The following is a 57,671-nucleotide window of genomic DNA, read 5'->3' as shown; positions in this document are numbered from 1 at the left end:
CCTCAACTTTAACTATCAAAACCAGTGGTCGTTTGACTTTGGTTACAACAGTTTCTGGGGTGGCGGTAGTGCAAATGGCTTAGCAGATCGCGACTATGTTTCATTTAATATCAAGTATTCAATTTAAGGGTAACAATATGATTAAAAAACCTACCCTAGTGGCACTGGCTCTTCTTGGTGTGTTTAGCACATCATCAGCAGTTGCTAAAATTACCGCTGAGCAAGCAGCTCGATTAGGTCAAGATTTAACACCACTAGGTGCAGAAAAGGCTGGAAATGCTGACGGTTCTATTCCTTCTTGGGAAGGCGGTATTACTAAAGCGCCAGATACTTATAAAGTGGGCGATCACCACCCAGACCCATTTGCGGATGATAAAGTATTATTCACTATTGATAAGTCAAACCTTGATCAATACAAGGAATTATTATCTCCAGGTCAAGTGGCGATGTTTGAAGCTTACCCTGAAACGTTTAAGATGAATATCTATCAAACGCGTCGTAGTGCTTCATACCCACAATTTATTTATGATGCAACGAAAAAGTATGCAACCACTGCTGAGCTTGTTGAAGAAGGAAATGGTATTAAAAATACTGCTATCGGTATTCCTTTTCCAATTCCTGAAACAGGTCTAGAAGCAATTTGGAACCATATTTTGCGCTACCGTGGTTTGTCAATTCAACGTTATGGTGGTCAAGCCGCACCTACAGCAAGTGGTTCATATAATATTGTTGGATTTGATGAGCAACTGCTGGTTAAATATTCTGAACAAGATGCAACACCTGAATCGTTGCAGAAATCAAATATCTTATTCAAGTTCAAACAAGCTGTCACTGAACCTGCTCGTCTTGCAGGTACTGCATTACTTGTTCACGAGACGATGGATCAGGTATTAACACCACGTCAAGCTTGGACTTATAACACAGGCCAACGTCGTGTTCGTCGTGCACCGAATGTTGCATACGATGCACCGGGAACAGCTTCTGATAGTCTACGTACAACTGATGATTTCGATATGTTTAACGGTTCACCAAACCGTTATGACTGGAAATTAGTTGGTAAAAAAGAAATGTACATTCCGTACAACAGCTACAAGCTTCATAGCAATGAGCTGAAGTATGATGATATTTTGATGCCTGGTCATATTAACCCAGAACATGTGCGTTATGAAAAGCACCGTGTATGGGTTGTTGAAGCAAATCTGAAAGAAGGTACACGTCATATATACAAAAAACGTGTTTTCTTCATTGATGAGGATAGCTGGCAGATCCACGTTGCTGACTTATATGACAACCGTGATCAACTTTACCGTGTCGCTATGGCACACGGTGTGAACTACTATGAAGTGCCAACTCACTGGAGTACTTTGGATGTTTATCATGATCTTAATTCACGTCGTTACTTAGCCATTGGCCTAGATAACGAAGAAAAGATGTATGATTTCCAACAGTCATTCAAAGATACCGAGTTTACTTCAAATGCATTACGTCGCTCAGGCCGACGCTAATAAAATAATACGGCCCGCGAGGGCCGTTTTTCTCACAACGCTACCGCTACATATATGAAAAAATATCTATTTTTAATGGGCTCTCTCATGGCGACTGGGGCACTTGCTCAAGTGTTGCCGCAACCAGCAATTCACGCAAAGCTTGCAGCGCAAAATTTGCTAACGGATATTACCCCTGTGGGTAAATCAACAATTGCGGTTGGTAAATGGGGAAACATTGTTTACAGCAACGATTCAGATACATGGCAACAAGCAAACACACCCGTTCAAAGCTTATTAACGGCTGTGCACTTTGTTGACTCACAACACGGCTGGGCTGTAGGTCATGACGCTACAATCTTACACACACAAGATGGCGGTCAAAACTGGCACATTCAACAATATTTACCTGAGTTAGATAAGCCTCTTTTAGATATCCTTTTTTTTGATAACCAGCATGGTTTAGCAATTGGTGCATATGGCTTAACTTACCGCACTCATGATGGCGGAAAAACATGGCAAAAAGAATTTTATGATTCATTGTTGTATGAAGAAGACCGTGAATACTTAAATGACTTAAAAGAGTCGGACCCTGAAGGTTATCAGATAGAAACACAAGCAATCTTACCGCACTTTAATAAATTATACCTTGACGGTGAAACACTTTGGCTTGTCGGCGAACTTGGTTTGATGGCCACCAGTAATGATATGGGCAAAACATGGCAACGCCTTGATGAAATTTATGCTGGCTCGTTTTTCTCGTTTAATAAACTCGACAATCAATACCTAGTTGGTGGTCTTCGAGGCACTGCGTTTACCAGTACTGACGGTGTTGAATGGACACAATTAGAGACAAACACAACTGCATCAATCAATAATATTGAAATTGTTGGTGATAAAGCCATATTTTTAGCAAATAGTGGTGTTTGGCTAACATATAGTGATAACCAAATTTCAAAATCAGTGACCAAAGCAGGTAAGTCACTTATGGCCGGTGCGTTCAATCAGAATGGATTAATCATCGCATCAGAAGCGGGAATACATAAACTTAGCGTGCAGTAATTATGAATTCAATTTTAACAAAAATAGAAACAAGTTTATTCAGACATCGTCTAGCTGTCCTTTTGGTCTTTCTGGCTGCCACTGTTTTTCTAGGTTTTAAAGCCACACAAATCAAACTTGATGCGTCATTTAATAAAAATATACCGCTAAACCACGAGTATATGAAAACCTACTTGAAGCATGAAAAGCAGTTCGGTGGGGCGAATGGCATTTTAATTTCAGTGTGTGATGCACGTGGCGATATTTTTAATCCAGAGTTTTTCACACAACTCAAAAATGTACATGACCAATTATTTTTTATCCCAGGTGTAAATCGTCCACTGGTAAGTTCTATATTTGCCCCGAGTGCACGTTTTGTAGAAGTGGTTGAAGATGGGTTTGCAGGTGGTCCAATTATACCTGCTGATTTCAAAGCGGATGCACGTGGATTAGCAATAGTTAAAGAAAATATCGAGAAAGCGAAAGTTGTTGGCCGAATGGTCGCAAATGACTACTCGTGCGCTATGGTAACAGCGCAATTAATGGAAACTGATCCGAAAACGCAAGAAAAGCTGGATACGTTAGCTTTTGCTGAAAAGCTTGAAAGTGAAATTCGTAATAAGTTTACGACAGAGAATGTCTCAATTCATATTATTGGCTTTGCCAAAATGGCAGGTGATGTTGCTGATGGTGCGAAAGATGTTGTGCTGTTTTTCTTGATTGCAATTTTAATCACAACTGTAATGGTTTGGCTTTTCTGTAAGAGTATGAAACTAACTGTGTTACCAATTTTATGCTCATTAATAGCGGTAATATGGCAATTAGGTTTACTTAATCTGGTTGGTTTTGGTTTGGACCCGATGTCCATTCTTGTGCCTTTCTTAGTCTTTGCAATTGGTGTGAGCCATGGTGTTCAAATGATCAATAGTATTGGTCAAAAAGTAGCGCAGGGCCTTTCTAACAAAGTTGCAGCGCAATCGAGTTTTGCTGCGTTATTAGTACCAGGCGGTATCGCGCTACTCTCTGACACTGTTGGTTTCATTACATTACTTTCAATTGATATCGGTATCATTAGAGAGCTTGCAATTACAGCGAGTCTCGGTGTGGCGGTAATTATTTTTACTAACCTTATTTTATTACCTGTAATCGCATCATACCTTGATTACACTAAGATGAAGCGAGTTGACGATGGTAATGGCGAAACACATGATGCATTTGCTGGTATTCGTGAACTACTAGTAAAGGCAACGGAGCCAAAAACCAGTAAAGTCATTTTATTTATTTCGGTAGCTTTGTTTGTATTTGGCTTCATGAAGTCAAATGAGATGCAAATAGGGGACTTACATGCCGGTGCACCGTCACTTCATGAAGATGCCCGTTATAACCAGGATACGTTTCTAATTACCGATAAGTACTCAATTTCTGTTGATATCTTAAAAGTGATTGTTGAAGCTGAGCCCGAAGCCTGTACCTTCCATGACACGATGGAACGTATCGATCGGTTCCAATGGAAACTTCAAAATGTTGAGGGTGTTCAATCTGCTGTTTCTTTGAGTAGTATTGCGCAGCAGGTTAATGCAGGCTACAACGAAGGTAACTTAAAATGGCAAACATTGCCGCGTAATACTGCATCACTTGTACAAGCGTCTAGTCGTGTTGAAACCAGTACAGGTTTACTCAATAGTGATTGTTCAGTTATGCCTATTGTTGCTTTTATTGAAGACCACAAAGCTAAAACAATTAACCATGTAATTGATGCTGTTAAACAATTTGCAGAAGAAGAAGGCACTGATTCACTCAAATTTAAATTAGCTTCTGGTCCTGTAGGTGTAATGGCTGCAACCAATGAGTCAGTAAGTGAAGCACAATTACCTATGATGGTTTACGTTTACGGTGCTGTGATCATTTTGTGTTTAATCAGTTTCCGTTCACTACGGGCCACAATTGCAGTGGTGTTACCGCTCTATGTGGTGTCTACTCTTGCGCAAGCACTAATGGTTTACCTTGAGATTGGATTAACTGTAAGTACCTTACCGGTAATTGCACTGGGTGTTGGTATTGGTGTCGATTACGGAATTTACATTTTGTCATCAATGAGTGGTTTGTTACGTCAAGGGGTGCCTTTAACAGAAGCATACCGTCGTGCATTGATTGAGCGAGGTAGTGCCGTACTATTTACAGGTATCACACTTGCGGTTGGTGTAAGTACTTGGGTGTTCTCGGCGCTTAAATTCCAAATGGACATGGGTATTTTGTTAACCTTTATGTTTTTGGTCAACATGTTAGGTGCTGTACTCCTCCTACCAGCACTCGGTACGCTACTGTGGCGAAAAAAAACTTCTGAATAAATGTGTACTGAAATGGCCAGAAATGGCCATTTCTATCTATATTTTGTGAATAGTAAGCCAACTGGTTGAAATATGTACTGGTTTGCTACAAAAAATGCTATTTTTATCTATGCTAAAAGAGTTAGAATTCACCTGACTCCACTGCAGTTAGATAGACTGCAAATAGTTACCGTTCACAGGTAGGTATAGATAAGGAACACATAATGACTCAACAAGAAGGCCAAACCTCAGTTTTACTGGAAAACGTATCATCGTTGATCCGAAGTAAAGTGAAAGCCACTAATGTGTCGCTTGTCGAAAAGTTTGCTAAAACGCTTTACAGCAATATGTCGAGTGAAGATTTAGCAAGCCGTAATGACAGCGATTTATACGGCGCAGCACTAAGCTTATGGAACAGCCTTGAAAAACAAACGGACGATAAAGCGCTAATCCGTGTTTTTAATCCAGAACTGGCTAATAATGGCTGGCAATCCTCTCACACCATCGTTGAAATTATCGCAAAAGATATGCCGTTTTTGGTTGATTCGGTACGTATGGCATTAGCTCGTGAAAACATCGTTTCACATTTACTGCTTCATTCACCTCTTAAAATTAAACGTGATGAGAAAGGTTTAATTTCTGCCTTATCCGGAATGAAAACAGAGCAAGAATCTGATTCTAATAAAACAGTGTTTTTTATTGAAATTGACCGTCAATCAGACCAATCTGTGATCGCATCTATTAAAAAAGAATTAGAGTCAGTGTTAGCAGATGTATCTGTAGCTGTTGAAGACTGGTTAGCGATTAAAGATAAGCTAGTTTCAATTAGCAAAGAGTTACCAAAGCGCAAAGGCTACAAAAACAAAGACGAAGTTAAAGAAACGGTTGAGTTTTTAGATTGGCTGGCAAAAGATAACTTTACTTTAATGGGCTATCGCCAATATGACTTATCGCCGATTAAAGGCGATTACCAGCTGACAGGTGTTGCTGGTACAAGTTTAGGCATGATGAAAAACTCGAATGAATCAAAAGCGCGTCTTTTATCTGAATTACCTGAAATTGCACGCAAAGAAGCGCATAGCGATAACTTATTGATACTGACTAAAACAAACTCAGTTTCGCGTGTTCATAGACCTGCCTATATTGATTACATTGGTATCAAGCGTTTTGATGATAAAGGCAATGTAATCGGTGAAGACCGTTTTATTGGTCTATTCTCTTCGAGTTTTTATAACAACAGTGCAGCGGATGTTCCGGTATTAAAGAGCAAAATTAAGCGTGTGCTTGATATGACAGATTTTGCTCCTGGCACACATGCTTATAAAGCTGTTCTAAACATCTTAGAAACCTATCCTCGTGATGAATTATTACAAGCACGAGAGCGTGAATTACTTGAAGTGGCTTTAGGTGTTCATCATATGCAAGAACGTGACATGTCACGTGTTTTTGTGCGTCAAGATACTTACGGACGCTTCTTCTCTTGCATGGTTTATGTTCCAAGAGAGCGCTATAACACCGCCCTACGTAGAGAAACACAAAAAATCTTAGCCAATGCATTTGGCTCAACTGAGCAAGTTGAATTTACAACGTTTTTCTCAGAATCAATGCTTGCACGTACACATTATACAGTACGTGGCTGCGACCAAAATGTTGAATATACAGTGAAACAAATCGAAAGAAATCTTATTGAAGCTGCTCGCACTTGGGAAGATAAGCTTCACACAGCCTTATTAGAAAGAGCGGGTGAATCGCGTGGCAATGAATTAACCCGTAAATATGCAAAAGCATTTGCAAGTGCGTATCGCGATCAAGTGTTACCGAGTGCTGCTGTTGTTGACATTGAAAAGTTAGAAAGCTTATCAGACGATAATAAGCTTGCGATGCTTTTCTATCGCCCACAAGAAAGTGCTAATACAAGTGAAGTGCGTTTAAGCCTATACCATAAGAATGAACCAATTCACCTATCGGATGTGATGCCAATCATTGAAAACTTTGGTTTACGTGTTATTGGTGAAACGCCTTATTCAGTTAAGACCGAAGACGGTCAAGTTAACTGGATCATGGATTTCAGCATGTTGATGAGTAAAGATGGGCTAGGTGACTTTGAGAAAGTATCTGAACGATTCCAACTTGCGCTGCTTAATGTATGGAACAACAAACTTGAAGATGACGGCTTTAACAAGCTGGTTCTAGCAGCAAGTTTAAAAGGCCGTGAAGCATCTATAATTCGTGCTTACGCAAAATACATGCGCCAAATTGGTGTTACTTTTTCACAAAGCTACATTGAAAGCACATTTGAAAACTACCCACATATTGCGCAGTTACTAGTAAAACTATTCGACAAAAAGTTTTCTCCAAAGTCTAAGTTCACTGAAAAAGGTTACGAAAAAATCGTAAACGATATCATCGCTGAACTTGATAATGTTGCTAACCTTGATGACGACCGTATTATTCGTTTATACGTTGATATGATTAATGCGACACTTCGTACTAACTTCTATCAAAAAGATAAAGACGGTATCAATAAGTCTTACATTTCATTTAAGGTTCAACCAAGCCTAATTCCAGAAATGCCATTACCACTACCTGCGTTTGAAATTTTCGTTTATTCGCCGCGTGTAGAAGGTGTTCATTTACGTGGTGGTAAAGTTGCTCGTGGTGGCCTTCGTTGGTCAGATCGTCGTGAAGACTTCCGTACTGAAGTACTTGGTCTAGTAAAAGCACAACAAGTTAAAAATACGGTTATTGTGCCAGTTGGTTCTAAAGGTGGCTTTGTTTGTAAACAATTGCCGACTGAACGTGAAGCTTTCTTTAAAGAAGGCCAAGAGTGCTACAAATTATTTATCCGTGGCCTACTAGATATCACAGATAACATTCACCATGGCGAAATTGTGCCACCTGTTGATGTTGTCCGTCACGACGAGGATGACCCATACCTAGTAGTTGCAGCTGATAAAGGTACCGCAACCTTCTCTGATATTGCTAACGGTATTTCTGAAGAATATGGTTTCTGGCTTGGTGATGCATTTGCATCAGGTGGTTCTATTGGTTATGACCATAAAGCAATGGGTATTACCGCAAAAGGTGCTTGGGAATCAGTGAAACGTCACTTCCGTGAAATTGGTATTGATTGTCAAACTACTGATTTCACCTGTGTTGCGGTTGGCGACATGGCTGGTGATGTATTTGGTAATGGTATGCTGCTTTCAGAACATATACGCTTGCAAGCTGCATTTAACCATATGCATATCTTTATTGACCCAAACCCTGATGCAGCGTCATCGTTCATTGAACGTAAACGCATGTTCGAACTACCACGTTCTTCATGGGAAGATTATAACAAAGACTTAATTTCTCAAGGTGGTGGTATCTTCTCACGTAGTGCGAAGTCGATTACCTTAACGCCTGAAATTAAGAAAATGTTGGGTACTAAGAAAGCAACGATGACACCAAATGAGTTACTACGCGCCATTTTAATGATGCCAGTAGATTTAATTTGGAACGGTGGCATCGGTACTTATGTTAAAGCGAAATCAGAAACGCATGCTGATGTGGGTGATCGTGCAAACGATGCGCTTCGCGTAAATGGTGAAGAGCTTAACGCTAAGATTTTTGGTGAAGGTGGTAACTTAGGTGCAACGCAATTAGGCCGTATTGAATTTACAGCAAACGGCGGTCGAATGAACACTGACTTCATCGATAATGTAGGTGGTGTTGCATGTTCAGATAACGAAGTAAACATTAAGATCTTACTAAATGTACTCGTTTCTGAAGGTGACTTAACTAAGAAACAGCGTGATGAATTGCTTTACTCTATGACAGATGAAGTAGGTCGTATGGTAATTAAAGACTGCTACCGTCAAACCCACACGCTTTCAGTTACTCAATTAAAAGGTCCACAAACCTTAAAAGAGCAAATTCGCTTTATTCATGCACTTGAAAAAGAGGGTAAGTTAAATCGTGATATCGAATTCTTACCATCTGATGAAGAATTAGCTGAACGTCAAGCTGCTGGCAAAGGGTTAACTCGTCCAGAGCTTTCAGTACTGGTTTCGTACGCAAAAATGGTGTTAAAAGAACAATTAGTGATTGAAGAAATCACTGATAATCCGTTCTATCGTCATCTACTTGTTGAAGCATTTCCAGTACCGCTTCGTGAACGCTTTAATGATGCAATGGATAATCACCCGTTACGTGCTGAAATCATCGCAACTAAACTTGCAAATGAAATCGTAAACGATATGGGTCTTAACTTTGTTGTGCGCATGAGTGAAGAAACAGGTGCACCAGTAAGTGAAATTGTACTTTGTTACTCAATGGCAAAAGCAATTTTTGAACTTGGTGATGCGTGGCAAGAAATTTCAGAACTGGATAACAAGATCCCGTCAATTGTACAAAGCGAAATGCTTTATCAATTACGACGAACAGTTCGCCGTGCAACTCGTTGGTTCTTACGTCACCGCAACAAAGCGCTTAATATCGAGCAAACTATCGAATTCTTCGCACCTGCGTTCGCTGATTTAAGCGAAAATATTACATCTTATATGGTCGCGGAAGAAGCAGATAAACTGAGTTCAGAAATTAACATGCTTGCAAAAGAGGGCGTGCCTGAGACACTAGCAAAACGCATTGCTCAGTTATCTAGCCTGTTCTCTGTGATGGACCTAGCTCAAGTTGCTGAAGCATCGAGTAAGCCAATTTCTCAAGTATCAGAAACATACTTCAAGCTTGGTGCGGGTATGGGTCTTCACTGGTTCCTGGATCAAATTACTCAGCAACCAGTTGCGAACCATTGGCAAGCACTTGCACGTGCATCATATCGTGAAGAGCTTGATTGGCAACAACGTTCATTGTCTCAAGTTGTACTTAGCAACTGTAAGACAACGGAGTGTAACGTTGATACCATCATTGAAGGCTGGATGAATGAGCATCAAGTACTACTAGAGCGTTGGCAGCATATGTTAGCGGAGTTTAAAACATCACAAACGCATGACTTTGCAAAATTCTCAGTAGCGTTACGTGAATTAATGTTACTCAGCCACAATTGCGATACTGCGCAATAACAAAAATTTAGATACAATACCCCGGAATTTTCCGGGGTATTTTTTTATTAAGAGGTCAACACAATTATGTTTTATGATTTAGCGCGTCGTTTTATGTTTAGTAAAGATGCTGAGTGGTCGCATGACTTTGCTTTATCAAACCTAAAGCGATTTGCCAATACACCGTTATCGATGTGCTGGTCTCAGTCTGTTGCAAGTAGGCCAACAACATTTTTGGGCTTGGAATTACCAAACCCAGTGGGTCTTGCAGCTGGTCTTGATAAAAATGCTGAATGTATTGATGCCTTTGCTCAAATGGGCTTTGGTTTTATTGAAGTAGGTACGGTAACACCTCGTCCACAAGCAGGTAATGATAAACCTCGTATCTTCCGTTTACCTGACGCTAATGCAGTCATCAACCGCATGGGATTCAATAATAAAGGTGTCGATTATTTACTAGAAAATGTAAAAAATGCGCAATACAAAGGCATATTAGGCATTAATATTGGTAAAAATAAAGACACACCTAATGAACAAGGTAAAGATGACTACATTCATTGTATGCGCAAAGTGTTTACGAGTGCGTCGTATATTACAGTGAATATTTCATCTCCTAACACGCCGGGATTACGCGATCTTCAATATGGTGAAGCATTGGATGATTTGCTTGGTTCATTAAAAAATGAACAACTTGATTTAGCTGCTAAACACGGCAAGAGTGTGCCAATGTTAGTTAAAATTGCCCCTGATCTTGATCAGATCCAAGTAGAGCAAGTGTCTGAATCATTGATCAACAATAAAATTGATGGTGTGATTGCTACGAATACCACATTAGATCGCACTGCAGTTCAAGGTATGCAACATGCCGATGAAGCAGGGGGGTTATCTGGACAGCCTGTACGTCAAAAATCTACCGAAATAGTTAAAGAAATTAAGCGTTTAACAAATGGTGAATTACCGATTATTGGTGTCGGTGGTATTGATTCTGCAGAATCTGCAAAAGAAAAATTCAGTGCTGGGGCAGATTTAGTTCAAGTTTACACTGGGTTTATTTATCAAGGCCCACCAATGATCAAAAAGATCATCGATTCTTTATAAGGATCGGTTATTTAACATTATGATCCTATTGAAAATAATCTAAAAAATAGTTTATTTTTAAAGCGATAGCTCTATAATCCTCAGAATGATAAGTTTTGGGGATTTTTTATGTTACAAGCAGGGAAAGACTGGCGATGGTATGCCTGTGAAAATCGCAATCGCCTTGTGTTGTTCGTCGAATCAACGCAAGAAGAGCTTGTAATGCCTTACAAATTTCGCCAACTTACTCAATCTGCTATTGAAGGTGGTGCTTTCAGCCTTGAAGATGCTGCTCTTTATGAGCAGATCTGTCACTACCTTGCTGCATTTAATCTATGGAACGATGGCGAAATCGCCGTTATCGCCTTGCATGCAACAGCTGCAAAACTACAATTAAAACCTGTTCTCGCTAAAAGTTGGTTTTTTAAACCATACCAAGGCCAAACACCGAGTACAGAAGCAATTATTACGCTCAACTCTCAAAAAGAATCAGGACAGTTCTTAATTATTGAGTGCGATGGTGAGAGTTCGCTATGTATGTGTTTAGAACATCAGATGAAACTTGATGAGCATTTTACATTAACACGATTTGAGACAATCAAAGTGTTAAATGACAGAGTTAATCCTATATTAATCAATCAAACACAATTAAAACGCGCTTAGGCTTTATCGCACCCTTGTTGTAAAACTGTTATACTTCAGCCAGTTTTTTTTACAGGGTTTTTGCATTGAGCAATTCACTATCATTTATTGCACTGACATCGATTGGTGTAGAAAACTTACTTGCCACTGAAATTCAAGACATTGGTGCTGATATAACCAAACAAACTGTTGGTTCTATTCGTTTTAATGCAACCAATTTACAAGCACAAACGCTTTGCCTTGTGAGCCGTTACGCTACCCGCGTTATGATGTTGTTGTGTGAATCTGACGCGATTAATACCAAAGACGACCTTTATGGTTTTGCTAAGCAATTTGATTGGCAAGAATTCTTTGGTCCTAGTCAAACATTAGCAATCGATTTTAATGGGACTAACCGCGCTTTAAAAAATACTCAGTTTTCTACCTTAGTTGTGAAAGACGCGATAGTTGACAGTTTTTTTGCAAGCCATCAGCAAAGGCCAAATATCTCCAAAACTTCACCTGATGTACGTGTTGTAGGACGTTTAAATAAAGAAAAATGTGCACTGTATATTGATTATTCAGGGCCGGGTCTTTCTCGTCGTGGCTATCGTCCTTATCAAGGTGATGCACCGATTAAAGAACATCTCGCAGCGGCGCTGGTTAGTCGTTCAGGGTGGTTAGAAGATACTTCTCGTCCGTTGTTTGACCCGTGTTGTGGTTCGGCAACGCTATTGATTGAAGCGGCAATGATGGCCTGGAATATTGCACCAGGTTTATATCGTAAAGAGTTTGCTTTTCAATCTCTTCCAGGCTTTCGCCCTGCAAAATTCAAAGCCCTTAAACAAGAATTAAAAGAAAAACAAACCGAACAAAAGCTTTATTTAATAGGTCATGATATCGATGGTCGCGTATTAGATAAAGCACGTCAAAATATAGAAAAGCTACCGTTTGCTAAATTTATACAACTTAAGCAAGCAGATGCAAACAAATTAACAACGGCAGCGAAGCAACCTGGTGTGGTGTTATCCAATTTACCATACGGTGAACGACTAGGTGAAAAAGCAGAGCTGGTTAATTTGTATCGCCATCTGGGTGATGCTTTCAAAAAACACTTTAAATTTTGGCATCTCGCACTATTTGCCACTGATACTAGTTTGCTTGCGCTGTTAAAACTTGCCAAGAAAAAACAATACAAGCTTAAGAATGGTCCATTAGATTGTGTACTTAATCTGTACGACCTTGATGAAAAGAATACTGAACAATCACGCCAAACGAAATTGAACTTCCATAGCTCTATTGCGTTTGCAAATCGTCTCAAGAAAAATAAACAAGGTCTTAAATCTTGGCTTAAGAAAGAAGGTGTAAGCTGTTATCGTTTATATGATGCAGATATTCCTGAATACAATGTTGCGGTTGATGTGTACAACGATTACTTAGTGATTTATGAATATGCACCACCTAAAACCATTGATGAAGTTACCGCTGAAAAGCGTTTACAAGACGTAATTTATTTAAGTGCTCAAACGCTTGATATTGCACCCAGTAATATTGTGGTTAAGCAGCGTAAACAGCAAAAAGGTACCTCTCAGTATCAAAAAGCACAACGTACTGATAAGTCTAAAAATAACATGACGGTTGAAGAATATGGCGTCAAATTTAAAGTTAACTTACACGACTATTTAGACACTGGTTTATTCTTAGATCACCGTTTAGCACGTCGCTATATTCAACAAAACTGCAAAGACTTACGTGTACTGAATTTATTTGCCTATACCTGTAGTGCTTCAACACATGCAGCTGTCGGTGGTGCTAAGTCTGTCACCAGTGTGGATATGAGTAATACTTACTTAAAATGGGGACGTGATAACTTTGCTTTAAATAATTTAAACAGTCCTCGTTATCATTTTGAACAAGCCGATTGTTTAGCGTGGCTTGAACAAGCTAAGGGACAGTTTGACTTTATTTTCTTAGATCCACCGACATTTTCTAATTCAAAACGCATGAAAAAAGAGTTTGATGTACAGCGTGACCACATTAAATTATTTACATGGGTGAAACGCATTCTTGCGCCAAATGGCACCTTACTGTTTTCAAATAACAAACGCGGCTTTACTATGAATGAAGAAGGGTTATTGGATTTAGGTTTAATTGCAGAAAATATCAGTGATAAAACATTATCGCCCGACTTCAAACGTAATAAGCAAATACATAATGCATGGTTAATACGTAATGCTTAATGTCATTTTATATCATACGGATGGTTGCCACTTATGTGAGCAAGCATATGAACTACTTATTGCAGCGGGTGTTGGAGAGAATTTAACACTTATCGATATTCTGCAAGATGACGCTTTGGTTGCCGAATATCAGACCTCAATTCCTGTTGCTCAGTTTAGTTCTGGCGCAAAGTTGTTTTGGCCTTTTAACTTACAAGACATTTTAAATAATAAATAAGTATGGATTTAATAAGAATAACGGGTGCACAACTGGCGTTTGGCACACACCCATTACTAAATAACGCCGATATGCTCATCGAAAGTGGTGAGCGTGTATGTATTGTTGGTCGAAATGGCGCTGGTAAATCCAGCTTATTAAAAGTGTTAGACAATCAAGTGCAACTTGACGATGGTGAAATTAACCGAGTTAGTGGGCTTAAGATTGCTCGTTTAGAACAAGATCCGCCAAAAGGGGCAAGTGGTAGTGTATTTGATTACGTTGCCAATGGTTTACCTCATATTGCTGCACTATTGATTGAATACCACGAAGTGAGTGCGAAATTAAGTGAAGATAACAGTGATAAAACATTAAAACAATTTGAACGCCTTTCTTCACAATTGGAAGCCAATGATGGTTGGCGATTTGAAACACAAATAAATCAAGTGTTAAGCCAATTAGAATTGGATCCCAATAGCGATTTAAGTTCGCTTTCAGGGGGCTGGCTTCGTAAAGTGGCACTCGCGAAGGCGCTAGTAGGTGAACCGGATCTATTATTACTCGACGAACCTACAAACCATTTAGATGTTGCCAGTATTGAGTGGTTGGAAAAATTCTTAAGAGAGTTTAATGGTGCAATCATCTTTATTTCTCACGACCGTGCATTTATTCGCTCTATGGCAACCCGCATTCTCGATTTAGACCGCGGTAAGCTTGTTTCATATCCAGGTAATTACGAAAAGTATCTCGAGCAAAAAGAACATGCGTTAAAAGTTGAAGAAACACAAAATGCGCTTTTTGATAAAAAACTGGCTGAAGAAGAAGCTTGGATAAGGCAAGGTATTAAAGCGCGTCGAACGCGTAATGAAGGTCGCGTACGTGCACTTAAACAGCTTCGAGTAGAACGCAAAGCCCGTGTTGAAAAACAAGGTAAGGCTGATTTTAATATCGAAAGTGCGCAGCGCTCGGGTAAGTTAGTTTTCGAAGCGAAGGCGATTAGCCAAGGCTTTACGAATAAACCTATTGTAAAAGATTTTTCTACCCTTGTTATGCGTGGTGACCGCATTGGCTTAGTTGGCCCTAATGGTGTCGGTAAAACAACGTTACTGAAAATTTTATTTGGTGAAATAGCACTAGAGTCGGGCAAAGTAAAACAAGGTGTCAACTTGGAAGTTGCTTATTTTGATCAATACCGTGCAGTATTAGATGAAGAAGCAAGTGTTCAAGACAACGTTGCAGATGGCAAACAAGAAGTAAATATTGGTGGCCGAAGTCGCCATGTTTTGGGATATTTACAAGACTTTTTATTCCCTCCAGCGAGAGCGCGCTCGCCAGTAAAATCACTATCTGGTGGTGAGAAAAACCGTCTTTTACTCGCTAAATTGTTCCTTAAACCAAGCAATATTTTAGTTCTTGATGAACCGACCAATGATCTTGATGTGGAAACACTTGAGTTGTTGGAAGAAATATTGGCTAACTATCAAGGGACAGTGTTAGTTGTAAGTCATGACCGTGAATTTATTGATAACACCTGTAGTACAGTGTGGGGTTTTTTAGGTGACGGAAAAGTAGTTGAAGTTGTTGGTGGTTATCAAGACTTTCAAAATTATGCTGTATCCCTTAGCGAAAGAAATGCTACAGAACAAAAACAAAAAGACACAGAAAAGGACAAAAAAGTCAGCGATAAGCCTTTAGCAAAAAAAGCAGGCAAGTTATCATACAAATTAAAACGCGAACTTGAAGAGCTACCCGCTTTATTAGAGTCGCTTGAACAAGAAGTTGAAGAACTCCAAGAAGTTGTTAATTCTCCGGACTTTTTCAAGCAAGATAGTGATCAAACACAGAAAACCTTGAACCAATTACAACAAGCAGAGTCGAAGCTTGAAACCGCTTTTATGCGTTGGGAAGAATTGGAACAGTTACAGGATCAGTAGTAGGAATAAAAATGAAATATAAATTACTTGCAGCGGCCGTTTTTGCTGCAATCACGCCACAGGTTCAAGGCGCTACTCCATATGTTTTAGAAGAACTCGGTAACCTTAGCTATGCAAAGCATGCGTTTGTCACAGATATGAACGAATCTGGTCAAGCGATTGGTATGGCACAAGGTGTTTTTGATATTCATATTGATACTGCTGCATTAGATTTCGATGATTCACGCTTGAAAAATTATTACGACATCCGCAAAGGTGAGTTTGAAGATATTGATGAAGAAATAACTTTTACCTTAGAAGATATTCAAAATGGGACGATTAATGGTGATGCACAGCAATTTCTACAAGATTACCTAAGAGAATACTATACAGACAGTCAACTTCAGAAAATCTCTGCTAATAGAACATTAGAATATAACGTTGCTGTGGAATACATTAACCCAACCACTGAAAAAGTGTTGTTTGATGTTGAAGACGCTGATTATGAAGGCTTAACACGCTCTGTTGAAAATATTTATACAGGAATATCAGAAGACGGCGTCAAGGTCGGCTGGGGTTCTGCGCCCTATACTAAAATCGAATTTACTCCTGACGGTGATACTGAATCTGAAACACATTATATCCGTGATTTCACACGTCGTGCATTTGTAATGACACCAACTGGTGAGCGTGTTGATTTAATGCCTATTGAGCAAACTTATGGTGGCTTATCTATTGCGACTGATATTCAAAAAGTGTCGGAAGGTTATGTTGTTATTGGTGAATCTTCTGTCAGTATGGTTGCAGAGGCGCTAGAACGACTTGAAGACCGTTGTGATGGTGAAAATCAACCTCTTGAAGTGTGCTATGAAGGTTATGTTACTTCAACAAGTTCAGCGTTGTATAATCGCCATGCAACTAAATGGGTGTTAGATAATGAATTTAATGTTATTGACACTATTGATTTAGGTCTAGGCATTATTCCGGATGAAGATGAACTGAAGACAGCATGGATTAGTACAGCGTTAGGCACTAATGAAAATGACATCGCAGTTGGCTATTCGGTTGTGCGTTATGATGGTGATAAACGTCGTTACTACCCGGTGTATTTCCAAAACGGTGAAGTCGTTGAGTTTATTGATGAGGATAAGTACGAGCAAGGTGGTCGTGCTGTTTCAATTAATCAGCATAATGTGTTTACAGGTTATGCGGTTCAAGATATTGAAAATACAACTCGCAGTAAATTTTTCTACCACGATATTGCAACAGGTGAAACGCGTTTTCCAGATGACTTCTTTAAAAGTAGTTCAGCAGTTGCAAATGATATCAATGATAATGGTTTAATTGTTGGTCAAGGTGAAGTTGAGACCACGTCATCTTCGAGGCGACGTCAAGAAGGCTTTATTTACAACATCAATACTGAAACCTTTACTAACCTAAACGACCTACTGCCATGCTATGAAAGCGACGGTGAAACACCTTATGCTTATGTAGTTTCGGAAGCAATTGGTATTTTAAATGACGGCACTGTGTATGGTACGGCAACGAAAACAGTTGATAAACGTGATGCACAGGGTAATGTTGTTGTTGACAGCGAAGGTAAGGTAGAACGGGAAAGTATTGTTGTACCGGTTAAACTTACCTACAACCCGGATGGTGTTGCAGATACTTGCCCACCAAAAGAAAAAGAAACCTATGAGCGCCAGGGAGCATCAATGGGACTTATTGGATTACTACTATTACCGTTGGTAGCAATTAGAAGACGTTTATTTAAATAAATTAAAAAACCTCACTGAAATGTGAGGTTTTTTTGATTCAAGTTTAAAAAGAAAATAGTTATTTTTTAATTTTACGTGCTTTCCATTGTTTTAAAACAGAATAGCGCCATAAGTAATCAATACCAAAATAGCCAATTGCTGAGGCTCCAGCTGCACATACTAAACTACCCACCATAAACGCCGGACCAATACTCGATAAACTATCAACAAACCATTGCCAATTTGCCTGAAATGTAAAGTCTTGCTTTTGCTGACCGAGCACTAAATAGCCAACTAAATAGTTAAAATAAAAAATTGGTGCCATAGTTAAAGGGTTAGTTATCCAAACCAAGGCAACGGATAGGGGTAAATTAACGCGAAATGGAATTGCGATTGCTGCACTAAGTAGCATTTGAAAAGGAACAGGAATAAATGCCCAAAATAACCCAACAGCAAAGGCACCGCGAGCAGAGCGTCTGTTTAAATGCCATAAATTTGCATCATGTAGTACGTCACCAAAAATACTAAGCGTTTTGTTTTGCTTAATCTTGTTATGATCTGGTAACAGCTTTTGGATCGTCTTTTTTGGCATCGCGGTATACATCTTCCTTTCTGGCAAAGCATTCTATGCTTTGTTATAGGCTGCATATTGTCGCTATTTTTACTCAATACGCCAGTCTTTTTTTTAACAATTGCACTGGTTGTACTAGTGATTGTGTTGATAGTACCTATTATTAAGACCAAGATTATAATTATTAGTGCATTGTTACTTGGCTTAATTTATCCCATTGTTTACTACCATAGTGTTTATGATAGCCATTTGAGCTATCAGCAATTACAGGAAAAACAACTTGTCTCCGGAGTTATTGAGGCTATCGACGACTATCAATATACCTATCGGCTAACGCTTAGAGCTAAATTTTTGGCGCACGCACATATACCGCAATATAAAAAATTGAAACTGCAACTTTATCTAGTTAAAAGTAAGTATAACGAGACTGTGTTAAATGTTGGGGATGAAATTGAAACGAAAGTAAAACTAAAGCCAATAGTCTCAACTGTCAATGAAGGCTTATTTGATGGCCGGTTATTTAACTTTTTTCATGGCATAAAATATAAAGGCAGTATTAACCATACCAGTCATTTTAAACTACTCACGCGTAAATCTGAAAATACATATCAACACATAGAAACGTCACACTATGCTTGGTTGTACTTTTCTATTTTATTTGGTGACACGAGTAACATGCCAAGTAAATTTAAAGAGGCAACTAAACAGCTAGGCATTTCGCATTTATTTGCTGTATCCGGATTACATATGGGGATAGTATTTGGAATCAGCTATTGGTTAGCAAGAATATGTTTCTTTTATACTAAAAAATTAAAAATAGGTCGTGTTAGAAGTTATATTCCCTATGTGTTTGGTATCTTGTGTTGTGCTGTATACTTGGATTTATCAAGCTATGCGACATCAGCGCAACGTGCATTAATCATGTTATGTGTGTTTTGTTTATGTTGGCAAATAAACCGGAGCTACATCAGCTACAGAGCATTGATACTCGCACTGTTGATTATTATATTAATCAACCCTTTTGTAACGCTAACCGTGGGGTTTTATTTTTCTTTTTTCGCAGTCCTTAGCATCTTACTTTCAATAAACATTATTAAAAGATTAGGTATAAAGCACTGGGCTGTTAAACTTCTCGTTTTACAAAGCGCAATTACTCTTTCTTTACTGCCATTTTCAGTTCTATTTTTTAATGGTGTTAGTAGTTATAGTTTACTCATTAACCTTGTAGCAATACCGCTATTTTCATTATTTTGTATGCCAATAATTTTGTTGATTGGTTTATTAAGCGAGATTTTTGACACAGCTGTATTAATTGCATTTTTTGACCCTGTAATTCAATTTATAGTGAATCAAGTCTATACAATAGCTAATTATAAGGTTTGGCTAAGTTTACCGCTGATAACTTGGCAATTAGCCTTGTTATTGTCTGTCAGTAGTTTATTACTGTTTTATATCCCTTATTCACTCTATATAACTTTACCAATTATTACTTTTTATCTTATTCAGCTTAATTTCGTTTCTGATGAGTTGAAAATCCATGTTTTGGATGTAGGGCATGGCTTGGCTGTGATATTAAGTAAGAACAATAACGCTGTACTCTACGACCTTGGTGCAAGGTATCAAGAATACAGTTATGTTAAAAGTGTGATTTTTCCCACTTTACAACTTAATAACTTAACACTATCAAAAACAATAATAAGTCATGATGATAACGACCATAGTGGCGGACTAAAAGACATTATTGCTAGTGATAAGATTGACACAGTTGCTGGTTTTGGCAAAGCGTGTCACTTTAAAGCCTTCTGGCTTGAAGATGTGTTATTCGAGTCAATACCTAACAAGGGCACATTTAAATCTGATAATAATAACTCGTGTGTTGTGCTAGTTTCCTATAAAGGCTTTAAGCTTTTACTCACGGGAGATATTGAAAAACAAAGAGAATATGCGCTCAGAAATAACGCAAAAATTAGTAACGTAGATCTCCTTATTTCTCCACATCATGGTAGTAATAGTTCATCTACCGATATATTTATAAAATTAACAAATCCCAGCTGGGTTATTCATTCAGTAAATGCTTATAACCGTTGGCAGTTTCCATCAATAAAAGTTGTAACTCGGTATGCGTCAAATAATGTCAAGCAATTAGCTACTTATAAAGGTGCAATTAAGATTCAGGTTGCTAACGACGCCTACCGAATTACAACGCAGGGACAAGCTAAAAAATATTGGTTTCTTGTTCAATAGCTTGCTGTTCGGCTTGGGTTTTAGAATGAGGCGCTATACAATAGGCGCAAATAAATTCAAATTAGCACCATGACAACCTCATCTGATTACTACAAACGTTTATTAACCTACGTCAAACCGCATAAACTTGCAGCGACTTTCGCCATTATTGGTATGTTAGGTTATGCCGCAATGGACGGATTATTTGTTTATTTAATGGATCCGTTTATTGAACAAGGTTTGACGGCGAAAAATCAAGAGGTGATGAAGTGGGCGCCCGTTGTGGTGATTTTATTGGTGCTATTTCGTGGTGTGTTTAACTTCGTTTCAAGTTATTGCTTAGCTAATGTGGGCTCTCACGTGGTGATGGCAATTCGCAAAGAATTGTTTGCTAAGTTACTTCATTTACCGGTGTCATTTCACGATCAGCATTCAACCGGTGAGTTAATTTCAAAAATTACCTTTGATGCAGAGCAAGTACAAACAGCAATTACAAAAGCCTTGATCACCATAGTGCGAGAAGGGGCGTTTGTTGTTTTCTTGGTAATCAATATGTTGGTTGCCAGTTGGCAATTATCATTGTTGTTTATTTTAGTAGTCCCGATTGTTGCAGGCATTGTATCAATCGTGTCTAAACGCTTTCGTGTTATTGCAAAACGCATTCAAGATGCCATGGGGGGCGTAACACGTGCGTCAGAACAAATGGTAAAAGGGCATAAAGTCATTCATTCATTTGGTGGTCAAGAAATTGAACAACAACGTTTTGCCGATGTGAACAACCGTAATCGCCAACAGCGAGTAAAAATGGATGCGACGAAAGCGCTGAGCGTTGCCAGTATTCAAATTATTGCTGCATCTGCCATCGCCATGGTATTGGCCGCAATTGGTTTCAAACTTGTTGAGCCTATTTCTACAGGCGCATTCGTTAGCTTATTAACCGCAATGATGATGATGCTACGCCCGTTAAAACAGCTATCAAATGTGAATGTTGAACTGCAGCGTGGTATTGCCGCAGCAAAAAGTATTTTTGATATCTTAGATTTGGAAAATGAAAAAGACACCGGCTCAAAAACGCTGGAAAAATGTCAGGGCCATATCACAATCGAGGGCTTGTCGTTTGCCTATCCAAATACCGAGCGCAATATTTTAAACGAACTGTCGATGGATATTAAACCTGGGCAATCAGTAGCCTTAGTTGGCCGTTCAGGCTCAGGCAAGTCAACACTCTCAAACCTGTTACCACGTTTTTACGATACTTATACCAATGGCGATATCAAACTCGACGGGCTATCGGTTAATACCTTTGATTTAACTTGGTTGCGCGAACAATTTGCCATTGTGTCGCAACAAGTTGTGTTATTCAACGATACTATTGAGAACAATATCACTTACGGCTTTAAAGGTGATATCACCCCTGAAAAGCTGCAAAAAATTGTTGAGCAATCGCACGTTTGGGAATTTGTAAAAGACTTACCAGAAGGTTTACAAACCATTGTCGGTGAAGATGGCGTAATGTTATCTGGTGGACAGCGTCAACGCATTGCTATCGCACGTGCATTGCTTAAAAACGCGCCAATTTTGATTTTAGATGAAGCTACGTCAGCACTCGATACCGAGTCTGAAAAATTAATTCAACATGCGTTAAACGATTTAATGAAAGGGCGCACGTCGATTGTTATTGCGCACCGTTTATCAACGATTGAAAACTCTGATGTCATTTATGTATTAGATAAAGGGCAAATAATCGAATCGGGTTCGCATGCTGAGCTAATTGAAAAGCAAGGTGCCTATTTAGCACTGCAAAAAATGCAGGCTAATGACTAATGAATGTGATTGAAAAAAGCTGGTATCAAAAATTTGGTATTACTTGGCTTTTATTACCGTTAAGTGCGCTGTTTTACCTAATTACGCTTTATCGCTTCTATCGCAAGCGAAAATTACAATTGGCGACTGACACACCAAAAGTCATTGTTGTGGGTAATATTGCGGTAGGTGGCACAGGCAAAACACCCTTTACCTTGTTTCTTGTCGATCATTTGAAGCAAAAAGGTTTATCTGTTGCGGTTATTTCACGTGGCTATGGTGGTCAAATTCAAAGCCAACCTTTATTAGTGACCGATGACATATCGCCAGAGGTCTGTGGTGATGAACCTAAGTTGATAGCCATTCGTACAGGAGCACCTGTTGTAGTGTGCCCAAACCGAAATTTAAGTATCGATTATTTAAAGAAGCACATTAACCCTGATGTGATTATTGCTGATGATGGATTGCAACATTACCAAATGGCGCGTGCTATAGAACTTTGCATTGTTGATGGGAAACGTCAATTTGGTAATGGCTTTGTTATTCCGGCCGGTCCACTTCGCGAAGCGAAAAGCAGAATACAACATGTTGATTTAACCATTACTAATGGCACAGCAGTGGGTAACGGTTACCAGCTAGCGGTAGATGGTGTATATGGCATAGTTGATGGGCTAAAAGTTTCCAATTTATGCAGTCCAGTTCACTTAGTGAGTGCAATAGGTAATCCCAGCCGCTTTGAGCAAAGTGTAACTGAGCAGAATATTCTGGTGCACGGGCATACTATTTTTAAAGATCATCACACATACAGTGAAAGTGACTTTGCCGCACTAGACGGTTCAATCTTAATGACTGAAAAAGATGCGGTAAAATGCCAATCATTCGCGAAAGCTAATTGGTATTATTTAAAAGTTACCGCTAAACCGACTAAACAACTGGTCGACAAACTCGACCAGTTATTAATTGAAAAAGGGATCCATAATCATGGCGTTTGACACAAAATTACTCGAAATCATTGCTTGCCCTGTAACAAAAGGTCATCTTAAATTTGACCGCGAGAGTTTAGAACTTATTAGCACTCAAGCAAAACTGGCTTACCCAGTAAGAGATGATATTCCGGTATTGCTTGAAGAAGAGGCACGCGAATTATCACTTGAAGAGGTTGAAAAGTGGAATTCGTAGTCATTATTCCAGCGCGCTATGCGTCGAGCCGGTTACCGGCTAAACCACTGGCTGACATACAAGGCAAGCCAATGGTGCAGCACGTATATGAAAAAGCGCTGGCATCAGGTGCAAAACGGGTAATTGTCGCAACTGATCATAGTGAGATAGAAGCGGCTGTTAAACGCTTTAATGGTGAAGTTTTAATGACTCGTGAAGATCATGAGTCGGGCACAGAACGCCTTGCTGAAGTGGTGACAAAACTTAACTTACCAGATGACACAATCGTGGTGAATGTACAAGGTGATGAACCGTTAATTCCACCGCAAAACATCGCGCAGGTAGCAAGTTTGTTAGCATCTGATTCAGCACCCATGGCAACGTTAAGCGTGGAAATCGACGATATTGAAGAAGCCCTTAACCCTAACGCGGTAAAAGTTGTGGCTGATAATTACAATAATGCGTTGTATTTTTCGCGTGCCACGATTCCGTATGATCGAAACCGCTTTTTAGGCAAAGATGAAATTTCTGAAATTGGCGATTTCTATCAACGCCATATTGGTATTTATGCGTATCGTGCTGGTTTTATAAAAGAATATATTACCCTTGACGTATCTCCGCTTGAGCAAATCGAATCGTTAGAGCAGCTACGTGTTTTATATCATGGCAAAAAGATAAAAGTACAAATGGCAATCGAAGCGCCGCAGCCAGGTGTTGATACGCCTGAAGATCTCGCTAAGGTGAATGCTTTTTTAAGCAAGTAAGTTGATGAGTTATCCAATAGTATTTGCATGCGATGAATTTTATGTGGTGAATAAACCCCATGATGTAAGCTTTCATAGCGAAAATGGAGAGGGTTTTTTTGTACTGTTTGAAAAGCAGGTGAATGAAAAGCTCTATCCAGTACATCGCTTAGATAAAATGACATCGGGTTTAGTTATTGTTGCGAGGACTAAACAAGCTGCTGCAGAATTTGGTGATTTGTTTAGTCAAAAGCATAAAAGTACACTGGAAAAATACTATTTAGCCGTTGCTCAAGGTAAGCCAACAAAAAAGCAGGGTTGGGTAAAAGGCGACTTGGTTAAAGCGCGTCGAGGGTGCTATAAACTGCAAAAAACCATGGAAAACCCGTCTGTAACGCGGTTTCAATCGCAGTTAATTGAGCCCAGTTTACGTCTTTATTTGCTCCAACCAATTACAGGTAAAACGCACCAGCTGCGGGTTGTGCTTAAAAGCCTATCGGTGCCTATTTTAGGTGATGAACGCTATGGCGGTGAGCATAGCGAACGTGGTCATTTGCATGCATATGCGATTAAATTCACCTTTGCTAATACACCATACCATTTTAGTGTTAAGCCATGCGGTGGCTTATTTGAGCACAGTGAAACAAAAAAGCTTATCGAACAATGGCACACGCCTTGGCACGAATTTAATTAAGGTTAAAAATTACATGACAGAGTCTTATCAAAATCGTTTTGGCGGCATTGCGCGCCTTTACGGAATTGAACAACAAAAACTGCTTAATAATGCCCATTTTTGTGTTGTTGGCATTGGCGGTGTGGGTAGTTGGGTCGCTGAAAGTTTAGCGCGTACGGGACTTGGTAACATTACCTTAATTGATTTAGATGATATTTGCGTTACCAACGTTAACCGTCAAATCCACGCGTTGACATCGACTATTGGCGAGGCGAAAGTTGATGCCATGGCAAGTCGAATTAACGAGATAAACCCTGATTGTAATGTGTCAGTTATCGATGACTTTTTAACACTTGAGAATATCAGAGAACATATTGAAAAATTTGATTATGTTATTGATTGTATTGATCAAGTAAAGGTTAAAGCGGCACTTATTGCCCATTGTAAGCGCAACAAATTACCGATTATCACAATAGGTGGCGCAGGCGGGCAAATCGATCCAAGCCAAATCAGAATAGGGGATGTGGCTAAAACCAAGCAAGACCCATTGCTTGCGAAAGTACGCTATTTACTGCGTAAGCAATACAACTTTTCAAGTAATCCAAAACGTAAATTTGGTCTGGATTGTATTTATTCAGAAGAGCAATTGGTGTACCCATCAAGTGACGGCAGTGTGTGTCATGCGAAAGCCGGTGCTGATGGCAATATGAATATGGACTGTCAAACAGGTTTCGGCTCGTTAACCATGGTGACAGGTAGTTTTGCGTTTTTTGCAGCGGCAAAAAGTGTGAAAAAATACTTAGAAAAATGTGAGCGTAACAATCAAAGTTAGTTGCTTTGATTGTTACCTATAAAAGTTTGATATAAGAATTGCATACAATATAATCTTTAGAGCTGATTTTAATCATCAGTTTGTATTGCAAATTGTGTAATCGCATCCGCAATCGCTAAAATACCATTACCACGACTTGGACTCAAGTGCTGTAAAAGCCCCAATTCATTGAACTCAGTTTGAATATTTATGCGCTTAATTTCATCCACAGTTAAGCCGTTAACCAATGTAGAAATAATATAAATGAGCCCTTTCACGATGCGTGTATCAGAGTCCGCCGTCACCACTATATGCTTTTCGCTTTCATCAAAATCGACATAAAGCCAAACATTGCTTTCGCAGCCATTCACTTTTGCGTGATCAACTTTGAGTTCAGCTGGTAATTTTGGTAACTGTTTACCAAGCAACATAATTTCACGGTACTTATCTTGCCATGCTTTTTTAGCGATAAACTGCTGTTTTAATCTTTGATATTGTTCTGTCATAGTTAATCTAGTAATTCTATAGCTTGTTTTAATGCAACAATAAAGCGATCAATGTCATCGACGTTGTTATAGCAACTTAAACTGACACGAATGGTACCCGCAACACCGAGTAGATTTATCAATGGCTGAGTACAGTGGTTACCTGAACGTACAATAATGCCGGCTTGGTCGAGTAGGGTCGCAACGTCTAGGTTATGCTCATCTTTGTAGTTAAAACTAATTGTGCCGATATTATTGTTTAAATCGCCGTAAATTTTTATTCCATCAATCTGTTTAAGTGCGTTTAGCGTGTATTGATAGAGCGCTTTTTCAACAGCTAGTTGCGTTGCCATCTCGCTTGAGCCCATAAAATCAAGTGCTGCAGAAAAACCAATCACGCCGGCGATATTCGGCGTGCCTGCTTCAAATCGCGCATTACCTTGGCGAAAACTTGATTCATTAAAGCTAACGCGCTCGATCATTTCGCCACCAGTTTGGTAGGTTGACAGTAAAGATAGACTGTGAGGTTTAGCGATTAATGCACCAACGCCGGTTGGCCCAAACATTTTGTGTGCAGATAGCACATAAAAGTCACAATTAAGCGCACGAATATTTGGCCTTAGATGTTGCATCGCTTGTGCACCATCAACCAAAGTAATGGCATTGATGGCATGCGCGGCATCAAGCAAGCTTTGTATTGGTAAAATATTACCTAAGGTATTTGATGCATGACTAATCGCCATCAGTTTTGGCTTTAGTGTATTAATCATGGCTAAACTAACATCTAAATTGAGTACACCATTTGCATCTATTGGCAGAATGTGAAGCGTCGCGCCGGTGCGTTTACACAGCGTTTGCCAGGGGACAATATTTGCGTGGTGCTCAAGCGATGAGATAATAATGACATCATCTTTTTCGATATGTGCATCAATTGAACTGGCAACAAGGTTTATCGCTTCGGTTGCGCCTTTGGTCCAAACAATTTGTTCTGCATCTACCTGACAAAATTGTGCTAATTTTGTGCGTGCCTGTTCGTATAAGGCGGTGGTATTTGAGGCAAATTCACTGACGCCACGATGCACATTGGCATTGTGACAAGTATAAAACTCGGTAATTGCATCAATAACGTTCTGAGGTTTTTGTGTGGTTGCACCATTATCTAAATAAACAGACTCAGTGTGTTTAAAAAATGGGAATTGAGAACGGATTTTTTGATTATCTAACATAGTGCCACCTGAGAATGCGAGCGGCGATTTTAATGAAATACACTAATTTTCGCAATTATTGACGGGATTTAGATATTAAAAAAGCCGCAAATAGCGGCTTTTTTAAACTCAAAGAGGATTAACGAGACGTTACGTCTTTATAATCACGCTTTGTTTCACCAGTGTATAACTGACGAGGACGACCGATCTTCTGACCAGGTTGAGATAACATCTCATCCCAGTGTGAGATCCAACCAACAGTACGTGACATTGCAAAGATTACAGTGAACATGCTTGTTGGAATACCGATCGCCTTAAGAATGATACCTGAGTAGAAATCTACGTTAGGGTAAAGTTTCTTCTCGATGAAGTATGGGTCTTCTAGTGCGATTTGCTCTAAACGCATTGCTACGTCTAGTAGTGGATCTTCAATGTTAAGCTCTTTAAGTACTTCGTGACACGTTTCACGCATTACTGTTGCACGTGGGTCGAAGTTCTTGTAAACACGGTGACCGAAGCCCATTAGACGGAATGGGTCGTTCTTATCTTTTGCTTTCGCAACGTACTCATCGATACGGTCTACTGAACCGATTTCTTCTAACATTGTTAGACATGCTTCGTTAGCACCACCGTGTGCAGGGCCCCAAAGTGATGCAATACCAGCTGAGATACATGCATACGGGTTAGCGCCTGAAGAACCAGCTAAACGTACAGTCGATGTTGACGCGTTTTGTTCGTGGTCCGCGTGAAGCATAAAGATTCGGTCCATTGCTTTTGCAAGTACAGGGCTTACTTCATACTTTTCAGCAGGTACAGAGAACATCATGTGTAAGAAGTTTTCTGCGTAGCTTAGATCGTTACGAGGGTAAACAAACGGTTGGCCGATGTTGTACTTGTAACACATTGCCGCAATTGTAGGTAACTTAGCAATTAGACGAACAGCGCTACGGTGACGTTGTGCTGGATCTGTAATGTCTAAATCTTTGTGGTAGAAAGAAGAAAGTGCACCAACAACACCACATAGCATTGCCATTGGGTGAGAATCTACACGGAAACCTTGGAAGAATGCACCAATTTTCTCGTGTAACATTGTGTTAGTTGTGATTTCATTTTCAAAACCAGCTAACTGCTCTGCATTTGGAAGCTCACCGTTTAAAAGTAAGTAACAAAGCTCGATATAGCTTGATTTTTCAGCTAAATCATCAATCGCATAGCCGCGGTGTAATAAAACACCTTTAGCGCCATCAATGTAAGTGATAGCTGATTCACATGAACCAGTAGACATGAAACCCGGGTCGAACGTAAAGTAACCATGGCTGCCTAAGGTACGAACGTCGATAACGTCCTGACCAGCTGTGCCAGAGTAAATTGGAAGTTCGATAGGATCTAGCCCATCAATATGGACCGTGGCTTTTTTGTCTGCCATCTAATTATCTCCTTTAAATATAACAAACCAGTTTGTTATTTTTGATACGGATGTTAAGCAAATTCTATCTATTCTAACTTATAAATAGGGAATAAAGTCAATTTAAATGCATCAATTGATGATAACTATTCTTCAAACGGATAAATATTATACCAATGGCTACTTCGCAAGCACCTCTTATTAAACAAGAATTGTAATAGGCCATATGGTCTTATATACTGTGGTAGGCATTCTAAAAGGTGAATGCCTTTCGTCTGGAGTGAATGCTGTTTTTTCATACTGTGACTCGTCATCGCAGTGTGGCAAATTTCGCTTTGATGGTTCCATCATTCACTTGGTGGGTTATAACAACAATAGTTGGACTCCTTAGAGTCAATGGGCAAGTAACAGTGAAAAAGCAAAGACCTGTAAATCTAGATTTATCTACTATCTCGATGCCAGCAACTGCTAAAGCTTCAATTCTTCACCGTATTTCAGGTGTAGCGTTGTTCTTCGCTTTATCTTTTGTAATTTGGGCATGGTCTGAATCACTTTCTTCTCCTCAAGGTTTTGAATTCGTCAAGAGCCTGTTTACCGGGTTCATTGCCAAATTCATTGCATGGGGTGCGGTAATCGCGCTTCTGTATCATTTAGTAGCGGGTGTTCGTCACTTACTAATGGATATGGGTCGTTTTGAAGAATTAGATTCAGGTAACGCAAGTGCTAAATTCGTAATTGCACTTTGGGTTGTATTAGCCGTGTTAGCAGGAGTATGGATATGGTAGTTAATCAAGCATCTCTAAAACGCGACGGTGTACAAGATTTTGTATCATTACGTGCAACAGCACTTGTATTAGCGTCATATGCTCTGTTTATCTTAGGGTATTTCCTTTCTACTCCAACAGTAACGTTTGAAGCGTGGCAGGGTTTATTTTCAAACTTAGCAGTAAAAGTGTATACATTAACTGCACTAGTTTGCATGATGATTCATACCCGTATTGGTTTGTGGCAAGTTTTAACTGACTATATTAAATGTTCAAAACTGCGTGCAATCCTAGGCTTTTTCCTAAACCTAATGGCGTTCTCATACGTAGTTATTGGTTTCTTTGTTCTTTGGAGTGTGTAAGTGGCTATTTCAACAAGAGAATTTGACGCTGTAGTAATTGGTGCCGGTGGTGCGGGTATGCGTGCTGCACTGGCTATCAGTGAATCAGGTAAAACTTGTGCCCTTATTTCAAAAGTATTCCCAACCCGTTCACATACGGTGTCTGCACAAGGTGGTATTACTGTTGCTTTAGGTAATTCCCATGAAGATAACTGGGAATGGCACATGTACGACACGGTAAAAGGTTCTGATTACATCGGTGACCAAGACGCGATTGAATACATGACCAAAACGGGTCCTGAAGCAATTACAGAATTAGAAAACATGGGTTTACCATTTTCACGTTTTGAAAATGGCCGTGTTTATCAACGTCCTTTCGGTGGTCAATCGAAAAACTTTGGTGGTGAACAAGCTGCACGTACTGCAGCTGCCGCTGACCGTACTGGTCACGCGCTTCTTCACTGTTTATACCAACAAAATGTTAAAAACAAAACAAATGTGTTCTCAGAGTGGTACGCATTAGACCTTGTTAAAAACGACAAAGGTGACGTTGTTGGTTGTACTGCTATCGATATCGAAAGCGGCGAAGTTGTTTACTTCAAATCTAAAGCGGTTGTTCTAGCAACCGGTGGTGCAGGTCGTATCTTCGCATCAACAACAAACGCGCACATTAACACGGGTGACGGTGTTGGTATGGCAACACGTGCTGGCATTTCAATGCAAGACATGGAAATGTGGCAGTTCCACCCAACGGGTATTGCAGGTGCAGGTACACTTGTAACTGAAGGTTGTCGTGGTGAAGGTGGTTACCTTCTAAATAAAGACGGCGAACGTTTCATGGAACGTTACGCACCAAACGCTAAAGACTTAGCAGGTCGTGATGTTGTTGCTCGTGCAATGATGACAGAAATCCGTGAAGGCCGTGGTTGTGAAGGCCCATGGGGTACGCACATCAAACTTAAGTTAGACCACTTAGGTGCTGAGATGCTAAACCTACGTCTTCCAGGTGTTTGTGATCTTTCTAAGACATTCGCACACGTTGACCCTGCAAAAGAGCCAATTCCAGTAATCCCAACATGTCACTACATGATGGGTGGTGTACCAACTAACGTTAATGGTCAAGTTATTAACGTAGATGGTGCAGGCAATGAGAAATTAGTTGAAGGTTTATTCGCAGTAGGTGAAATTGCATGTGTATCTGTACACGGTGCAAACCGCTTAGGCGGTAACTCACTACTTGACCTTGTTGTATTTGGTCGTGCAGCGGGTAACTTCCTTGGTCAATACCTAAAAGATGCTGAAATTTCGAAAGACGCATCTGAATCTGATCTAGAAGCAGCGATGGCTCGTTTCAATCGTTGGGAAACTTCTAAACCAGGCCAAGGTGAAGATCCAGTACAGATCAAGAAAGACCTACAAAAATGCATGCAGCTTAACTTCTCGGTATTCCGTGAAGGTGATGCAATGGCAACAGGTCTTACAGAGCTTAAAGAAATTCGTGAACGCTTACAGCACGCACGTCTTGACGACAAATCATCTGAGTTCAACACGCAACGTATTGAGTGTTTAGAGCTAGATAACTTAATGGAAACTGCGTACTCAACAGCTGTTGCTGCGAATTTCCGTACAGAAAGCCGTGGTGCACATTCGCGCTTCGATTTCCCAGAGCGTGACGATGAAAACTGGTTATGTCACTCAGTTTATAGCCCAGTGACGGAAGAAATGTCTAAGCGTGAGGTGAACTTCTCACCTAAAACACGTGAAGCCTTCCCACCTAAAGCACGTACTTACTAGGAGCGAAGTCAATGGCACAATTACAATTTTCTGTCTATCGTTATAATCCAGATGTAGACAACGCACCGCGTATGCAAGACTATACCCTTGAGGTAGAAGAAGGTCGCGATATGATGGTATTGGATGCACTTTTACAATTGAAAGAGCAAGATCCAACACTTTCTTTCCGTCGTTCATGCCGTGAAGGTGTATGTGGTTCTGACGGTGTAAACATGAATGGTAAAAACGGTTTAGCGTGTATTACTCCATTATCTGCACTAGGTAAGGGTAAAATCGTTATTCGTCCATTACCAGGCTTACCAGTTGTTCGTGATTTAGTAATTGATATGTCTCAATTCTATTCACAATACGAGAAAGTTAAGCCATTCTTAATCAACGATAAGCCAACAGGCGGTGAAGAGCGTCTTCAGTCAATTGAAGAACGTGACAAGCTTGATGGTTTATATGAGTGTATCTTATGTGCATGTTGTTCAACTTCATGCCCATCATTCTGGTGGAACCCTGACAAGTTCATTGGTCCTGCTGGTTTGCTACACGCTTACCGTTTCTTAGCTGATAGCCGCGATACGGCGACAGAAGAACGTTTAGCAGATTTAGACGATGCATTCAGCGTATTCCGTTGTCACGGTATTATGAACTGTGTCAACGTGTGTCCTAAGGGCCTTAATCCAACTAAGGCAATTGGTCACATTAAGTCTATGTTACTAAACCGTTCGGTATAAAACGGCAGTAACACAAATCACCGCGGCGATAACATTGTTATCGCCGTTTAACTAAAACTTAGTATTCTGCGCTAGTAAAAAGGGCTTATAAATGCACGAAGGTGTAATGAAGGCATGGCTAGAGTCTTCTCACTTTAACGGTGGTAATGTCGCATACGTAGAAGAACTGTATGAAGCGTATTTAGATGACGCGAGTTCAGTTTCTGACGAATGGCGTGAAGTGTTTGATGCACTACCGAAAGTAGAAGGTGTAGATGTCGATGTAAAACATTCCGACATAAGAGCACAATTTGCCGAGCTTGCGAAAAACAAGCATAAAGAAGTAGTCGTTGCAGCAGGTGGCGCATCTGATGCAAAACAGGTTAGGGTTCTGCAATTAATTAATGCATACCGTTTCCGTGGTCACCAAAATGCAAACCTTGACCCATTAGGTTTGTGGCAGCGTGAAAAAGTACGTGATTTAACACTTGAACACCACGATTTAACGGATTCTGACCTAGATAAAGAATTCAACGTAGGGTCATTTGCTTCAGGCAGTGACACTATGAAACTAAAAGACTTATATGCAGCACTTAAGAAAACCTACTGTGGTTCGATTGGCGCTGAATATATGCATATCACGTCTACAGAAGAAAAGCGTTGGTTACAACAGCGTTTAGAATCTAACTTTGCCCAGCCTCAATTTAGCAACGAAACTAAGTTACGCATCTTAAAAGGCCTTACGGCCGCTGATGGTCTTGAAAAATACCTAGGCGCTAAATTCCCAGGTGCAAAACGTTTCTCACTAGAAGGTGGTGATGCGCTAGTACCTATGCTTAAAGAACTTATTCACAGAGCAGGGGAAAGTGGTCAGGAAGAAGCCGTTATTGGTATGGCGCACCGTGGTCGTTTAAACGTTTTAGTTAACGTACTTGGTAAAAACCCACAGGTTCTGTTCGATGAATTCGCTGGTAAATATGGCGAATTAGCAGGTTCTGGTGACGTTAAATACCACATGGGTTACTCATCTGATTTCGCAACTACGGGCGGCAACGTGCACATGGCACTTGCGTTTAACCCGTCGCATTTAGAAATCGTTAATCCGGTGGTAATGGGTTCAGTACGTGCACGTTTAGACCGTTTAGGCTGTACGAATGGCTCAAAAGCACTACCTATCACTATTCACGGTGACTCGGCAATTGCTGGTCAAGGTGTGGTTCAAGAAACATTCAACCTATCACAAACACGTGCATTCAGTGTTGGCGGTTCGATTCGTATCGTTGTAAACAACCAAGTTGGTTTTACAACGTCTAAGCGAGAAGACGTTCGCTCAACTGAGTACTGTACTGATATCGCGAAAATGGTGCAGGCACCTATTTTCCACGTAAATTCAGACGACCCAGAAGCAGTTGCTTTTGTAACGCAACTTGCGCTTGATTTCCGTAACAAGTTTAAGCGTGACGTAGTAATTGACTTAGTTTGTTACCGTCGTCATGGTCACAACGAAGCGGACGAGCCAAACGCGACACAGCCGTTAATGTATCAGAAAATCAAAAAGCACCCTGTACCTCGTCAGATTTACGCTGATACACTGGTATCTCAAGGCGTATTAAGTGCAGATGAAGCAAAAGCGCTTGCTGATAACTATCGTAACGGTTTAGACAACGGTGTGTGTGTTGTTGATGAAATTCAACCAGATACAAAACACTCATCAGATTGGTCTAAGTTTGTGGGTCACGATTGGGACGTTGCATACGATCCAGCGCTGCCGCTTGATAAGCTGAAAGCATTGGGTGAATCAGTTGCTAATTACCCTGAAAACCACAAAGCACAGTCTCGCGTTAAGAAAATTTACGATGATCGTAAAGCGATGGCAGCCGGCGAAAAACCTCTTGATTGGGGTATGGCTGAGACACTTGCTTACGCATCATTAGTCGACGAAGGTACTGATATTCGTATTACCGGTCAGGATTCTGGTCGTGGTACGTTCTTCCACCGTCATGCAGTGGTGCACAACCAAGCAGATGCATCTACCTACTTGCCGCTTCAAAATATTCGCCCGGAACAAGGTGCGTTTGAAGTGTACGATTCAGTATTATCTGAAGAAGCGGTACTTGCGTTTGAATACGGTTATGCAACAGCAGAACCGACATCACTTGTATGTTGGGAAGCGCAGTTTGGTGACTTTGCCAACGGCGCGCAGGTTGTTTTTGACCAATTCTTAAGTTCTGGTGAGCAAAAATGGGGCCGTTTATGTGGCTTAACTATATTGCTTCCTCATGGTTATGAAGGCCAAGGTCCAGAGCATAGTTCTGCACGTTTAGAGCGCTTCTTACAGCTTTGTGCTGACCATAATATGCAAGTATGTGTGCCGTCAACGCCAGCTCAAGTTTACGCAATGATCCGTCGTCAATCAGTTCGTCCTCTGCGTCGTCCATTGATTGTTATGACACCTAAATCATTACTACGTCATCCTCTTGCAGTTTCAAGCTTGGAAGAGCTTTCAACAGGTATTTTCCACAATATGATTGATGAAATCGATGATATTGATGCTAGGAAAGTTGAGCGCGTTGTGTTCTGTAGCGGTAAAGTTTATTACGAGCTACTGCAACAGCGTCGTGAGCAAGAACTTAACAATGTTGCTATCGTACGTGTTGAACAATTGTACCCATTCCCTCATGCGGAAATGGAAACAATTATGCAACGTTACCAACATGTTAAAGATTTCGTATGGTGTCAAGAAGAGCCGCAAAACCAAGGTGCTTGGTACTGCTCGCAACACCATTTCTGGGAAGCAATTCCACAAGGTGCTAACTTAAGCTATGCAGGTCGTAAGGCATCAGCTTCGCCAGCATGTGGTTATATGTCAACCCATACTAAAGAACAAACTGCGTTGATCGCCGACGCTCTTACAATTAAAAAATAAGGAATAAGAGATGACAACCGAAATTAAGGTTCCTGTTCTTCCTGAATCTGTTGCAGATGCAACAGTTGCAACTTGGCACGTGAACGTTGGTGATACAGTTAGCCGCGATCAAAACCTTGTTGATATTGAAACAGATAAAGTAGTTTTAGAAGTAGTTGCACCGGAAGATGGTGTGATTACAGAAATTTCTCAAACGGAAGGTGCAACGGTACTTGGTGAACAAGTGATTGCACTATTAGGTGCGGCAGATGCAGCAGCTGCGCCAGCAGAAACAACAGCAGCGCCAGCAGCGGCGCCAGCAGCAGAAGGTAAAGAAGTGGATATTAAAGTTCCTGTACTTCCAGAATCAGTAGCAGACGCTACGATTGCAACATGGCATGTTCAACCAGGTGAAGCGGTTAGCCGTGACCAAAACCTAGTAGACATCGAAACTGATAAAGTTGTTCTTGAAGTTGTAGCGCCAGAAGATGGTGTAATGGGTGATCACATTCACGCAGAAGGCGACACAGTACTTGGCGAACAAGTAATTGGTAAACTAGTTGCAGGTGCAGCACCTGCGGCGGCAGCGCCAGCAGCAACAGCTGAAGCGCCAGCAGCATCTGACGAAAACTCAGACGTGTTAACGCCTTCTGTTCGTCGTCTAATTGCAGAAAAAGGTCTTGATGCTTCACAAATCAAAGGTTCTGGCAAAGGCGGTCGTATCACAAAAGAAGACGTAGACGCATTCTTAAAAGCACCTGCAGCTAAGCCTGCTTCAGCTCCTGCGGCGGCAGCGCCTGCAGTTGCACTTGGTGAGCGTACGCAAAAACGTGTTCCTATGACACGTCTTCGTAAGACAATTGCTAACCGTCTTCTAGAAGCTAAGAATTCAACAGCAATGCTTACAACGTTTAACGAAGTAAACATGAAACCAATCATGGATCTTCGTAAGCAATACAAAGATGTATTTGAAGAGCGCCACGGCATCCGTTTAGGTTTTATGTCTTTTTACGTGAAAGCAGTTACTGAAGCGCTTAAGCGTTTCCCTGAAGTAAACGCGTCTATCGACGGTGATGACATTGTTTATCACAACTACTTCGATATCAGCATTGCTGTTTCTACGCCTCGCGGTCTAGTAACACCGGTACTTCGTGACTGTGACAAGCTATCTGTTGCTGAGATTGAAAAAGGTATTCGTGAACTAGCACTTAAAGGTCGTGATGGTAAGTTAACTGTTGATGACATGACAGGTGGTAACTTCACTATTACAAATGGTGGTGTATTTGGTTCGTTACTATCAACGCCAATTATCAACCTACCGCAATCATCAATTCTTGGTATGCACAAAATCCAAGACCGTCCGATGGCTGTAAATGGTAAAGTTGAAATCTTACCTATGATGTACTTAGCGTTATCATATGATCACCGTCAAATCGATGGTAAAGAATCTGTAGGTTTCTTAGTAACTATTAAGGAACTACTAGAAGATCCAACACGTTTATTACTAGACGTTTAATAGATTTGGATTAAAAAATAAGCTGTGGAGAGATTCGCAGCTTTTTTTTTGCGCCTTTGGTCGTACTGGGGTTTTCTTAGAAGGTTGGTGCGACTATACTAGGTGCGCAATTTGGGATGGTTGAACAAAAGTTCAACCCTTTACGTAATACAATTGGAAAAGCATCATGAATTTGCATGAGTATCAGGCAAAGCAATTATTTGCCGACTATGGTTTACCAGTTTCTGAGGGTTACGCATGTGACACTCCACAGGAAGCTGCAGAAGCTGCTGATAAAATTGGCGGTGACAAGTGGGTTGTTAAATGTCAGGTTCACGCAGGTGGACGTGGTAAAGCAGGCGGTGTAAAGCTTGCAGACAGCAAAGAAGAAATTAAAGAATTTGCACAAAACTGGTTAGGTAAGAACCTAGTTACTTACCAAACTGACGAAAATGGTCAGCCAGTAGCTAAAATCCTTGTTGAAAGCTGCACAGATATCGCTAACGAATTATACCTTGGCGCTGTAGTAGACCGTGCTTCTCGTAAAGTTGTTTTCATGGCATCTACTGAAGGTGGTGTTGAAATCGAACAAGTTGCAGAAGAAACACCAGAACTAATTCACAAAGCAGAAATCGATCCGCTAGTAGGCCCTCAGGCTTACCAAGCACGTGAACTAGGCTTCAAATTAGGTCTTAACCCAACGCAGATGAAGCAGTTCGTTAAGATCTTCATGGGTCTTGCTAACATGTTCAACGACCACGATTTCGCACTATTAGAAATCAACCCGCTTGTAATCACTGATGAAGGTAATCTTCACTGCCTAGACGGCAAAATCGGTGTAGACGGTAACGCTTTATACCGTCAGCCTAAGATCCGTGAAATGCACGATCCATCACAAGAAGACGAGCGTGAAGCGCACGCAGCTCAGTGGGAACTGAACTACGTAGCACTAGACGGTAACGTAGGTTGTATGGTTAACGGTGCAGGCCTTGCAATGGGTACAATGGACATCGTAAACCTGCACGGCGGCAAGCCAGCTAACTTCCTAGATGTTGGTGGCGGCGCGACTAAAGAGCGTGTTGCTGAAGCATTCAAGATCATCTTATCTGATGACAATGTTAAAGCAGTTCTAGTAAACATCTTCGGTGGTATCGTACGTTGTGACATGATCGCAGAAGGTATCATTGGTGCTGTTAAAGAAGTAGGTGTAAACGTGCCTGTAGTTGTACGTTTAGAAGGTACTAACGCTGACAAAGGTCGTGAAGTACTAGCTAGCTCTGACCTAGACATCATTGCTGCTGAGTCACTAACTGACGCTGCTGAGAAAGTTGTTGCTGCTGCGGAGGGCAAATAATGTCTGTATTAATTAATAAAGATACTAAAGTAATCTGTCAAGGTTTCACTGGCGGCCAAGGTACTTTCCACTCAGAGCAAGCGCTTGAGTACGGTACGCAAATGGTTGGTGGTGTTTCTCCAGGTAAAGGTGGTCAAACTCACCTAGGTCTTCCTGTATTTAACACAGTACGTGACGCAGTAGAAGCTACAGGTGCAACTGCATCAGTAATCTACGTACCAGCACCTTTCTGTAAAGATGCAATCCTTGAAGCAATCGATGCAGGCATCGAGCTTATCGTTTGTATCACTGAAGGTATTCCAACGCTAGACATGGTTGACGTTAAAGTTAAGCTTGACGAAACTGGTACGCGTATGATCGGCCCTAACTGCCCAGGTGTTATCACTCCGGGTGAGACTAAGATTGGTATCATGCCTGGTCATATCCACAAGCCAGGCAAAGTAGGTATCGTATCACGTTCTGGTACACTTACTTACGAAGCTGTTAAGCAAACAACTGATGCTGGTTTCGGTCAATCTACGTGTGTTGGTATCGGTGGTGACCCAATCCCAGGTACTAACTTCATCGACGTTCTTGAAATGTTCGAAAAAGATCCACAAACTGAAGCGATTGTTATGATCGGTGAGATCGGTGGTACAGCTGAAGAAGAAGCTGCTGAATACATTAAAGCTAATGTAACTAAGCCTGTAGTTTCTTACATCGCTGGTGTGACTGCTCCTCCAGGTAAGCGTATGGGTCACGCTGGTGCGATTATCGCTGGCGGTAAAGGTACAGCTGACGAGAAATTCGCAGCGCTAGAAGCAGCAGGCGTTAAGACTGTTCGTTCACTAGCTGATATCGGTAAAGCACTAGCTGAAAAAACTGGCTGGTAATCTACCTAGCAATTGAAAAAGGCTGCAGATGCAGCCTTTTTTATTGGACAATTTTCTTAGTTATTTTAAAAAGTGACTAATTGATACTCTTCGACACCGTGTTTTTGCATTATTTTTTTATAAGATCCTGACTTAAAGGCATTTCCAATCGCTTTATTCACAATGGAGAGGATTCCAGCTCTTTCTGGGTTTGTTTTGCCTACCGCAATATGCGCCGTATAAGTTTCAATTTTCTCTTCGTTAAACACGATTCGTTTATTTAAAGTGTGTAATTCATTATGTAATAAGTAGTCGCCATAACTACGTGACATGACAAATCCTTGTAATTTTTGATTACTCAATAACAGCAAGCCTTCTTGTGCTGTAGTTACTTTAATTTGTTTATTTTGGTCGAGAAAAGTTAGTTGACTATAATTACTTAGCAGTCGCACTGAACCAAAGGGAGCAAGTGGATCAGAGCGATGATTTTGAAACACGCCAAACTGATCTTGGCCAATAGCAATGCTTAATGAGGCCCAACTTTCTCTACCTTTGAAATTAGCTGCCAAAAATAAGCCGTCGCTTTTCCCTTTTTTTACTGATTCTTTGGCTCTTGCCCAAGGGTAAATATTGGTTTTAACTGTATAACCTATATTAGTAAGTTCAACATTTAATATTTCCCAAGAAGCTGCGTAAAAAGGGTAATCTATTATCATTTTCTGGTGGTCATGACCAACTGCAAAGGTAATTGAGTTTGCAGCTTTGACTGAACAGCTCACAATACACAACAATACAAATAATATTTTCACAAACTAAACAACTTTTATGATATCTATTTCTTAATGTAGCGTTATTTTTTTAACCTTGCAAAGTGATTGGAGCTAGTCGCTGAGCCTTTTATTTGTAATAATTAGGCCGTTAATTTATTTAATGAATATAGGAAAATTTCGCAATGGCGGAAGCAGAAAATCGAGCAACAAACTTTATCACTAATTTAATTGATAAAGATTTAGCATCAGGAAAACATGCAGCAACACATACACGTTTTCCACCAGAGCCGAATGGTTTTTTACATATTGGTCACGCCAAGTCAATCTGCCTTAATTTTGGTATTGCACAAGACTACAAAGGCCTATGTAACTTACGTTTTGATGATACAAACCCAGAAAAAGAAGACATCGATTACGTAAACTCAATTCAACAAGATGTTAAATGGCTTGGTTTTAACTGGGATGGCGATATTTGCTATTCGTCAAACTACTTTGATAAGTTATACGGCTACGCGGTAGAGCTCATTGAAAAAGGCTTAGCGTACGTATGTTTTTTATCACCCGATGAAGCACGCGAATACCGTGGGACTTTAACAGAACCAGGTAAAAACAGCCCTTACCGTGATACAAGTGTTGAAGAAAACTTAGCGCTTTTCGAAAAAATGAAAAACGGTGAGTTTAAAGAAGGCGAATGTGTTTTACGTGCAAAAATTGATATGGCGAGCTCATTTATGGTGCTACGCGATCCAATTATTTATCGTATTCGTTTTGCACATCACCACCAAACAGGTGACAAGTGGTGCATCTACCCAATGTACGATTTCACACACTGTATTTCAGATGCGTTAGAGGGTATTACTCACTCGCTTTGTACGCTTGAGTTCCAAGATAACCGCCGTCTATACGATTGGGTGTTAGATAATATTTCACTTGAATGTCATCCGCAACAAATTGAGTTTTCTCGCTTAAATCTTGAATACACACTAATGAGTAAGCGTAAGTTAAATGCATTAGTTGAAGAAAAGCACGTAGAAGGTTGGGATGACCCGCGTATGCCAACAATTGCGGGTTTAAAGCGCCGTGGTTATACGCCTGCTTCGGTACGTGAATTCTGTAAGCGTATTGGTGTTACAAAACAAGATAATATGGTAGAAATGGGCATGCTGGAAGCGTGTATCCGTGATGACCTAAACGAAAATGCACCGCGTGCAATGGCAGTCCTTGATCCAATTAAAGTAGTAATTGAAAATTTCCCAGAAGATAAAGTAGAAGAATTGACTGTTCAAAATCATCCAAATATCGAAGAAATGGGCACGCGTATCGTACCTTTCACGCGTGTAGTATTTATTGAGCGTGAAGATTTTCGTCTTGAGGCAAACAAAAAATATAAGCGTTTAGTGCTTGGTAAAGAAGTACGTTTACGTGGTGCTTATGTAATTAAAGCCGAACGTGTCGACCAAGACGAAGCGGGTAACATTACTACTATTTACTGTACTTACGATGATGAAACACTAGGTAAAAACCCAAGCGACGGTCGTAAAGTAAAAGGCGTTATTCACTGGGTAAGTGCAAGCCAAGGTGTTACAGCAGAAGTACGTTTATACGATCGTTTATTTACTGTACCTAACCCGGCAGCAGAAGAGGACTTTGCAACAGTATTGAACCCAGAGTCTTTAGTACGTTTAACCTCTGCGGTTGTTGAGCCAGCACTTGCCAATGCAGAAGCAGAAGTAGGTTACCAGTTTGAACGTACAGGTTATTTCTGTCGAGATAGTAAAGCAGAAGGCTTAGTATTTAACCGTACTGTTGGTTTACGTGACTCTTGGGCTAAAGTAGAGAATAAAGCGTAACGTTTAAAAAGGGGTAGTTTTTCTATCCCTTTTAAAATGTAAATACAAAAAAAGCGCCTATTGGCGCTTTTTTAATTTTGAATTATAAATTAGCTGTTATCTTCAGCAAATTTTTTACAGGCTTCTTTGTCTTCGCACTCACCGTAAAGGTATAAAGAATGGTTTGTTAGTTTAATACCATTATCATTGGCAATTTCTTCTTGGCGAGTTTCGATAACATCGTCTTCGAACTCAACCACTTTGCCACACTTTAAGCAAACTAAGTGGTCATGGTGAGTGCTACCAGCTAGTTCAAATACTGATTTACCGCCTTCAAAATGGTGACGTGTAACAATACCAGCATCATCAAATTGGTTTAATACACGATATACAGTAGCAAGACCAATTTCTTCGCCTTTATCTAATAAGATTTTATATACATCTTCAGCGCTGATATGTTGATTATCTGGTGATTGTAAAATCTCTAAGATTTTAATCCTAGGCAGAGTAACTTTTAAACCTGCCTTTTTAAGTTCTAAATTGTGATCAGTCATCAACTTGGTCTCGTTTTTATCTAGTTTTGTCTTGTAATGCACGACGTTACATTAAGGCTATACTAGATATAGCTTAATGTAAACGCAGGTGTAATTTTAATCTTCTAATTCAGCCAAGCACATTTCATCATATACTTGCGCACACCAATCCTTGATACGCTTTTCTGTTAGTTCAGGTTGACGATCTTCATCAATGCCTAAGCCTACAAAGTGGTTATCATCTACCAGAGCTTTTGATGCTTCAAACTCATAGCCTTCTGTAGACCAATGACCTACAACGATGGCACCTCTCTCAGTGACGATATCATTGATCATGCCCATAGCGTCAAGGAAGTACTCGGCGTAATCTTCTTGGTCACCGCAACCAAAAATCGCAACTAACTTACCATCGAAGTTAATCTCTTCAAGTTCTGGGAAGAAATCATCCCAATCACATTGGGCTTCACCATAATACCAAGTTGGAATACCGAATAGGATTAAATCAAATTCAGCAATATCCTCTTTAGAGCTTTTGGCGATGTCATGAACATCAACCATTTTTTTACCGAGCTCTTTTTGAATTAGCTTGGCGACGTGCTCTGTATTACCTGTATCACTACCAAAAAAAATGCCTACGCTTGCCATAGTTTGTTACCTTTTTGTCGCTAATTTCTCTTGCAATATAATTTCTATCAATGCGCTTCGACTCATGTTTTGTTCTTCAGCCATATCATTTAATGCTTGATATAACTCAGATGAAACTTTGAATTCGACACGCTTTAAACCACGTGCTTTATCACGCTTAAGCTGATTACGCTTATTAATTTTAAGCTGTAATTCACGTGGTAGGGGATTTGTTTTAGGTCGACCTGGACGTTTATCGTATTCGAATAAATCGAGGGTCGTTCTATCTGATTCCGCTTTGGCCATTATCCAACTCCAGCACCTTGCCAAAACACTTGAATAAGACCTTTTGCTATAAATCCAGAACAGCCTAAAAAAAGTACAAGCCAAACTACGTAACGACCAAACTTAGGCACATCACCTTTTTTTAAAACGTCTTGTATTGCCATACCAATGAAAAAGAATATTCCGGCTAAGCCGAAATAGAGTCCAAGGATATCAATACCATCTAATAATTTATCTAACATTATTATTCTGAATCTGTGCGAAAACGGCCGCAACTATAGCATAGTAAGCCGTTAAATACATTATCAAAGATCAAAAATAGTACCCCTGTTTTTAGTAGGTTTTTTATCGCCAACGAGGTCAATTACTTGCTGTAAATTGGGCGATGGCTAAATTAACTTGAGTAGGCTTTTCTGCATGAAGCCAATGACCTGCTCCAGCAATAATTTTAGCTTTTGCATTGGGGAATAGGGCGGCTATTTCTTGACGATGGCTTTCTTGAATATAATCCGAATTTGCACCCTTAATAAACAGCGTAGGCTTTTTGAATGTTTGGCCCTCTGGTTTAGATAATATCTCATCATAAGCAGCGATAATATGCTCAACATTAAAGCGCCAACTAAATCCAGCGTCTGTTTTAGCTAAGCTTTTAAGTAAAAACTGTCTCACCCCTGGTTCAACAATGTGCTCAGCGAGTTGCTTATCAGCCTCAGTTCGGTTGTTGATAGAATCTAGTTTTACATTATTTAAGCCATTAATCACATTTTGGTGTCTCGGTGTGTACATCGTTGGTGCAATGTCTAATACAACTAATTTTTCAATTCGCTCACCATGACTTAAAGCCATTTGCATTGCAACTTTACCGCCCATTGAATGACCTACTAATATCGCGCGTTCAATGCCTAAAGAGTCTAAAAGGTGAAAGACATCATCTGCCATAACACCATAATTCATGTGTGCATCATGAAATGATTGGCCATGATTTCTTAAATCTACATTAAATACTAGGTGTTTTTCACTCAGTGGTTTCGCAATAATGTTTAAATTTTCTTTCGAGCCAAAGAGTCCATGGATTACGATAACAGGTAGGTTTTCTGATTCTTCGCCAATTTGTGAGTAATTTAATAGCATAAGTATTTAGAAATCGATAAAAAACAGAATTGTGCCGAGGGAAACTTGAAAAAGCAAACATAGAGAAATCATTTTAAACTCGTTATACTAAGCGAGATTTTGCTAAATTCGTCTTACAATTAGGATAACCATGAAAAAAATCGAAATCGACGACGAGTTATATCAGTATATAGCAAGCAATACACAGAGTATTGGTGAGAGCGCTTCTCAAATTTTGCGTAGATTATTAAAGCTAGATACAGATACCCCTAACCTTAATGTTACTGATACTGAACAAAAAGAAAAGCAATCAGCACCAGAAGAAAAAAAGGAACACAAGTGTGACAATGTGTTCAATATTCTTAATAAAGAAGAGCTTGCAATGCAAAAAGGCGTAGTAGGTCGCTTTTTGTTTATCCTTTCAGCTCTGCATCGTACTCATAAGGGTATTTTCAATAAGGTGCTTGATATTAAGGGTCGTGATCGTATTTATTTTGCCACAAATAAAGAAGACTTAATCGCTTCAGGTAGCAGCACTAACCCTAAAAATATTATGGATAGCGGTTATTGGGTAATGACAAATTCAAATACCACACGCAAAAAAATGATGGTTCACGAAGTTGCCATATCTCTAGGCTACAGTGAAGACGAAGCAGAAAAATTACGCGATTACTTATAATTTAAAGGTGGATCATGGCAAACCATGAAAGAGCAGGGCAGCGCGCCTTACAGTCTGACTTAGTGAACATCCCTAAATTAGTATCAGCCTACTATTTATACGAGCCTGATATTGACGAAAACCCAGAACAACGAGTTGCTTTTGGTACTTCCGGTCACCGAGGTTGTTCCTTAAAAACTAAGTTTAATGAATCTCATATTCTTGCGATTACACAAGCAATTTGTGATTACCGCAAGCAAAACAATATCTTTGGCCCGTTGTTTTTAGGCAAAGATACGCACGCACTTTCAGAAGCCGCATTTAACTCGGCGATTGAAGTGTTAGTTGCTAATGAAGTTCAGGTTGTTACGCAAGAAAATGATGATTACACGCCAACCCCAGTAATTAGCCATGCGATTGTAACGCATAACAAAACGCATAGTGCTGAACTTGCTGATGGCATTGTGATCACCCCTTCTCATAATCCCCCTGAAGATGGTGGTTTTAAGTATAACCCACCTAATGGCGGTCCTGCGGATACTGACATTACAAAGTGGATTGAAGATAGAGCAAACCAACTACTTATTGAAGATCTTGTTGAAGTTGAGCTATTTCCATTTGTAAAAGCAAAACGTTCTGGCTTTATTCAATACCAAGATTTAGTTACCCCTTACGTTGATGACCTCGCTAATATCATTGATATGGCTGCCATCAAAAAAGCAGGCATTAAAATTGGTGTAGATCCCCTTGGTGGTTCAGGAATTAATTTCTGGCCTGTTATTGCTGAAAAATATGGTTTAGATATCACTGTTGTAAATGAAAAAATAGATCCACAATTCTCATTTATGACATTAGACAAAGATGGCAAAATCCGTATGGATTGTTCATCGCCTTATGCAATGGCCAGTTTGATTGCGCTAAAAGATAAATTTGATATTGCTGTAGGCAATGACCCTGATTATGACCGCCATGGTATTGTCACTCCTGATGGGCTTATGAATCCGAACCATTATCTAGCAGTTGCCATAGATTATTTAATTTCTCATCGCCCAGATTGGCCAATTGATGCAAAGGTGGGTAAAACACTTGTATCAAGTGGCATGATTGACAAAGTGGTTGCTAAACATGGTCGTGAGGTATTTGAAGTACCCGTAGGCTTTAAATGGTTTGTTGATGGTTTATTAGAATCAAGTCTGTTGTTTGGTGGTGAGGAGAGTGCAGGTGCTTCATTCTTACGTCGTGATGGCAGTGTGTGGGAAACAGACAAAGATGGCTTTATTCTCGCACTGTTAGCAGCTGAAATTTTAGCTGTGACAGGCAAAACACCAAGTCAGCATTACAACGCATTAACTCAAGAGTTTGGTGCGCCAATCTACAAACGATTAGATGCGCCCGCAAATGCTCAGCAAAAAGCAAAATTATCAAAGCTTTCCGCTGACGATGTTACAGCCGATACATTAGCAGGGGATGCAATATTAGCAAAGCTGACCCACGCGCCTGGTAATGGTGCCGCAATTGGTGGTTTAAAAGTAACTACCAAAAATGGCTGGTTTGCCGCACGTCCTTCTGGTACCGAAGATATTTACAAGATTTACCTTGAGTCATTTGTATCAGAGACGCATTTAAGTGAATTAGAAACTGAGGCAATTGCTTTAGTTAATTCAGTTATTTCTTAAAATTTTAAATGTTTATAAAAGGCGGTTTACCGCCTTTTTTATTATGTAAAGATGAGTAATATGACAACGAATAATCTCTCACAAACAGGCGATTTTTTATCAGTAACACGTGCCAATGAATGGCACTTAGAACCCTTTAGCTTTTCACTGGATAACGGTACACAGGTTGATGTACTCGATACAGGTGTTATTCAATTTACGCCTAAAAACTGTGGTAGCAAAGATATTGTTCTTTCTTCAGCTGTCCACGGTAATGAGACTGCGCCTATTGAAATTTGTGATGAACTTATTAAGGGTATTATTAAAGGTGAATTATCGCTTTCACATCGCGTGTTATTTATTTTTGGTAACCCAGCATCAATTAATATTGAAAAGCGTTTTGTTGAAGAAAACTTAAACCGTTTATTCTGTGGTGCCCATAAAAAAGGTGAACAAAATAACGAAAAAATACGTGCTGCCAAGTTGGAGGCGTATGTTAGCCAATTCTTTAACGCGTTCAGTGATAAAAATAGAAAACGTATCCATTATGACTTACACACTGCAATTCGAGATTCTAAAAACGAAAAATTCGCGGTTTACCCATTTTTAAATGGTAAGCCCTGGAAGAAAGAAGAGTTAAGCTTTTTATTAAGCTGTGGCGTTAATACCATTATGATGATGAAGTCATCAGCTACGACGTTTAGTTATTTCTCTAGCAGTATGTTTGATGCGGACGCATTTACCATTGAACTTGGTAAAGTTAGGCCATTTGGTGAAAACGATATGTCGCGCTTTGAAAAAGCAAAAATGACCTTAACTCAACTTATCACGCACGATACAGTAAATTATCCTGAATTTAACTTTGCTGACTTTGAACTATTCGAAGTGTATCGCACGATAAATCGCACCCAGCAAGACTTTAGTTTTCCATTTAGTGATAGTGCCGCTAATTTTACAGGTTTTGCGAAAGGTGAACTGTTGGCAACTGATGGTGATACAGACTACTTTGCTGAAGTTGATGGCGAAGCAATTATTTTCCCCAACGCAAAAGTTGCGCTAGGTCAGCGCGCACTGCTTACCGTTATCCCACTGCAAAACAAAACTGATTTTGTATAAATATCTTGCCACACCTTTTCGGATATTCAGCTAAAATTAGTTGAATATCCGTTTACGTTAACGTAAAGTCGAGCTAACTTTAATTTAATATTAGTCCAATTTATGGGTGATATGTACTAATCATACCAGTCACTTGCATAAATTAGCTGTTAAAATCGATAGGCTAGTGTGTTTGATGCATCAATTGTCATTAACCTAGCGTTTATGTGTATCTCAACACATTGCTAATTATGTTGCTTAATTGGATATTTACGCATTTTTAAAGCGCTACATCATTAGAGGTAAGCTATGACGAACCCGCAAAATGTGTCTTTAAATGCTTCAAAGGAACTCGAATTTATCGATCCTTCAGCATTAGACATACCTACTGTTAGTTTATTAGATGAAAATGGTCATCTTGTTAAAGGCGCAGTTGAGCCAAACATTGACAAAGAAACCGCATTAAGAATTTATAAAACAATGCGCTTTATTCGTGCTCTTGATGAACGAATGCAAGCTGCACAACGTCAAGGACGTGTTTCTTTTTACATGCAATGTTTAGGTGAAGAAGGTGCTGTAACTGCAAGTGCCGCTGCATTAAAAGATGATGACATGATTATGGCGCAATATCGTGAGCAAGCAGCTTTACGTTATCGTGGTTTCAGTCTTGAACAATTTATGAACCAAATGTTCTCTAACGAGAAAGATTTAGGTAAAGGTCGTCAAATGCCAATTCATTATGGTTCAAAAGAATTGCATTATATGACTATCTCATCACCGCTTGGTACGCAAATTCCTCAAGCAACAGGTTATGCGTATTCGCAAAAAATTCCTCATATAGATGAAGACAGCGGCGAATTAAGCTCTGAAATTAATAATATAACAATTTGCTATTTTGGTGAGGGCGCAGCGTCTGAAGGTGATTTTCATGCCGGCCTTAATATGGCAGCTGTTTTAAAAGCACCCGTTATCTTTTTCGCCCGCAACAATGGTTACGCTATCTCGACTCCTGCTGATGAGCAGTTCGCTGGTGATGGTATTGCCAGCCGTGGTGTAGGATATGGAATTAAAACAATCCGTGTTGACGGTGCTGACGCGTTAGCTGTCTATGCAGCAACACAAAAAGCGCGACAATTTAGTGTTGAAACAGGTGAACCTGTTTTGATTGAATCAATTGCTTATCGCTTAGGTGCACACTCTACATCAGATGATCCGACAGGCTATCGTTCAAAAGAAGAAGAAAATACGAACACCAAGTGTCCAATCTTGCGCTTTAAAGGCTATTTATTGAGTAAAGGTTGGCTCGATGAAGCCGAGGACAATGCTGATGATGAAACATTGCGTGAAGAAATTTTAGAAGCAGTAAAAGTAGCAGAAAAAATTGCTAAACCACCGATTGAAGAATTAGTAACAGATGTGTATGACACACCAATTCCATTACTTGAAAAACAACTTGAAGAATTAAAAGCGCACGTTAAAGCGCATCCAGATGCTTATCCGACAACTTCAGGGAGAATCAAATAATGGCACAAATGAATATGTTACAAGCGATTAATTCAGCGCTTGATATTTCGATGTCAGAACACCCATTAGCGTGTATTTTCGGTGAAGATGTCGGTTATTTTGGTGGTGTTTTCCGTGCCACTAGTGGTCTGCAGGAAAAATATGGCAAACACCGTGTATTTAATACGCCACTTACAGAACAGGGAATATTGGGTTTTGCTAACGGCTTAGCGGCTGCTGGTGCGCCGGCAATTGCTGAAATTCAATTCGCTGATTATATTTTTCCAGCATTTGATCAAATCGTAAATGAATCAGCTAAATTCCGTTACCGTAGTGGTAATGAGTTTAATGTAGGTAAACTGACTATTCGTACCCCTTACGGTGGTGGTATAGCAGGTGGCTTATACCATTCACAATCACCAGAAGCTTATTTTGCGCATACCCCAGGTTTAAAACTTGTTGTACCGCGTAATGCATATCAAGCAAAAGGTTTACTGCGTGCTTGTATCAAAGATGATAACCCAGTTATTTTCTTTGAACCAAAGCGACTTTACCGTGCATCAGTAGGTGATGTACCTGAAGATGATTTCATCATTCCAATTGGTAAAGCGGAAGTCGTTTCTGAAGGTTCAGATATTACGCTTCTTGCATGGGGTGCACAGATGGAAATCATCGAAAAAGCAGCAGAAATGGCTAAACAAGATGGCATCAGTTGTGAAGTGATTGATTTACGTAGCATTCAACCTTGGGATGTTGAAACAGTGGCAAAATCAGTGACTAAAACAGGACGCTTAATTATCAGTCACGAAGCACCAATTACTTGTGGTTTTGGTGCTGAGATCGCTGCGACTATCCAACAAGAATGTTTCTTACATTTAGAGTCACCAATTAGTCGTGTGTGTGGTCTTGATACACCGTACCCACTTGCACTTGAGAAAGAATATATTCCTGATGCATTAAAAGTGTTATCAGCTATCAAGCATTCGGTGCATTTTTAAGGAGTGGTTATGAGTCAAGATTTTATTTTACCAGACATTGGTGAAGGCATTGTTGAATGTGAAGTTGTAGAATGGCTTATTAGTGAAGGCGACACTGTTACAGAAGATCAGCCTATTTGTGATGTAATGACAGATAAAGCATTGGTACAAATTCCTGCTGTGCATAACGGTGTGATCACTAAGCTGTATTATCAAAAAGGCGAAATAGCGAAAGTGCATGAGCCACTTTTTGCGATGGATGTAGCAGGTGCAATCGAGAATAATTCACCTGCACAGTCGACATCAGAGGCAAATCATGAGCAGTCAGAAAATATAGAGATGGCTGCAGGTACAGCACTTGAAGACTTTATATTACCTGATATTGGTGAAGGTATTGTTGAGTGTGAGATTGTTGACTGGCTTGTTGCAGAAGGCGATGAGATTAAAGAAGATCAGGCTGTTTGTGATGTAATGACAGATAAAGCCCTGGTCCAGATCCCGGCAAAGCATACAGGTACTGTTACTAAGCTTTATCACCAAAAGGGTGAAATAGCTAAGGTGCATGCACCTCTTTTCCAAATGCAAGTTGCCAGTGCTCAAGTTATCGACATACAAAAGAAAGTTGTAGACGCGCAGCAAAATGCACCTGCTAAACAAGTACCAGAAGCGTTACCGGCTGTTGCAAATGCCGGCAAAGCAGTTGCGAGCCCAGCTGTTCGCCGTTTGGCAAGGGAACACAATCTTGATATCTCTCAAGTCTCAGGCTCAGGTAAAAATGGTCGAGTATATAAAGAAGATATTCAGCGCTTCTTAAATGGTGAAAATAGCAATCAAGTATCAACGCCTGCATTGTCGCAGTCTCAGCCTGTTGAAACTTCTAGCAATACGCGTGTAGAGCCAATCCGTGGTATGCAAGCGGCAATGGCGAAGCAAATGATGGACTCGGTTTCTACTATTCCACATTTCACATTGAGTGATGAAATTGATTTAACCGATTTAATCAATCTTCGTAAGGACCTGAAAGAGCAATATGCAAAGCAGGGTGTTAAGCTCACTATGATGCCGTTTTTCATAAAAGCATTATCACTGGCACTCAAAGAATTCCCAGTGATCAACTCACAAGTTAATGCTGATTGTACTGAACTTACTTATTTTGATGATCACAACATTGGTATGGCGGTTGATTCAAAATTAGGTCTTTTAGTGCCAAATATTAAATCTTGTCAAACTAAGAATATGGTTGAGATTGCGAACGAAGTGTCTCGCTTGACCGACCAAGCTCGAGAAGGACGTGTAAGTCCGCAAGACCTTAAAGGTGGTACTATTTCTATTTCTAATATTGGTGCAATTGGCGGTACTACAGCTACCCCAATCATCAATAAACCAGAAGTAGCAATTGTTGCACTTGGCAAACTTCAGCATCTGCCGCGTTTTAATGCCAATGGGGAGGTTGAGTCACGAGCAATTATGCAAATATCGTGGTCAGGTGATCACCGTATTATTGATGGTGCGACTATGGCGCGTTTCAATAATTTATGGAAACATTACCTAGAAACTCCAAGTGCGATGTTAATGGCAATGAGTTAAATGTTAAAAGGGGTCAAAAGACCCCTTTTTTATAGCTATAGTAAAAATATCAAATAGCCAACGATTAAACTGGGTACTGTCGTATATAAGGTTGCAACGAGAGCTGCTTTGGGTGCTAATGCGATCGCAGGGAAGAGGGCATCTCCATCATTTGATATTGCATTGGCTATGAGGGCTGAAAATGGCACTATACCTTGCAGGTAGAGCGTTGTGACAATAATTTGAGGGCCACAACCTGGTAACAGGCCAATTAAACTCGCTATTAGCGGGATAAATAATGCGTAGTTTTTAAAAAACAAAGCTATATCGATACCAGACCACAACATAAACAGCTCATAACCTATAAACGCTGCGACCACCCAACTGGTTATAAAATGTGTATCTTGAATGACTTTTGTAATTAAATCTTCTTTATCACACTCATCTTCGGCTGTGACATCTTGATAGCTTTTACCTGGTGATGAACAGGCCCATAAAAAAGCGATCATAAAACAACATGCAGCTGCGAAATAAAGCATTATTTGGCCAATCCGTTCGCTAAAATCATACTGAAATGCCACTAAAAGCGCTGCAATTGTCATGGGGAGCGCTATGCTTTGCCAAAAATATTTACTTACCAAACTGATAGACTTAGGTAGTGCTTGGCACTGCGATTTGCTTTTTAAATCATTCTTGGGTGTTAAGTAATCACTTGGGTGTAGATTGTTTACTAACCATCCAGAAAGTGTTGCAACACAAAAACTGATTACTAAAACCTGTATGGCTGTTTTTGGTTCGGCAGCAATAAGCAAAAAAGCCGCATCACCCATGGTTGCGATAAGCACAGCAACTAATGAGCCAAAACTCGCTTGTTTTTTTGTAAATTGTGTAACCACAACGATTGCGCCGCCACAACCAGGCAGTACACCGAGCAAGGCTGCAAATGGAATTTCAAGTTTGGGCGCAACCGTAGCAATGTAACTGAGTTCTAATTTGGGGAATCGTTTCACTAATAGGTAATAACCAAACAGTGTTGCAGCCACAAACATGGTTACTTGTAAAAAAGCGTCAGATAGTGCGCCGAGTACAATATATCGGGTTGACTCATTAATAATAAGGCAGAGTAATGCCAAGGGTAAAAACATGCGCTTATATGCAAGCGTATTATCAATAAGCTGTTTTGATAGTGTATTTTGTGAGAGGGATAAGAACATATAGTGAACCTAATCGAATATTAGGTTCACTATAGTATTAATAGTAATGCGAATCAATCCTATTAGTGTTTAATTTTTGTGATTGAGTCGATTAATTTTTTCGTTGAAACTCCGATTGTGCATACCAGCTGGGCCAATTAGTACTGTCAGCAATATCGAGACCTACTTGGTAAAAAAGTTGCAAGTCTTCAACCGCACCTGAAAGGTCCCAACCTTTACGATATTGATCACATGGTTGATGATAACAACCACGTAAAATCAATCCCATGCGCTTTCGGTATCGTTCTGTTTCCTCATCAATCGCTTGGGTTCCGCCACCCGAATACATTGCAGGAATACCCATCTGAGCAAATGCGAAGTGATCCGAGCGGTAATAGCCGCCTGCAGCCGGACGAGGGTCGCCAGATAACGTTCGATTTTGTGATTGTGCTGCACGCGCTAAATATTCATCCATTTCAGACTTACCAGCGCCAACAACGCTTATATCTTTTACTCTGCCAAGTAGGTTTAAGCTGTCCATATTTATGTTAGCAACAGACTTATTTGCAGCAATTATTGGGTTGGCGGCATAGTATTTTGCCCCGAGTAAGCCTTGCTCTTCAGCAGTCACTGCTAGAAATGTAATTGAACGAGCCGGTTTTGTGGGTAACATAGAAAACGCTTCAGCAATTTCAATCATTCCTGCTGTACCTGTAGCGTTATCATGGGCACCGTTATAAATATTATCGCCTTTTTTACTTGGGTCTTTTCCTAAATGATCCCAATGTGCCGAATAAATAATATGCTCATCTGGTGTTTTGCTACCAGGCAGGGTCGCAATAAAGTTACGTGACACTGACTTTTTGATTTCACTTTTTACTGTTACTGACGCCGTTAAGTCGCCCATATCTACTGAATAGCCACCTTTAGCTGCTTTTTCTTTTTCTTTGGCAAAGTCTAAAGCTGCTTTAGCAAATAGCTCGTTTGCCACATCAAGTGTTATCCAACCCTCTACAGCTACGCGGTCCATATTGTTATTTTCTTTTTGAAAACCAAACTGCGGACCTGACCACGAATTTTCAACTACTGACCAAGGGTATGAAGCGGGCGCTGTTTCATGGACAATAATGGCACCTGCTGCACCTTGACGAGATGCTTCTTCGTATTTATAGGTCCAACGGCCATAATAGGTCATGGCATTGCCAGTAAATAATGAGTCATCTTGAGTCGCAAAGCCTGGGTCATTTACCAAAATAACAACAGTTTTACCTTTTACATCTAGGTCTTTGTAGTCGTTCCAGTCATATTCTGGCGCATTAATTCCGTAGCCAACAAACACTAACTCTGAGTTCTCAATTGACTCTAATTCGCTCATTCGGCTAGTGCCCATCACCATGTCTTTTTTGTATTCATATGCTTTACCAGCAATATTGAGCGTCATGTCTGGAGAGGCTTCTATCGACACTAAAGGTACTTCTTGATAAAAACTTCCGTTATTTCCACCAATAAAGCCAAGTGATTTAAAATGTTTTTCTAAATAGGCAAGGGTAAGTTCTTCGCCCTTAGTTGAAGGAGCACGACCTTCAAATTCGTCAGATGCAATTGTTTTTATATGTTCGCCCAGTTGATTGGCATTAATGCTGTTATACGCAGCACTGAGTGCTTGTTCATTATTGTGTGTTGCACAGCCACTTAAGAGCAATGAAACAGCAAGACCAATTGGAGTTAGTTTTTTCATAATTCAACCTGTGTCACAAATTTTGCCAATTATAAAAACTAGTTTAGTGTTGTGCTACTAAATGCGTTAAAGTAACGGCTTTAGTTTTATTCTTTTAAATCATCTGCATGAAATTTGAAGCCCCACCGCAGTGGACCACTGATTTTTTACATCATGGTATGTTTGAGGACTTAAATCGATTATTTAATCTTCATCAATTTGATAAGTGGCCGTCACTTGATTGGTTAAACCAGCATGCTGTAGGCATTAAAAACAAGAACGATAAACAAATAACCTTTGTAGCCAATGACGATATTGACTGGCAGCATGGTTACTATGAAGAAATCATTTATGATAAAGGTGATATACCGACGCGTTTAGAGAACTGGCATGATTTGTTTGGCGCCTTTATTTGGTTACTATTTCCAAAAACAAAAGCCTTGCTCAATGCGTTGCATATAGAGCAGATCAACTTACATGGTCGAGTAGAGCGCTCAAAAAAACGCAATGCGATTACCTTACTTGATGAGTGTGGTGTAATTATTGTTTGTGATAAAACACAAGCGACTCGCTTACAAAATCATGGGTGGGTTGAAGGCTTTTTTGATAACCGTGATGATTGGTTTGAATCGGTATGGCCGTTTATGTTTGGTCATGCCAATTATGAAATGGCAACCCGTCCATATCTTGGATTAACCGGTAAAGCACTTTATATCACCGCTCATCATGATGAATTGCCATCTTCACTTAGTGAAAAGTATGCTTGGCTTGATACCACCCTTGAAAAACTAATAGAACAACAAGATATTTTGTGCGATAACAGTAATTTGTACCCATTACCTTTACTTGGTGTACCCACATGGTATGCGCAAAATACAGAAAAAACATTTTACGAAAATACAGAGTATTTTCGACCTAAGCGAAGGAAGTCGAAATGATAGAAGTATCGGCGCTTAAAAAGCGTTTTAAACTGACCAAAGATCACAAAGTGAAAAACGATGAAAAAAAAGATCCGCGGGAAGATAAAGATTATTTTCATTCTGTGCGAGATGTTTCGTTTACCTGTAATCAAGGTGAAGTGCTTGGCTTATTAGGCCCAAATGGTGCGGGTAAAACCACTACGTTACGCATGCTTTCTACGGCATTAAACCCTGACGATGGCCAAATCAAAATTAATGGTATTGACGTTGTTAAAAAGCCACTTGAAGCGCGCAAAAAAATTGGCTTTTTATCGGGCTCAACAGGGCTCTATGGCCGTTTAACTGCGAAAGAAAATATTGAATACTTTGCACGCCTTCACGGTATGAATAAGCAAGCAGTTAAAACACGCTGTGAAGAGTTGTTTGATATGCTCGATATGCATAGTTTTTTAGATAAGCGAGCTGAGCACTTATCAACGGGTATGAAACAGAAAACCAATATTGCCCGTGCAGTTGTGCATAACCCTGAAGTCATTGTTCTCGATGAGCCAACCACAGGGCTTGATATAATGACGACCCAAACCGTCATTAGCTTTATTCAAAGTATTAAGGCACAAGGCACCCCTGTTATTTTTTCAACACACCACTTAGATGAAGTTGAGCTGTTGTGTGAACGCGTGAGTGTAATTGATAAGGGCATTACGTGTTTTGATGGCACAATCAGTGAATTTAAAGAGCGTGGCTGCAGTGATGTGTTAAATAATGCCTTCTTAACCATTTTAAAGGAGCAACAAGGTGTTTGAAGTATTTTTAAAAGAGTTGAAAGAGCTGTTGCGTGATAGAAAAACACTATTATTTGTTGTTGCGTTACCGGTTGCTATCTTCCCAATTATTTTTGCATTAATGGGCTTCTTAATGAGTAAAGCAGCCATTGAAGCAGAACAAAAGGTCCATAACTACGCAATTATTAATGCTGATTATGCGCCAGAATTCCGAGATAAGTTATTCTTTCATAAAAACTTTAAACAAGTTGAAGGGAATTTCAAATCAGTTGAAGATTTAAAAACTGCGGTTCAAAACGAAGTGATTGATGTGGGAATTGTAATTTCAGACAATGCGCGCACAACAATTGCCAATGGTAAAAGTAATGAATGGCAAATCGTATTTAACGATTCTTCATCACTTAGTTTTATTTTTGCCCGTATAAAAGAAATGGCGGAAGAGTTTTCACAGACTTTACAAAGCGAACAGTTTAATAAGTTTGGTATTGCCACGGAGCAGCAAGAAGCGCTGCTTAACCCCGTAGTGTTAGAAAAAGTAGATACCGCCGATTTACGTGAAAATTTAGGTGAAAAGTTAGGTGCGCTTATTCCGTATTTATTAATCCCTTTGGTGCTTGCTGGTGCCAGTTACCCGGCAATTGATTTGGGTGCAGGTGAAAAAGAGCGGGGTACGCTTGAAACTCTGTTATTAACACCTATTTCTAGAACAGAATTAGTATTAGGTAAATTCTTTACAGTGTTGTTTACTTCACTTGCTACAGCCCTTATTACGGTCGCGAGTATGGGTATATGGATGAAAATGGCAGGTAATTTCTTCGAAGTTGAAAAGATAACGGATGCGTTTTCAATGCTAGATTTTGCCGATTTTGCTCTAATTTTACTGCTACTTATTCCACTTGCGTGTGTTTTCTCATCGCTAGTGTTATCAATTTCGATTTATGCAAGATCCTTTAAAGAAGCACAAAACTACATGGGGCCATTATCTATGCTTGCGTTTTTACCATTGATTGTGGCAATGATGCCGAATATGGAATTAACGATGAGCACAGCTATGGTGCCAATTACAAACGTTGCACTTGCCATTAAAGAAATTTTAAAAGGCACGGTTGATTATAGCTATGTTGGTATGATCTTTTTGGCAACCGTTGTGCTAGCGGGTGCCTTGATGGCCGCATGTGTTCACTGGTTCAAAAAAGAAGAGGTTCTTTTTAGGTAAACGTCTTTTTCTTTAATAAAAGCTCAACCTAATGTTGAGCTTTTTTATGCCTTCAATTATCTAAATATCATACTGTTAATGCATTTTTTGTGAGTTGGTGTGTAACAAAAAGTATGGTAACAATATAAACTTATCTTACGTATCTTCTAATACTATTAACTATTTTAACAAGGATTGTTTATGAAATTTCAATATCGTTTCTCTGTACTCTTTTTAGTGAGTTTTACGGCTATGGCATCGCCCAATCATGGTTTTTCA

At 39.9% G+C, this 57,671-nt stretch carries 49 protein-coding genes (2 of these 49 running past the window's edge); 37 read left to right on the top strand and 12 right to left on the bottom strand.

The genetic code is table 11. From position 1 onward, the window contains the following. The 11 genes from OM33_RS11075 to OM33_RS11025 form a co-directional block, all read left to right on the top strand. Positions 1 to 127 carry the 3' end of a DUF1302 domain-containing protein gene (locus OM33_RS11075; protein ID WP_038641702.1) on the top strand. 1,967 nt of this gene lie to the left of the window's left edge, so the window shows 127 of its 2,094 coding nt (coding positions 1,968-2,094); its start codon lies off the left edge, out of view; the stop codon is at positions 125 to 127. 10 nt (positions 128 to 137) lie between these two features. After that, on the top strand, positions 138 to 1,505 hold the full coding sequence (locus OM33_RS11070; protein ID WP_038643285.1) for a DUF1329 domain-containing protein: 1,368 nt from the start codon (positions 138 to 140) through the stop codon (positions 1,503 to 1,505). A gap of 87 nt (positions 1,506 to 1,592) precedes the next feature. Further along, positions 1,593 to 2,546, top strand: a complete 954-nt coding sequence (locus OM33_RS11065; RefSeq protein WP_234402691.1) for a WD40/YVTN/BNR-like repeat-containing protein — start codon at positions 1,593 to 1,595, stop codon at positions 2,544 to 2,546. 2 nt (positions 2,547 to 2,548) lie between these two features. Then, positions 2,549 to 4,873: an efflux RND transporter permease subunit gene (locus OM33_RS11060; protein WP_038641700.1), complete on the top strand. Its 2,325-nt coding sequence runs from the start codon at positions 2,549 to 2,551 to the stop codon at positions 4,871 to 4,873. Between the two features lie 203 nt (positions 4,874 to 5,076). Then, the gene (locus OM33_RS11055) at positions 5,077 to 9,915 is read left to right on the top strand and encodes an NAD-glutamate dehydrogenase (RefSeq protein ID WP_038641697.1); all 4,839 of its coding nucleotides are present in this window, start codon (positions 5,077 to 5,079) and stop codon (positions 9,913 to 9,915) included. A 66-nt stretch (positions 9,916 to 9,981) separates the two neighbouring features. Further along, on the top strand, positions 9,982 to 10,992 hold the full coding sequence (gene pyrD / locus OM33_RS11050) for a quinone-dependent dihydroorotate dehydrogenase (protein WP_038641696.1): 1,011 nt from the start codon (positions 9,982 to 9,984) through the stop codon (positions 10,990 to 10,992). Positions 10,993 to 11,100: 108 nt separating this feature from the next. Beyond that, positions 11,101 to 11,634, top strand: coding sequence for a cell division protein ZapC domain-containing protein (locus OM33_RS11045; RefSeq protein ID WP_038641694.1), 534 nt, complete (start codon positions 11,101 to 11,103; stop codon positions 11,632 to 11,634). Positions 11,635 to 11,699: 65 nt separating this feature from the next. Further along, positions 11,700 to 13,832: a bifunctional 23S rRNA (guanine(2069)-N(7))-methyltransferase RlmK/23S rRNA (guanine(2445)-N(2))-methyltransferase RlmL gene (rlmKL, locus tag OM33_RS11040; protein WP_038641692.1), complete on the top strand. Its 2,133-nt coding sequence runs from the start codon at positions 11,700 to 11,702 to the stop codon at positions 13,830 to 13,832. Beyond that, entirely contained in the window at positions 13,825 to 14,049 is a 225-nt protein-coding gene (locus OM33_RS11035; protein WP_038641690.1) for a glutaredoxin family protein, read from the top strand. Before rlmKL ends, OM33_RS11035 begins: the two co-directional genes overlap by 8 nt. A 2-nt stretch (positions 14,050 to 14,051) precedes the next feature. After that, entirely contained in the window at positions 14,052 to 15,962 is a 1,911-nt protein-coding gene (gene uup, locus OM33_RS11030) for an ATP-binding cassette ATPase Uup (protein ID WP_038641688.1), read from the top strand. 11 nt (positions 15,963 to 15,973) lie between these two features. Then, positions 15,974 to 17,719 carry a DUF3466 family protein gene (locus OM33_RS11025; RefSeq protein WP_038641686.1) on the top strand — a complete coding sequence of 582 codons (1,746 nt, stop codon included), beginning with the start codon at positions 15,974 to 15,976 and terminating at the stop codon, positions 17,717 to 17,719. A 58-nt stretch (positions 17,720 to 17,777) separates the two neighbouring features. On the opposite strand, the gene OM33_RS11020 is transcribed toward OM33_RS11025, so the two are convergent. Continuing rightward, positions 17,778 to 18,290 carry a DUF2062 domain-containing protein gene (locus OM33_RS11020; RefSeq protein WP_038643281.1) on the bottom strand — a complete coding sequence of 171 codons (513 nt, stop codon included), beginning with the start codon at positions 18,288 to 18,290 and terminating at the stop codon, positions 17,778 to 17,780. Here OM33_RS11020 and OM33_RS11015 point away from each other — a divergent pair. The 7 genes from OM33_RS11015 to tcdA all read left to right on the top strand — a co-directional run bounded on the left by OM33_RS11015 (position 18,270) and on the right by tcdA (position 25,701). Then, entirely contained in the window at positions 18,270 to 20,513 is a 2,244-nt protein-coding gene (locus tag OM33_RS11015) for a DNA internalization-related competence protein ComEC/Rec2 (protein WP_081991056.1), read from the top strand. The genes OM33_RS11020 and OM33_RS11015 overlap by 21 nt on opposite strands. 69 nt (positions 20,514 to 20,582) lie before the next feature. Further along, positions 20,583 to 22,316, top strand: a complete 1,734-nt coding sequence (gene msbA / locus OM33_RS11010; RefSeq protein WP_038641682.1) for a lipid A export permease/ATP-binding protein MsbA — start codon at positions 20,583 to 20,585, stop codon at positions 22,314 to 22,316. Beyond that, complete coding sequence (gene lpxK / locus OM33_RS11005) at positions 22,316 to 23,287, top strand: tetraacyldisaccharide 4'-kinase (RefSeq protein WP_038641681.1); 972 nt, start codon at positions 22,316 to 22,318, stop codon at positions 23,285 to 23,287. The genes msbA and lpxK overlap by 1 nt, the downstream gene beginning before the upstream one ends. Beyond that, positions 23,277 to 23,474, top strand: coding sequence for a Trm112 family protein (locus tag OM33_RS11000; RefSeq protein ID WP_038641679.1), 198 nt, complete (start codon positions 23,277 to 23,279; stop codon positions 23,472 to 23,474). The genes lpxK and OM33_RS11000 overlap by 11 nt, the downstream gene beginning before the upstream one ends. Continuing rightward, positions 23,462 to 24,217 carry a 3-deoxy-manno-octulosonate cytidylyltransferase gene (gene kdsB, locus OM33_RS10995; RefSeq protein WP_038641677.1) on the top strand — a complete coding sequence of 252 codons (756 nt, stop codon included), beginning with the start codon at positions 23,462 to 23,464 and terminating at the stop codon, positions 24,215 to 24,217. Before OM33_RS11000 ends, kdsB begins: the two co-directional genes overlap by 13 nt. A 4-nt stretch (positions 24,218 to 24,221) precedes the next feature. Continuing rightward, a complete protein-coding gene (locus OM33_RS10990) occupies positions 24,222 to 24,890 on the top strand; it encodes a pseudouridine synthase (RefSeq protein ID WP_038641676.1) in 669 nt (222 codons plus the stop codon). A 13-nt stretch (positions 24,891 to 24,903) separates the two neighbouring features. Continuing rightward, entirely contained in the window at positions 24,904 to 25,701 is a 798-nt protein-coding gene (gene tcdA, locus OM33_RS10985; protein ID WP_038641674.1) for a tRNA cyclic N6-threonylcarbamoyladenosine(37) synthase TcdA, read from the top strand. 68 nt (positions 25,702 to 25,769) lie between these two features. Here tcdA and OM33_RS10980 read toward each other — a convergent pair whose 3' ends face one another. The 3 genes from OM33_RS10980 to OM33_RS10970 all read right to left on the bottom strand — a co-directional run bounded on the left by OM33_RS10980 (position 25,770) and on the right by OM33_RS10970 (position 28,796). Next, positions 25,770 to 26,186, bottom strand: a complete 417-nt coding sequence (locus OM33_RS10980; protein WP_038641672.1) for a SufE family protein — start codon at positions 26,184 to 26,186, stop codon at positions 25,770 to 25,772. 2 nt (positions 26,187 to 26,188) lie between these two features. Then, positions 26,189 to 27,391: an aminotransferase class V-fold PLP-dependent enzyme gene (locus OM33_RS10975; RefSeq protein WP_038641671.1), complete on the bottom strand. Its 1,203-nt coding sequence runs from the start codon at positions 27,389 to 27,391 to the stop codon at positions 26,189 to 26,191. Between the two features lie 118 nt (positions 27,392 to 27,509). Beyond that, entirely contained in the window at positions 27,510 to 28,796 is a 1,287-nt protein-coding gene (locus OM33_RS10970; RefSeq protein WP_038641669.1) for a citrate synthase, read from the bottom strand. 389 nt (positions 28,797 to 29,185) lie between these two features. On the opposite strand from OM33_RS10970, the gene sdhC reads away from it, so the two are divergent. The 8 genes from sdhC to sucD all read left to right on the top strand — a co-directional run bounded on the left by sdhC (position 29,186) and on the right by sucD (position 39,001). Then, positions 29,186 to 29,560, top strand: a complete 375-nt coding sequence (gene sdhC / locus OM33_RS10965; protein ID WP_199922446.1) for a succinate dehydrogenase, cytochrome b556 subunit — start codon at positions 29,186 to 29,188, stop codon at positions 29,558 to 29,560. Continuing rightward, positions 29,554 to 29,901, top strand: a complete 348-nt coding sequence (gene sdhD, locus OM33_RS10960; protein WP_038643276.1) for a succinate dehydrogenase, hydrophobic membrane anchor protein — start codon at positions 29,554 to 29,556, stop codon at positions 29,899 to 29,901. The genes sdhC and sdhD overlap by 7 nt, the downstream gene beginning before the upstream one ends. Beyond that, positions 29,902 to 31,674 carry a succinate dehydrogenase flavoprotein subunit gene (gene sdhA / locus OM33_RS10955; RefSeq protein ID WP_010560043.1) on the top strand — a complete coding sequence of 591 codons (1,773 nt, stop codon included), beginning with the start codon at positions 29,902 to 29,904 and terminating at the stop codon, positions 31,672 to 31,674. An 11-nt stretch (positions 31,675 to 31,685) separates the two neighbouring features. Further along, complete coding sequence (locus OM33_RS10950) at positions 31,686 to 32,396, top strand: succinate dehydrogenase iron-sulfur subunit (protein WP_010560044.1); 711 nt, start codon at positions 31,686 to 31,688, stop codon at positions 32,394 to 32,396. A 91-nt stretch (positions 32,397 to 32,487) separates the two neighbouring features. Continuing rightward, positions 32,488 to 35,301: a 2-oxoglutarate dehydrogenase E1 component gene (locus tag OM33_RS10945; protein WP_038641667.1), complete on the top strand. Its 2,814-nt coding sequence runs from the start codon at positions 32,488 to 32,490 to the stop codon at positions 35,299 to 35,301. A 10-nt stretch (positions 35,302 to 35,311) separates the two neighbouring features. Further along, positions 35,312 to 36,796, top strand: a complete 1,485-nt coding sequence (gene odhB, locus OM33_RS10940) for a 2-oxoglutarate dehydrogenase complex dihydrolipoyllysine-residue succinyltransferase (RefSeq protein ID WP_038641666.1) — start codon at positions 35,312 to 35,314, stop codon at positions 36,794 to 36,796. A gap of 166 nt (positions 36,797 to 36,962) precedes the next feature. Further along, positions 36,963 to 38,129: an ADP-forming succinate--CoA ligase subunit beta gene (sucC, locus tag OM33_RS10935; RefSeq protein WP_038641664.1), complete on the top strand. Its 1,167-nt coding sequence runs from the start codon at positions 36,963 to 36,965 to the stop codon at positions 38,127 to 38,129. Then, positions 38,129 to 39,001 carry a succinate--CoA ligase subunit alpha gene (gene sucD / locus OM33_RS10930; protein WP_038641662.1) on the top strand — a complete coding sequence of 291 codons (873 nt, stop codon included), beginning with the start codon at positions 38,129 to 38,131 and terminating at the stop codon, positions 38,999 to 39,001. The genes sucC and sucD overlap by 1 nt, the downstream gene beginning before the upstream one ends. A gap of 65 nt (positions 39,002 to 39,066) precedes the next feature. Here the strand turns inward: sucD and OM33_RS10925 are convergent, their stop codons facing one another. After that, positions 39,067 to 39,789: a substrate-binding periplasmic protein gene (locus OM33_RS10925; protein WP_038641660.1), complete on the bottom strand. Its 723-nt coding sequence runs from the start codon at positions 39,787 to 39,789 to the stop codon at positions 39,067 to 39,069. A gap of 143 nt (positions 39,790 to 39,932) precedes the next feature. Between OM33_RS10925 and glnS the strand changes: the two genes are divergently transcribed. Beyond that, the gene (gene glnS, locus OM33_RS10920) at positions 39,933 to 41,600 is read left to right on the top strand and encodes a glutamine--tRNA ligase (RefSeq protein ID WP_038641658.1); all 1,668 of its coding nucleotides are present in this window, start codon (positions 39,933 to 39,935) and stop codon (positions 41,598 to 41,600) included. An 89-nt stretch (positions 41,601 to 41,689) separates the two neighbouring features. Here the strand turns inward: glnS and fur are convergent, their stop codons facing one another. The 5 genes from fur to OM33_RS10895 form a co-directional block, all read right to left on the bottom strand. After that, a complete protein-coding gene (gene fur, locus OM33_RS10915; RefSeq protein WP_038641656.1) occupies positions 41,690 to 42,133 on the bottom strand; it encodes a ferric iron uptake transcriptional regulator in 444 nt (147 codons plus the stop codon). A 96-nt stretch (positions 42,134 to 42,229) separates the two neighbouring features. Beyond that, positions 42,230 to 42,757 carry a flavodoxin FldA gene (gene fldA, locus OM33_RS10910; RefSeq protein WP_038641654.1) on the bottom strand — a complete coding sequence of 176 codons (528 nt, stop codon included), beginning with the start codon at positions 42,755 to 42,757 and terminating at the stop codon, positions 42,230 to 42,232. A 6-nt stretch (positions 42,758 to 42,763) separates the two neighbouring features. Then, complete coding sequence (ybfE, locus tag OM33_RS10905) at positions 42,764 to 43,042, bottom strand: LexA regulated protein (protein WP_038641652.1); 279 nt, start codon at positions 43,040 to 43,042, stop codon at positions 42,764 to 42,766. Then, positions 43,042 to 43,263, bottom strand: coding sequence for a DUF2788 domain-containing protein (locus OM33_RS10900; RefSeq protein ID WP_038641650.1), 222 nt, complete (start codon positions 43,261 to 43,263; stop codon positions 43,042 to 43,044). Before OM33_RS10900 ends, ybfE begins: the two co-directional genes overlap by 1 nt. Positions 43,264 to 43,381: 118 nt before the next feature. Then, entirely contained in the window at positions 43,382 to 44,152 is a 771-nt protein-coding gene (locus tag OM33_RS10895; RefSeq protein WP_038641648.1) for an alpha/beta fold hydrolase, read from the bottom strand. A gap of 130 nt (positions 44,153 to 44,282) precedes the next feature. Here OM33_RS10895 and seqA point away from each other — a divergent pair, with 130 nt between their 5' ends. The 6 genes from seqA (at position 44,283) to OM33_RS10865 (ending at position 51,606) form a co-directional block, all read left to right on the top strand. Continuing rightward, entirely contained in the window at positions 44,283 to 44,810 is a 528-nt protein-coding gene (gene seqA, locus OM33_RS10890) for a replication initiation negative regulator SeqA (protein ID WP_038641646.1), read from the top strand. Positions 44,811 to 44,824: 14 nt separating this feature from the next. Continuing rightward, a complete protein-coding gene (gene pgm, locus OM33_RS10885; RefSeq protein ID WP_038641644.1) occupies positions 44,825 to 46,465 on the top strand; it encodes a phosphoglucomutase (alpha-D-glucose-1,6-bisphosphate-dependent) in 1,641 nt (546 codons plus the stop codon). Between the two features lie 60 nt (positions 46,466 to 46,525). Beyond that, positions 46,526 to 47,560, top strand: a complete 1,035-nt coding sequence (astE, locus tag OM33_RS10880; RefSeq protein ID WP_038643274.1) for a succinylglutamate desuccinylase — start codon at positions 46,526 to 46,528, stop codon at positions 47,558 to 47,560. A gap of 288 nt (positions 47,561 to 47,848) precedes the next feature. Beyond that, on the top strand, positions 47,849 to 49,063 hold the full coding sequence (locus OM33_RS10875) for a thiamine pyrophosphate-dependent dehydrogenase E1 component subunit alpha (protein WP_038641641.1): 1,215 nt from the start codon (positions 47,849 to 47,851) through the stop codon (positions 49,061 to 49,063). Next, positions 49,063 to 50,040: a transketolase C-terminal domain-containing protein gene (locus OM33_RS10870; RefSeq protein ID WP_038641639.1), complete on the top strand. Its 978-nt coding sequence runs from the start codon at positions 49,063 to 49,065 to the stop codon at positions 50,038 to 50,040. The genes OM33_RS10875 and OM33_RS10870 overlap by 1 nt, the downstream gene beginning before the upstream one ends. A gap of 9 nt (positions 50,041 to 50,049) precedes the next feature. After that, complete coding sequence (locus OM33_RS10865; RefSeq protein ID WP_038641637.1) at positions 50,050 to 51,606, top strand: dihydrolipoyllysine-residue acetyltransferase; 1,557 nt, start codon at positions 50,050 to 50,052, stop codon at positions 51,604 to 51,606. 35 nt (positions 51,607 to 51,641) lie between these two features. Here OM33_RS10865 and OM33_RS10860 read toward each other — a convergent pair whose 3' ends face one another. Then, positions 51,642 to 52,799 carry a putative manganese transporter gene (locus OM33_RS10860; protein ID WP_038641635.1) on the bottom strand — a complete coding sequence of 386 codons (1,158 nt, stop codon included), beginning with the start codon at positions 52,797 to 52,799 and terminating at the stop codon, positions 51,642 to 51,644. 91 nt (positions 52,800 to 52,890) lie between these two features. Then, a complete protein-coding gene (locus OM33_RS10855) occupies positions 52,891 to 54,516 on the bottom strand; it encodes a M28 family metallopeptidase (protein ID WP_038641633.1) in 1,626 nt (541 codons plus the stop codon). A 107-nt stretch (positions 54,517 to 54,623) separates the two neighbouring features. On the opposite strand from OM33_RS10855, the gene OM33_RS10850 reads away from it, so the two are divergent. The 4 genes from OM33_RS10850 to OM33_RS10835 all read left to right on the top strand — a co-directional run. Beyond that, complete coding sequence (locus OM33_RS10850; protein WP_038641630.1) at positions 54,624 to 55,433, top strand: DUF3025 domain-containing protein; 810 nt, start codon at positions 54,624 to 54,626, stop codon at positions 55,431 to 55,433. Continuing rightward, positions 55,430 to 56,218 carry an ABC transporter ATP-binding protein gene (locus OM33_RS10845; RefSeq protein WP_038641628.1) on the top strand — a complete coding sequence of 263 codons (789 nt, stop codon included), beginning with the start codon at positions 55,430 to 55,432 and terminating at the stop codon, positions 56,216 to 56,218. Before OM33_RS10850 ends, OM33_RS10845 begins: the two co-directional genes overlap by 4 nt. After that, positions 56,211 to 57,413, top strand: a complete 1,203-nt coding sequence (locus tag OM33_RS10840; RefSeq protein WP_038641625.1) for an ABC transporter permease — start codon at positions 56,211 to 56,213, stop codon at positions 57,411 to 57,413. The genes OM33_RS10845 and OM33_RS10840 overlap by 8 nt, the downstream gene beginning before the upstream one ends. Positions 57,414 to 57,593: 180 nt before the next feature. After that, a protein-coding gene (locus tag OM33_RS10835; RefSeq protein WP_038641622.1) for a hypothetical protein crosses the window boundary here: on the top strand, positions 57,594 to 57,671 show its 5' portion. The gene runs 348 nt beyond the window's last position; only the first 78 of its 426 coding nucleotides appear in the window; its start codon is at positions 57,594 to 57,596; the stop codon falls past the right edge of the window.

Origin of the sequence: Pseudoalteromonas piratica, assembly GCF_000788395.1 — a bacterium.
Classification (GTDB): Bacteria; Pseudomonadota; Gammaproteobacteria; order Enterobacterales; family Alteromonadaceae; genus Pseudoalteromonas; species Pseudoalteromonas piratica.
The sequence above is the reverse complement of the archived record's forward strand: the minus strand, read 5'-3'. Positions and strand labels throughout refer to the sequence as shown.

What these genes read in the sequence shown, in the direction of transcription:
- OM33_RS11070 (WP_038643285.1), top strand. Translation starts at nt 138, where the DNA reads ATGATTAAAAAACCTACCCTAGTGGCACTGGCTCTTCTTGGTGTGTTT.
- OM33_RS11065 (WP_234402691.1), top strand. Translation starts at nt 1,593, where the DNA reads ATGGCGACTGGGGCACTTGCTCAAGTGTTGCCGCAACCAGCAATTCAC.
- OM33_RS11060 (WP_038641700.1), top strand. Translation starts at nt 2,549, where the DNA reads ATGAATTCAATTTTAACAAAAATAGAAACAAGTTTATTCAGACATCGT.
- OM33_RS11055 (WP_038641697.1), top strand. Translation starts at nt 5,077, where the DNA reads ATGACTCAACAAGAAGGCCAAACCTCAGTTTTACTGGAAAACGTATCA.
- pyrD (WP_038641696.1), top strand. Translation starts at nt 9,982, where the DNA reads ATGTTTTATGATTTAGCGCGTCGTTTTATGTTTAGTAAAGATGCTGAG.
- OM33_RS11045 (WP_038641694.1), top strand. Translation starts at nt 11,101, where the DNA reads ATGTTACAAGCAGGGAAAGACTGGCGATGGTATGCCTGTGAAAATCGC.
- OM33_RS11035 (WP_038641690.1), top strand. Translation starts at nt 13,825, where the DNA reads ATGCTTAATGTCATTTTATATCATACGGATGGTTGCCACTTATGTGAG.
- uup (WP_038641688.1), top strand. Translation starts at nt 14,052, where the DNA reads ATGGATTTAATAAGAATAACGGGTGCACAACTGGCGTTTGGCACACAC.
- OM33_RS11025 (WP_038641686.1), top strand. Translation starts at nt 15,974, where the DNA reads ATGAAATATAAATTACTTGCAGCGGCCGTTTTTGCTGCAATCACGCCA.
- OM33_RS11020 (WP_038643281.1), bottom strand. Translation starts at nt 18,290, where the DNA reads ATGCCAAAAAAGACGATCCAAAAGCTGTTACCAGATCATAACAAGATT.
- msbA (WP_038641682.1), top strand. Translation starts at nt 20,583, where the DNA reads ATGACAACCTCATCTGATTACTACAAACGTTTATTAACCTACGTCAAA.
- lpxK (WP_038641681.1), top strand. Translation starts at nt 22,316, where the DNA reads ATGAATGTGATTGAAAAAAGCTGGTATCAAAAATTTGGTATTACTTGG.
- OM33_RS11000 (WP_038641679.1), top strand. Translation starts at nt 23,277, where the DNA reads ATGGCGTTTGACACAAAATTACTCGAAATCATTGCTTGCCCTGTAACA.
- OM33_RS10990 (WP_038641676.1), top strand. Translation starts at nt 24,222, where the DNA reads ATGAGTTATCCAATAGTATTTGCATGCGATGAATTTTATGTGGTGAAT.
- tcdA (WP_038641674.1), top strand. Translation starts at nt 24,904, where the DNA reads ATGACAGAGTCTTATCAAAATCGTTTTGGCGGCATTGCGCGCCTTTAC.
- OM33_RS10980 (WP_038641672.1), bottom strand. Translation starts at nt 26,186, where the DNA reads ATGACAGAACAATATCAAAGATTAAAACAGCAGTTTATCGCTAAAAAA.
- OM33_RS10975 (WP_038641671.1), bottom strand. Translation starts at nt 27,391, where the DNA reads ATGTTAGATAATCAAAAAATCCGTTCTCAATTCCCATTTTTTAAACAC.
- OM33_RS10970 (WP_038641669.1), bottom strand. Translation starts at nt 28,796, where the DNA reads ATGGCAGACAAAAAAGCCACGGTCCATATTGATGGGCTAGATCCTATC.
- sdhD (WP_038643276.1), top strand. Translation starts at nt 29,554, where the DNA reads ATGGTAGTTAATCAAGCATCTCTAAAACGCGACGGTGTACAAGATTTT.
- OM33_RS10950 (WP_010560044.1), top strand. Translation starts at nt 31,686, where the DNA reads ATGGCACAATTACAATTTTCTGTCTATCGTTATAATCCAGATGTAGAC.
- OM33_RS10945 (WP_038641667.1), top strand. Translation starts at nt 32,488, where the DNA reads ATGCACGAAGGTGTAATGAAGGCATGGCTAGAGTCTTCTCACTTTAAC.
- odhB (WP_038641666.1), top strand. Translation starts at nt 35,312, where the DNA reads ATGACAACCGAAATTAAGGTTCCTGTTCTTCCTGAATCTGTTGCAGAT.
- sucC (WP_038641664.1), top strand. Translation starts at nt 36,963, where the DNA reads ATGAATTTGCATGAGTATCAGGCAAAGCAATTATTTGCCGACTATGGT.
- sucD (WP_038641662.1), top strand. Translation starts at nt 38,129, where the DNA reads ATGTCTGTATTAATTAATAAAGATACTAAAGTAATCTGTCAAGGTTTC.
- glnS (WP_038641658.1), top strand. Translation starts at nt 39,933, where the DNA reads ATGGCGGAAGCAGAAAATCGAGCAACAAACTTTATCACTAATTTAATT.
- fur (WP_038641656.1), bottom strand. Translation starts at nt 42,133, where the DNA reads ATGACTGATCACAATTTAGAACTTAAAAAGGCAGGTTTAAAAGTTACT.
- fldA (WP_038641654.1), bottom strand. Translation starts at nt 42,757, where the DNA reads ATGGCAAGCGTAGGCATTTTTTTTGGTAGTGATACAGGTAATACAGAG.
- ybfE (WP_038641652.1), bottom strand. Translation starts at nt 43,042, where the DNA reads ATGGCCAAAGCGGAATCAGATAGAACGACCCTCGATTTATTCGAATAC.
- OM33_RS10900 (WP_038641650.1), bottom strand. Translation starts at nt 43,263, where the DNA reads ATGTTAGATAAATTATTAGATGGTATTGATATCCTTGGACTCTATTTC.
- OM33_RS10895 (WP_038641648.1), bottom strand. Translation starts at nt 44,152, where the DNA reads ATGCTATTAAATTACTCACAAATTGGCGAAGAATCAGAAAACCTACCT.
- seqA (WP_038641646.1), top strand. Translation starts at nt 44,283, where the DNA reads ATGAAAAAAATCGAAATCGACGACGAGTTATATCAGTATATAGCAAGC.
- pgm (WP_038641644.1), top strand. Translation starts at nt 44,825, where the DNA reads ATGGCAAACCATGAAAGAGCAGGGCAGCGCGCCTTACAGTCTGACTTA.
- astE (WP_038643274.1), top strand. Translation starts at nt 46,526, where the DNA reads ATGACAACGAATAATCTCTCACAAACAGGCGATTTTTTATCAGTAACA.
- OM33_RS10875 (WP_038641641.1), top strand. Translation starts at nt 47,849, where the DNA reads ATGACGAACCCGCAAAATGTGTCTTTAAATGCTTCAAAGGAACTCGAA.
- OM33_RS10870 (WP_038641639.1), top strand. Translation starts at nt 49,063, where the DNA reads ATGGCACAAATGAATATGTTACAAGCGATTAATTCAGCGCTTGATATT.
- OM33_RS10865 (WP_038641637.1), top strand. Translation starts at nt 50,050, where the DNA reads ATGAGTCAAGATTTTATTTTACCAGACATTGGTGAAGGCATTGTTGAA.
- OM33_RS10860 (WP_038641635.1), bottom strand. Translation starts at nt 52,799, where the DNA reads ATGTTCTTATCCCTCTCACAAAATACACTATCAAAACAGCTTATTGAT.
- OM33_RS10855 (WP_038641633.1), bottom strand. Translation starts at nt 54,516, where the DNA reads ATGAAAAAACTAACTCCAATTGGTCTTGCTGTTTCATTGCTCTTAAGT.
- OM33_RS10850 (WP_038641630.1), top strand. Translation starts at nt 54,624, where the DNA reads ATGAAATTTGAAGCCCCACCGCAGTGGACCACTGATTTTTTACATCAT.
- OM33_RS10845 (WP_038641628.1), top strand. Translation starts at nt 55,430, where the DNA reads ATGATAGAAGTATCGGCGCTTAAAAAGCGTTTTAAACTGACCAAAGAT.